54 protein-coding genes, 1 tRNA gene and 1 pseudogene are annotated in these 53230 nt (G+C 62.5%); 31 read left to right on the top strand and 25 right to left on the bottom strand.

The window, feature by feature from the left end; all coding sequences use genetic code 11:
* Positions 1–144 precede the first annotated feature (144 nt).
* Positions 145–312 carry a DUF2897 family protein gene (locus ACF8SD_RS07505; protein WP_009685950.1) on the bottom strand — a complete coding sequence of 56 codons (168 nt, stop codon included), beginning with the start codon at positions 310–312 and terminating at the stop codon, positions 145–147.
* A gap of 182 nt (positions 313–494) precedes the next feature.
* Here ACF8SD_RS07505 and pyrF point away from each other — a divergent pair, with 182 nt between their 5' ends.
* Both pyrF and ACF8SD_RS07495 read left to right on the top strand, forming a co-directional pair.
* Positions 495–1196 carry an orotidine-5'-phosphate decarboxylase gene (gene pyrF / locus ACF8SD_RS07500; RefSeq protein WP_392484683.1) on the top strand — a complete coding sequence of 234 codons (702 nt, stop codon included), beginning with the start codon at positions 495–497 and terminating at the stop codon, positions 1194–1196.
* A 209-nt stretch (positions 1197–1405) separates the two neighbouring features.
* On the top strand, positions 1406–2587 hold the full coding sequence (locus tag ACF8SD_RS07495) for a DUF3472 domain-containing protein (protein WP_392484682.1): 1182 nt from the start codon (positions 1406–1408) through the stop codon (positions 2585–2587).
* A gap of 503 nt (positions 2588–3090) precedes the next feature.
* Here ACF8SD_RS07495 and ACF8SD_RS07490 read toward each other — a convergent pair.
* Positions 3091–4092, bottom strand: a complete 1002-nt coding sequence (locus tag ACF8SD_RS07490) for an NADP-dependent oxidoreductase (RefSeq protein ID WP_392484681.1) — start codon at positions 4090–4092, stop codon at positions 3091–3093.
* Between the two features lie 178 nt (positions 4093–4270).
* On the opposite strand from ACF8SD_RS07490, the gene ACF8SD_RS07485 reads away from it, so the two are divergent.
* The 3 genes and pseudogenes from ACF8SD_RS07485 (at position 4271) to ACF8SD_RS07475 (ending at position 7113) form a co-directional block, all read left to right on the top strand.
* Positions 4271–5032 (top strand): SDR family oxidoreductase, encoded by a 762-nt coding sequence (locus ACF8SD_RS07485; RefSeq protein WP_009685945.1) that lies wholly within the window; start codon positions 4271–4273, stop codon positions 5030–5032.
* A gap of 140 nt (positions 5033–5172) precedes the next feature.
* Positions 5173–6204 (top strand): annotated as a pseudogene (locus ACF8SD_RS07480) (methyl-accepting chemotaxis protein); the annotation flags it as partial.
* A gap of 27 nt (positions 6205–6231) precedes the next feature.
* A complete protein-coding gene (locus ACF8SD_RS07475; protein WP_392484684.1) occupies positions 6232–7113 on the top strand; it encodes a methyl-accepting chemotaxis protein in 882 nt (293 codons plus the stop codon).
* Positions 7114–7314: 201 nt separating this feature from the next.
* On the opposite strand, the gene ACF8SD_RS07470 is transcribed toward ACF8SD_RS07475, so the two are convergent.
* Positions 7315–8505, bottom strand: a complete 1191-nt coding sequence (locus tag ACF8SD_RS07470) for a benzoate/H(+) symporter BenE family transporter (RefSeq protein ID WP_392484680.1) — start codon at positions 8503–8505, stop codon at positions 7315–7317.
* 144 nt (positions 8506–8649) lie between these two features.
* Here ACF8SD_RS07470 and ACF8SD_RS07465 point away from each other — a divergent pair, with 144 nt between their 5' ends.
* Positions 8650–9252, top strand: coding sequence for a glutathione S-transferase family protein (locus ACF8SD_RS07465; protein WP_173887909.1), 603 nt, complete (start codon positions 8650–8652; stop codon positions 9250–9252).
* Between the two features lie 119 nt (positions 9253–9371).
* Here ACF8SD_RS07465 and ACF8SD_RS07460 read toward each other — a convergent pair whose 3' ends face one another.
* The 5 genes from ACF8SD_RS07460 to ACF8SD_RS07440 all read right to left on the bottom strand — a co-directional run bounded on the left by ACF8SD_RS07460 (position 9372) and on the right by ACF8SD_RS07440 (position 12130).
* Positions 9372–9743: a glutaredoxin gene (locus tag ACF8SD_RS07460; RefSeq protein WP_154211242.1), complete on the bottom strand. Its 372-nt coding sequence runs from the start codon at positions 9741–9743 to the stop codon at positions 9372–9374.
* Positions 9744–9802: 59 nt separating this feature from the next.
* Entirely contained in the window at positions 9803–10348 is a 546-nt protein-coding gene (gene folE, locus ACF8SD_RS07455; RefSeq protein ID WP_054911867.1) for a GTP cyclohydrolase I FolE, read from the bottom strand.
* 69 nt (positions 10349–10417) lie between these two features.
* Positions 10418–10978, bottom strand: a complete 561-nt coding sequence (locus ACF8SD_RS07450) for a Smr/MutS family protein (RefSeq protein ID WP_009683235.1) — start codon at positions 10976–10978, stop codon at positions 10418–10420.
* Positions 10979–11133: 155 nt separating this feature from the next.
* On the bottom strand, positions 11134–11454 hold the full coding sequence (locus tag ACF8SD_RS07445; RefSeq protein WP_009683236.1) for a hypothetical protein: 321 nt from the start codon (positions 11452–11454) through the stop codon (positions 11134–11136).
* Between the two features lie 85 nt (positions 11455–11539).
* Positions 11540–12130 carry a cysteine hydrolase family protein gene (locus ACF8SD_RS07440; RefSeq protein ID WP_009683237.1) on the bottom strand — a complete coding sequence of 197 codons (591 nt, stop codon included), beginning with the start codon at positions 12128–12130 and terminating at the stop codon, positions 11540–11542.
* 179 nt (positions 12131–12309) lie between these two features.
* Between ACF8SD_RS07440 and prmB the strand changes: the two genes are divergently transcribed.
* Entirely contained in the window at positions 12310–13218 is a 909-nt protein-coding gene (gene prmB, locus ACF8SD_RS07435) for a 50S ribosomal protein L3 N(5)-glutamine methyltransferase (protein WP_392484679.1), read from the top strand.
* A 107-nt stretch (positions 13219–13325) separates the two neighbouring features.
* Here the strand turns inward: prmB and ACF8SD_RS07430 are convergent, their stop codons facing one another.
* On the bottom strand, positions 13326–14108 hold the full coding sequence (locus tag ACF8SD_RS07430) for a hypothetical protein (protein WP_173887911.1): 783 nt from the start codon (positions 14106–14108) through the stop codon (positions 13326–13328).
* Positions 14109–14172: 64 nt separating this feature from the next.
* Positions 14173–15135 (bottom strand): alpha/beta hydrolase, encoded by a 963-nt coding sequence (locus ACF8SD_RS07425; RefSeq protein WP_154211246.1) that lies wholly within the window; start codon positions 15133–15135, stop codon positions 14173–14175.
* A 215-nt stretch (positions 15136–15350) separates the two neighbouring features.
* Between ACF8SD_RS07425 and aroC the strand changes: the two genes are divergently transcribed.
* The 3 genes from aroC (at position 15351) to ACF8SD_RS07410 (ending at position 18264) form a co-directional block, all read left to right on the top strand.
* Positions 15351–16442 (top strand): chorismate synthase, encoded by a 1092-nt coding sequence (gene aroC / locus ACF8SD_RS07420; RefSeq protein ID WP_154211247.1) that lies wholly within the window; start codon positions 15351–15353, stop codon positions 16440–16442.
* 131 nt (positions 16443–16573) lie between these two features.
* Positions 16574–17728, top strand: coding sequence for an MFS transporter (locus ACF8SD_RS07415; RefSeq protein WP_054911870.1), 1155 nt, complete (start codon positions 16574–16576; stop codon positions 17726–17728).
* Complete coding sequence (locus ACF8SD_RS07410; protein WP_392484678.1) at positions 17728–18264, top strand: oxidase; 537 nt, start codon at positions 17728–17730, stop codon at positions 18262–18264. The genes ACF8SD_RS07415 and ACF8SD_RS07410 overlap by 1 nt, the downstream gene beginning before the upstream one ends.
* Positions 18265–18435: 171 nt before the next feature.
* On the opposite strand, the gene ACF8SD_RS07405 is transcribed toward ACF8SD_RS07410, so the two are convergent.
* Positions 18436–18708, bottom strand: a complete 273-nt coding sequence (locus ACF8SD_RS07405) for a DUF3509 domain-containing protein (RefSeq protein ID WP_154211250.1) — start codon at positions 18706–18708, stop codon at positions 18436–18438.
* A gap of 266 nt (positions 18709–18974) precedes the next feature.
* On the opposite strand from ACF8SD_RS07405, the gene ACF8SD_RS07400 reads away from it, so the two are divergent.
* Together ACF8SD_RS07400 and ACF8SD_RS07395 are read left to right on the top strand one after the other, a co-directional pair.
* Positions 18975–19499 (top strand): ankyrin repeat domain-containing protein, encoded by a 525-nt coding sequence (locus ACF8SD_RS07400; RefSeq protein ID WP_154211251.1) that lies wholly within the window; start codon positions 18975–18977, stop codon positions 19497–19499.
* A gap of 59 nt (positions 19500–19558) precedes the next feature.
* Complete coding sequence (locus tag ACF8SD_RS07395; RefSeq protein ID WP_392484677.1) at positions 19559–20089, top strand: hypothetical protein; 531 nt, start codon at positions 19559–19561, stop codon at positions 20087–20089.
* 25 nt (positions 20090–20114) lie between these two features.
* On the opposite strand, the gene ACF8SD_RS07390 is transcribed toward ACF8SD_RS07395, so the two are convergent.
* Positions 20115–21053 carry a ZIP family metal transporter gene (locus ACF8SD_RS07390; protein WP_009683249.1) on the bottom strand — a complete coding sequence of 313 codons (939 nt, stop codon included), beginning with the start codon at positions 21051–21053 and terminating at the stop codon, positions 20115–20117.
* A gap of 126 nt (positions 21054–21179) precedes the next feature.
* Between ACF8SD_RS07390 and ACF8SD_RS07385 the strand changes: the two genes are divergently transcribed.
* From ACF8SD_RS07385 to ACF8SD_RS07370, 4 genes are all read left to right on the top strand, one after another.
* Positions 21180–21371: a PLDc N-terminal domain-containing protein gene (locus tag ACF8SD_RS07385; protein WP_009683250.1), complete on the top strand. Its 192-nt coding sequence runs from the start codon at positions 21180–21182 to the stop codon at positions 21369–21371.
* A gap of 239 nt (positions 21372–21610) precedes the next feature.
* Complete coding sequence (locus ACF8SD_RS07380; RefSeq protein ID WP_392484143.1) at positions 21611–23668, top strand: LTA synthase family protein; 2058 nt, start codon at positions 21611–21613, stop codon at positions 23666–23668.
* Between the two features lie 202 nt (positions 23669–23870).
* The gene (locus tag ACF8SD_RS07375; protein WP_110677950.1) at positions 23871–24107 is read left to right on the top strand and encodes a hypothetical protein; all 237 of its coding nucleotides are present in this window, start codon (positions 23871–23873) and stop codon (positions 24105–24107) included.
* Positions 24108–24284: 177 nt separating this feature from the next.
* Positions 24285–24614: a ribonuclease E inhibitor RraB gene (locus tag ACF8SD_RS07370; protein WP_173887917.1), complete on the top strand. Its 330-nt coding sequence runs from the start codon at positions 24285–24287 to the stop codon at positions 24612–24614.
* Between the two features lie 68 nt (positions 24615–24682).
* Here the strand turns inward: ACF8SD_RS07370 and ACF8SD_RS07365 are convergent, their stop codons facing one another.
* Together ACF8SD_RS07365 and ACF8SD_RS07360 are read right to left on the bottom strand one after the other, a co-directional pair.
* Positions 24683–25483, bottom strand: a complete 801-nt coding sequence (locus tag ACF8SD_RS07365; protein ID WP_392484142.1) for a c-type cytochrome — start codon at positions 25481–25483, stop codon at positions 24683–24685.
* Between the two features lie 66 nt (positions 25484–25549).
* Positions 25550–25792, bottom strand: coding sequence for a hypothetical protein (locus ACF8SD_RS07360; RefSeq protein WP_146073870.1), 243 nt, complete (start codon positions 25790–25792; stop codon positions 25550–25552).
* A 218-nt stretch (positions 25793–26010) separates the two neighbouring features.
* Between ACF8SD_RS07360 and ACF8SD_RS07355 the strand changes: the two genes are divergently transcribed.
* Entirely contained in the window at positions 26011–26742 is a 732-nt protein-coding gene (locus ACF8SD_RS07355; RefSeq protein WP_009682018.1) for an amidotransferase, read from the top strand.
* 54 nt (positions 26743–26796) lie between these two features.
* Here ACF8SD_RS07355 and ACF8SD_RS07350 read toward each other — a convergent pair whose 3' ends face one another.
* Positions 26797–28233 carry a M48 family metalloprotease gene (locus ACF8SD_RS07350; RefSeq protein ID WP_154211255.1) on the bottom strand — a complete coding sequence of 479 codons (1437 nt, stop codon included), beginning with the start codon at positions 28231–28233 and terminating at the stop codon, positions 26797–26799.
* A gap of 123 nt (positions 28234–28356) precedes the next feature.
* On the opposite strand from ACF8SD_RS07350, the gene ACF8SD_RS07345 reads away from it, so the two are divergent.
* Together ACF8SD_RS07345 and ACF8SD_RS07340 are read left to right on the top strand one after the other, a co-directional pair.
* Entirely contained in the window at positions 28357–28596 is a 240-nt protein-coding gene (locus ACF8SD_RS07345; RefSeq protein ID WP_009682015.1) for a sulfurtransferase TusA family protein, read from the top strand.
* A gap of 20 nt (positions 28597–28616) precedes the next feature.
* Positions 28617–29687, top strand: a complete 1071-nt coding sequence (locus ACF8SD_RS07340) for an AI-2E family transporter (protein WP_029887111.1) — start codon at positions 28617–28619, stop codon at positions 29685–29687.
* A 320-nt stretch (positions 29688–30007) separates the two neighbouring features.
* Here the strand turns inward: ACF8SD_RS07340 and ACF8SD_RS07335 are convergent, their stop codons facing one another.
* Together ACF8SD_RS07335 and ACF8SD_RS07330 are read right to left on the bottom strand one after the other, a co-directional pair.
* On the bottom strand, positions 30008–30481 hold the full coding sequence (locus ACF8SD_RS07335) for a peroxiredoxin (RefSeq protein ID WP_009682013.1): 474 nt from the start codon (positions 30479–30481) through the stop codon (positions 30008–30010).
* A 10-nt stretch (positions 30482–30491) separates the two neighbouring features.
* Positions 30492–31052, bottom strand: coding sequence for a glycine cleavage system protein R (locus ACF8SD_RS07330; RefSeq protein ID WP_392484141.1), 561 nt, complete (start codon positions 31050–31052; stop codon positions 30492–30494).
* 259 nt (positions 31053–31311) lie between these two features.
* Between ACF8SD_RS07330 and dapA the strand changes: the two genes are divergently transcribed.
* From dapA to ACF8SD_RS07305, 5 genes are all read left to right on the top strand, one after another.
* Complete coding sequence (gene dapA, locus ACF8SD_RS07325) at positions 31312–32199, top strand: 4-hydroxy-tetrahydrodipicolinate synthase (protein ID WP_173887920.1); 888 nt, start codon at positions 31312–31314, stop codon at positions 32197–32199.
* A gap of 15 nt (positions 32200–32214) precedes the next feature.
* Positions 32215–33336 (top strand): outer membrane protein assembly factor BamC, encoded by a 1122-nt coding sequence (bamC, locus tag ACF8SD_RS07320; RefSeq protein WP_392484140.1) that lies wholly within the window; start codon positions 32215–32217, stop codon positions 33334–33336.
* Positions 33337–34095 carry an MBL fold metallo-hydrolase gene (locus ACF8SD_RS07315; RefSeq protein WP_009682009.1) on the top strand — a complete coding sequence of 253 codons (759 nt, stop codon included), beginning with the start codon at positions 33337–33339 and terminating at the stop codon, positions 34093–34095.
* Positions 34096–34125: 30 nt separating this feature from the next.
* Complete coding sequence (purC, locus tag ACF8SD_RS07310) at positions 34126–34836, top strand: phosphoribosylaminoimidazolesuccinocarboxamide synthase (RefSeq protein WP_004375217.1); 711 nt, start codon at positions 34126–34128, stop codon at positions 34834–34836.
* A 91-nt stretch (positions 34837–34927) separates the two neighbouring features.
* A tRNA-Ser gene (locus tag ACF8SD_RS07305) sits at positions 34928–35017 on the top strand.
* 160 nt (positions 35018–35177) lie between these two features.
* Here ACF8SD_RS07305 and ACF8SD_RS07300 read toward each other — a convergent pair.
* The 3 genes from ACF8SD_RS07300 to ACF8SD_RS07290 form a co-directional block, all read right to left on the bottom strand.
* Positions 35178–35936: an RHS repeat-associated core domain-containing protein gene (locus tag ACF8SD_RS07300; protein ID WP_392484139.1), complete on the bottom strand. Its 759-nt coding sequence runs from the start codon at positions 35934–35936 to the stop codon at positions 35178–35180.
* Between the two features lie 558 nt (positions 35937–36494).
* Positions 36495–36767, bottom strand: coding sequence for a DUF3077 domain-containing protein (locus ACF8SD_RS07295; RefSeq protein ID WP_014590008.1), 273 nt, complete (start codon positions 36765–36767; stop codon positions 36495–36497).
* Positions 36768–36903: 136 nt separating this feature from the next.
* Positions 36904–37161 (bottom strand): hypothetical protein, encoded by a 258-nt coding sequence (locus tag ACF8SD_RS07290; protein ID WP_392484138.1) that lies wholly within the window; start codon positions 37159–37161, stop codon positions 36904–36906.
* A 645-nt stretch (positions 37162–37806) separates the two neighbouring features.
* Here ACF8SD_RS07290 and ACF8SD_RS07285 point away from each other — a divergent pair.
* Genes ACF8SD_RS07285 through ACF8SD_RS07275 form a run of 3 tightly spaced genes read left to right on the top strand, consistent with a single transcriptional unit; the run spans position 37807 to position 41732 of the window.
* Positions 37807–38667, top strand: coding sequence for an SH3 domain-containing protein (locus ACF8SD_RS07285; protein ID WP_236184542.1), 861 nt, complete (start codon positions 37807–37809; stop codon positions 38665–38667).
* A 7-nt stretch (positions 38668–38674) separates the two neighbouring features.
* The gene (locus tag ACF8SD_RS07280) at positions 38675–40513 is read left to right on the top strand and encodes a hypothetical protein (protein ID WP_392484137.1); all 1839 of its coding nucleotides are present in this window, start codon (positions 38675–38677) and stop codon (positions 40511–40513) included.
* A 10-nt stretch (positions 40514–40523) separates the two neighbouring features.
* Entirely contained in the window at positions 40524–41732 is a 1209-nt protein-coding gene (locus ACF8SD_RS07275) for a hypothetical protein (protein WP_392484136.1), read from the top strand.
* A 99-nt stretch (positions 41733–41831) separates the two neighbouring features.
* Here ACF8SD_RS07275 and tal read toward each other — a convergent pair whose 3' ends face one another.
* Both tal and ACF8SD_RS07265 read right to left on the bottom strand, forming a co-directional pair.
* Positions 41832–42791 carry a transaldolase gene (gene tal / locus ACF8SD_RS07270; protein WP_392484135.1) on the bottom strand — a complete coding sequence of 320 codons (960 nt, stop codon included), beginning with the start codon at positions 42789–42791 and terminating at the stop codon, positions 41832–41834.
* Positions 42792–42816: 25 nt separating this feature from the next.
* Positions 42817–44412, bottom strand: a complete 1596-nt coding sequence (locus ACF8SD_RS07265) for an FGGY-family carbohydrate kinase (RefSeq protein ID WP_392484134.1) — start codon at positions 44410–44412, stop codon at positions 42817–42819.
* Between the two features lie 244 nt (positions 44413–44656).
* Between ACF8SD_RS07265 and ACF8SD_RS07260 the strand changes: the two genes are divergently transcribed.
* The 3 genes from ACF8SD_RS07260 (at position 44657) to ACF8SD_RS07250 (ending at position 46942) form a co-directional block, all read left to right on the top strand.
* Positions 44657–45655, top strand: a complete 999-nt coding sequence (locus ACF8SD_RS07260; RefSeq protein ID WP_392484133.1) for a LacI family DNA-binding transcriptional regulator — start codon at positions 44657–44659, stop codon at positions 45653–45655.
* Between the two features lie 160 nt (positions 45656–45815).
* Entirely contained in the window at positions 45816–46544 is a 729-nt protein-coding gene (locus tag ACF8SD_RS07255; protein WP_392484132.1) for an SDR family oxidoreductase, read from the top strand.
* Positions 46545–46750: 206 nt separating this feature from the next.
* Positions 46751–46942 carry a YhfL family protein gene (locus ACF8SD_RS07250; protein WP_003254720.1) on the top strand — a complete coding sequence of 64 codons (192 nt, stop codon included), beginning with the start codon at positions 46751–46753 and terminating at the stop codon, positions 46940–46942.
* Between the two features lie 91 nt (positions 46943–47033).
* Here ACF8SD_RS07250 and ACF8SD_RS07245 read toward each other — a convergent pair whose 3' ends face one another.
* The 3 genes from ACF8SD_RS07245 to ACF8SD_RS07235 form a co-directional block, all read right to left on the bottom strand.
* Entirely contained in the window at positions 47034–49469 is a 2436-nt protein-coding gene (locus tag ACF8SD_RS07245) for a TonB-dependent siderophore receptor (RefSeq protein ID WP_392484131.1), read from the bottom strand.
* A 247-nt stretch (positions 49470–49716) separates the two neighbouring features.
* On the bottom strand, positions 49717–50682 hold the full coding sequence (locus tag ACF8SD_RS07240) for a FecR domain-containing protein (RefSeq protein WP_173887926.1): 966 nt from the start codon (positions 50680–50682) through the stop codon (positions 49717–49719).
* A 4-nt stretch (positions 50683–50686) separates the two neighbouring features.
* On the bottom strand, positions 50687–51217 hold the full coding sequence (locus ACF8SD_RS07235; RefSeq protein WP_173887927.1) for a sigma-70 family RNA polymerase sigma factor: 531 nt from the start codon (positions 51215–51217) through the stop codon (positions 50687–50689).
* Between the two features lie 333 nt (positions 51218–51550).
* Between ACF8SD_RS07235 and mqo the strand changes: the two genes are divergently transcribed.
* Positions 51551–53188, top strand: coding sequence for a malate dehydrogenase (quinone) (gene mqo / locus ACF8SD_RS07230; protein WP_173887928.1), 1638 nt, complete (start codon positions 51551–51553; stop codon positions 53186–53188).
* Positions 53189–53230: the final 42 nt, after the last annotated feature.

Raw genomic sequence — 53230 nt, 5'->3', positions numbered from 1 at the left:
GCACCTCAACGTGTAGGAGCGGGCGTGCCCGCGAAGGGCTGCAAAGCAGCCCCAGTAACGCTTAACTAACAGGCAGTAGCCCCCAGCCCCGTTTACAAGTGGCCGTAAAAACAATCCTCGCGCCCCGGGCAACGGCCGGCCGTCTCAGCGATCTCGCGCATCCTTGGCATCTGCCTCGGCGTTGCGCTCATGCACCTTGCGCAGTTGCTCGTCGGTCAGCGGCAGTTTTTTTGCGGTGTCGCGCAGCATCATCAACCCGCCGACGATGGAGCCAAGGGCTATGATGAGGATCAGCCAGGCATACCAGGGCATTGTCGTTCTCCTTTGATCGGGCCTTGGGCAACGCCTGTGTAAAGTTTGAGCAATTACCCGTTCCGTTGGTTCAATTATAGGTGCCGGCCCGCGCTGGGCCAATTCCGTGACCTGCGGGCCCCAAAGCCGGGGCCACTTCGTTTACAATGCGCGCCGTTTTCGACTTGCCAAGAGACCCTGCCATGTCCGCCTGCCAGACGCCCCTGATCGTCGCCCTGGATTTCCCGACCCGTGATGCCGCCTTGAAGCTGGCTGACCAGCTTGACCCTGCGCTGTGCCGGGTAAAGGTGGGCAAAGAGCTGTTCACCAGCAGCGCTTCGGGCATTGTCGAAACCCTGTGCGCCAAGGGCTTCGAAGTGTTCCTCGACCTCAAGTTCCACGACATCCCCAACACCACGGCCATGGCGGTTAAGGCAGCGGCCGAAATGGGGGTATGGATGGTCAACGTTCATTGCTCCGGTGGCCTGCGCATGATGGCGGCCTGCCGTGAAGAGCTGGCCAAGCGCAGCGGCCCGCAGCCGTTGCTGATTGGCGTGACCGTGCTGACCAGCATGGAGCGTGAAGACTTGGCGGGTATCGGTCTGGATGTAGACCCGCAGGAGCAGGTATTGCGCCTGGCTGCACTGGCGCAGAAGGCGGGTATGGACGGGCTGGTGTGCTCGGCGCTGGAGGCCCCAGCATTGAAGGCGGCGCACCCGGCGCTGCAACTGGTGACCCCGGGCATTCGCCCGGCCGGTAGTGCCCAAGATGACCAGCGCCGCATCCTCACCCCGCGCCAGGCGCTGGATGCAGGGTCCGATTACCTGGTTATCGGCCGCCCGATCAGCCAGGCCGCCGACCCGGCGCAGGCGCTGGCGGCGGTGGTGGCGGAGATTCGTGGGTAAGTAGCCCACGGGAAGGCCAAAAGGCCGGCACCGAAAGTGCCGGCCTTTTTATTGGGTGTGGCACGCGGTGCTGACGTGCTCGGCGCCCGGCAGTATTGCTGTTCGCAAGTTTGCGTAGAAACAGTTCCCGACCTGGCAATAGTGTCAGGTTACCTGCATAAAACCCCGTGTTAGTGTCAACTCATGGCGCTGAATAGGCTGGGGGCTTTATGAACGTATTGGGCAAAGCTATTAAAGTTTTTTCAGCGGTTTTTATGAGGTTACTGGGCAAAGCTGTCAGAGGTTTTCCAACGTCCGGGCCGACCCTCAAACCTTATTTCGAGGCCGTGACTGTAGCGGATGGGGTGTATGCCGAATTCTATGTGCCTGCGGGCGGGAACAAGCCCTATATCTATTGGTCTAGCCTCAATTTCCAATTCGGTGGGCGCGGCGGTTACACCGGGATCCAGCATGGTTATAGCCCACGGACTAGAACGCATACATACGGCAACATATGTTCCTTCTGGTCTAGCGCGTCTGACGAGCTCAATGAAGGTGTAGCGGTGGTGCATGGTATTCGGTGTCTGCTCGTGGACGGTTTCGGTGGGGAAGGGACTGGGCTACACACTTCATACCCGGACATGAACTGGAGGCAAGACACTTGGTACGCGTCTTTTATCAGGCGTTGGGAGGATCCAAGGAAAGGGCTCACGTATGTGGCGATGTTCATTTACGACAGTAAGGCGGCTAAATGGACACATTACCTAACTGTCTCCCTGCCGGGGACCGGTGCAAGCACTGTGCTGGACACCAGGAGCCTCCATGGTTTTCTCGAGAATTTCTACCCGCTTGGCGAAAACGGTAAACCTGAGGGCTACTCCGGTATCTACAGGGACTATTTTGCCTTGAGTGCAGGCTCAACCGCCTGGGTGAAGCCTGAGTCCTACACCGTGAGTGCAGGCGGCCCTGCCTCCTATTGGATGGCTGAAGCGGTACAGGACAATACGGCTATCCAGGTAACGGCAGGTGGGGTGTTTGATAATGAAAGCGGCAGTTTGACTTTCCAGCTACGGCAAGGGGATAGGCCTTCTACGGTTTCCCGCCCGGCGATTACGAAGATCGGCTTCATCGAATGGGTAGAGGGTTCAAATGTAATCACATTTATTTGGACCATCGATGAATACAGTGCACCTCAATTAAAGATTGAAGGCTATTTGAGCGACCGAGAGGGTAACAAGTTGGGGCCTGTAGTTTCTGTTTGTAATCCGGCGCTCAGAAGGGGGTTTTTGAAGCTTTATGAGGTTCCCGAGAAATGGTCATACGTTACGATAAATTTTCAAATCACCAGTATTTTCAATGAGGCGTCGGAGGTGTTCCAGAAAGAGTATCGGGTGGGGACCATAGGTAACTGAGCATTTAGGCGTTGGGGTTCTCGCCAAGTCTGTAACACGCCGCCACGACGGGTCAGGGGCGCAGTTCACTGGTTGGTGGTGGCCACATATCGGGGGTTCGGTACCGGAGGCGCGTGGACCTCGGCCGGTGTAGGAGCGGGTTTACCCGCGAAGAGGCCGGGGCTGCTGGCCAGTGTTTTCTGGGCATTTACCGTTTCAGCTACCACCGTATTCGCGGGTGAACCCGCTCCTACACTGGTTGGTGGTGGCCACATATCGGTGGTTCGGTACCGGAGACGTTTGGACACCGGCCGGGTTGGTGATGGCCACATATCGGTGGTTCGGTACCGGAGGCGTGTGGACACCGGCCGGTGTAGGAGCGGGTTCACCCGCGAATAGGCCGGGCCTGCTGGCCAGTGTTTCCTGGGCATCCACCGTTGCAGCCACCACCGTATTCTCGGGTGGTGGCCACATACCGGCGCTTCAACACCCGCCGCTGTAAGGGCGGGTTGGCGGGGGTGGGGTTAAACCTTCAGCACCAACTTGCCAAAATTCTCACCGTTGAACAGCTTCAGCAAGGTCTCTGGGAAGGTCTCCAGCCCCTCCACCACATCTTCCTTGCTTTTCACCTGCCCGCTGGCCAACCACCCGGCAATTTCCTGTGCGGCCTTGCCGTATTCCTTGGTGTGGTCCATCACTACAAAGCCTTCCATGCGCGCGCGGTTCACCAGCAATGCCAGGTAGTTGGCCGGGCCCTTCACCGCTTCCTTGTTGTTGTACTGGCTGATGGCGCCGCAAATCACGATGCGCGCCTTGAAGTTGATGCGCGTCAGCACCGCGTCCAGAATCTCGCCGCCCACGTTGTCGAAGTACACGTCCACGCCTTTCGGGCACTCGCGCTTCAACCCGGCCAGCACGTCTTCGGCCTTGTAGTCGATCACCCCGTCAAAGCCCAGTTCGTCCTTCAGGTACTGGCACTTCTCGGCGCCGCCAGCAATGCCCACCACGTGGCAACCCTTCACCTTGGCAATCTGCCCGACAATGCTGCCCACCGCACCGGCCGCGCCGGAAATCACCACGGTGTCGCCAGCCTTGGGCTGGCCCACTTCCAGCAGGGCGAAGTAGGCGGTCATGCCGGTCATGCCCAGCGCCGACAGGTAGCGCGGCAGCGGCGCCAGGTTGGGGTCGATTTTGTGCAGGCCCTGGGGCTCGCCGGTGAAGTAGTCCTGCACGCCCAGCGCGCCGCTTACATGGTCGCCGGGCTTGAAGTCCGGGTGGTTGGAGGCCACCACCTCGCCCACGCCCAGGGCGCGCATCACCTGGCCCAGGGCCACCGGCGGAATGTAGGACTTGCCTTCGTTCATCCAGCCGCGCATGGCGGGGTCCAGCGACAGGTACAGGTTGCGCACCAGCACCTGGCCTTCGCCGGGTTGCTCGGCAGGTACGGTCTCGTAGCTGAAGTCGTCTCGGCGCACGGTACCCACCGGGCGTTTGGCGAGCAGGAAGCGGCGGTTGGTTTGGCTCATGACGGGGTCCTTTGTAGGCAGTGGAGGGTAACAGGGCTTCAATCTACCCTGTTGATGAAGACAGGTCCTTAATATCACTGACAAGCATGGCAGCCCAAATGCTCATGTGATGATGCTGCCCCGCCAGCCAACGCCTGACTATGCTCTGAACCCCACCATACCGTCACAGGAGCGCGCGATGAGCATGACCTTTTCTGGCCAGGTAGCCCTGGTTACCGGCGCGGCGGCCGGCATTGGCCGGGCAACCGCCCTGGCGTTCGCCCAGCAGGGTTTGAAGGTGGTAGTGGCCGACCGCGACACGGTCGGCGGTGAAGCCACCGTAGCGCTTGTGCAGGCAGCGGGGGGCCAGGCGCTGTTCATTGCCTGCGACGTAACCCGTGACGCATCGGTGCGCCAGTTGCACGACGAGCTGATGGCGGCCTATGGCCGGCTCGACTATGCCTTCAACAACGCCGGTATCGAGATCGAGCAGCATCGCCTGGCCGATGGCAGCGAGGCCGAGTTCGACGCCATCATGGGCGTGAACGTGAAGGGGGTGTGGCTGTGCATGAAGTACCAGCTGCCATTGCTGCTGGCCCAGGGCGGCGGGGTGATCGTGAATACCGCTTCGGTGGCAGGGCTGGGCGCGGCGCCGAAGATGAGCATCTACAGTGCCAGCAAGCATGCGGTCATTGGCCTGACCAAGTCGGCGGCCATCGAATACGCCAAGAAGGGCATCCGCGTGAACGCCGTGTGCCCGGCGGTGATCGACACCGACATGTTCCGCCGTGCCTATGAAGCCGACCCGCGCAAGGCTGAATTCGCCGCGGCCATGCACCCGGTCGGGCGCATTGGCAAGGTGGAGGAAATTGCCAGTGCGGTGCTTTACTTGTGCAGCGACGGCGCGGCGTTTACCACTGGCCACTGCCTGACCGTGGACGGTGGGGCGACAGCAATCTGATGAAACCGACTTCAGCGCAGCTAAAAGCGACAAGACATAGCTATTTGACACTATTCTGACGTCAGGCCCTTGTTCAGCAGCAGGCAACGTTGCCAACCTTGGCCTTCGGGTTAACCTCGCACGCACAAGGGGAATGGGCGATGGGCGCGAGCAAGCATGGTGTGCTGGCCAACCTGGGCATGGCCCGTAAACTGGGGCTGGGCTTTGCCCTGGTGCTGCTGCTGACGCTGGCGGTCGCGGCCATTGGTGTTGCGGCGTTATACAGCGTGGGCCAGCGTTTCGACAGCTTGCGCCAGCTGGCCCAGTTCAATACCGACTTGCTGCGCTTACGCCAGCACGAACAGGCGTTTGCCCTGCGTTCCGACCTGAAACAGGCCGAAGCGCTGCGCAGCGGCCTCAAGGGCCTTGCCGAGCGCGCCAGTACCCTGCCGGCGCTGGCGGCGGCAGAGTCCGACCTGGCGGCCTACGGCCAGGCGTTCGAGGCCTTCGTGCAGGCCGTGCAGGCCAAGGAGCTGGCGCTCGACATGGCCAGCTGGTCGGTGTCCAGCGTGGCCAATAACCTGGATGTGCTGCAGGCCGGCCTAGCCGACGATGGCGTGTACACCCTCAAGCAGTCCCAAGGCCAGCAGGGCGGCGAGTTTCTCGAGCAAGCCGGCCAGGTGGCACAGGTGTCACGGCTGATGCTGCAGGCCATGGACGAAGCGCGGGTGCGCCTGGAGCAAAGCCGCAAGGGCGAAGAGGGTGTCAGTAAAGAGCGCATTGCTCAAACCGTCGAGGCGGCCAGCCTGGTCGGCCAGCTGCAGGGCGCTGTTACCGATGCCGGTTACCAGAGCGTGCTGGGCGAAGTGGCGGGGCACATCGCCAGCTTCTCGGAAAAGCTCAACGAATACACCGACGAATTGGCCCGTGAACAAGGGTTGAAGGACCAGTTGCAGGCCAGTGCCGAGCAGGTCACCGGCCGCGTCGACCAAGCCTACCTGGCGCAGGAGCAGGCACTGCAGGGCGAGCTGCAGCGCAATGCCCTGGCCATTGGCCTGGCCACGGTGCTGGCGCTGGTGGCCGGCGTGCTGGCGGCCTGGTTGATTACCCGCGCGGTGGTCGGCCCGCTCAAGCATGTGATCGCCCGCGCCCAGCGCATTGCGGCGGGCGAGCTAGCGTTCGATGCCCAGGCGCCGCGGCGTGACGAAGTGGGGCAGTTGATGCAGGCCATGCAGCAGATGGCTGCGGGGCTGGCCGGTATTGTCAGTGGCTTGCAGCAGGGCATCGAGCAACTGGCAGGCAGTGCCCAGGCGCTGTCGGCGGTGACCGAACAGACCAACCGTGAGGTGGGCAGCCAGAAAGAGGAAACCGAACAGGTCGCCACCGCCATGCAACAGATGACCGCCACCGTGCACGACGTGGCGCGCAACGCCGAAGAAGCGGCCCAGGCGGCCGAGGCGGCAGACGCCAAGGTCGGCTCGGGCCAGCAGGTGGTGCGCCAGAGCATGCAGCGCATCGAACAACTGGCCGCCGCGGCGGAAACCGCCAGTGCCGGCATCGACAGCCTCAGTGCCGAAATCCATACCATTGGCGATGTGCTGGAAGTGATCAAGAGCGTGGCCGAGCAAACCAACCTGCTGGCGCTGAACGCCGCCATCGAAGCGGCCCGGGCCGGTGAACAGGGCCGCGGTTTTGCCGTGGTGGCCGATGAAGTGCGGGCCTTGGCCAAGCGTACCCGCCAGTCCACCGAGCAGATCGAGACCCTGGTGGCCAGCTTGCGCGGCAATGCACAGCAGTCGGTGGCGCAGATCCGCGGCAGTGCCGAGCTGGTGCGTATGGCGGTGGCTGACGCGTTGCACACCGAAAGTGCCCTGGGCAGTATTGCTGCGGCAGTGTCGTTGATTCAGCAGATGAACCAGCAGATCGCCGCTGCAGCCGAGCAGCAGAGTTCGGTTGCCGAAGAGATCAGCCGCAGCGTCACACAGATCCGCGGCAGTGCCGACCAGGCGGCGTTGGCCATGCAGGACAATGCCCGGTCAAGTGTGGAGCTGGTGCAGTTGGGCACCGACCTGAAGGGTATGGTGGGGCATTTCAGGTTGTAGCCCAGGTGGTTTCTGGCGATGGCATCAGGGTTGCCAGGTGCTCGCCGTAGCATCTTCAGCGCCTGTGAGATCGAGCGCCGCGCGGGCGGCGCTCGATCTCACAGGCGCTGCATATCTTCTGACAAACACCTGTCAGCCCTGATGCAATCCCTGTGGGAGCTGGCTTGCCAGCGATAGGGCCGGTACAGGCAATAATGACCTTCAGGCCTTGCGCGGGTTAAGAATCACCAGGGCCAAAACTCCCGCCACAATCCCCCAGAACGCCGACCCGATCGAGAACAGGGTCAGCCCCGACGCCGTCACCATGAAGGTAATCACTGCCGCCTCACGCTCGCGCGCTTCGCTCATGGCAACCGTCAGCCCGTTCATGATCGAGCCAAACAGCGCCAGCGCCGCAATCGACAGCACCAGCTCTTTCGGCAACGCGGCAAACAGCGCTGCCAGGGTCGCCCCGAACACCCCGGCGATGCCGTAGAAAATCCCGCACCACACCGCTGCGGTGTAGCGTTTGCTGGGGTCTTCATGGGCATGCGGCCCAGTGCAGATGGCCGCGCTGATCGCCGCCAGGTTGACCCCGTGCGAGCCAAACGGCGCCAGCAGCAGCGAGGCAAATCCGGTAGCCGAGATCAGGGGCGAAGCCGGTACCTGGTAGCCGTCGGCGCGCAGCACGGCCACGCCAGGCATGTTCTGCGAAGTCATCGCCACCACGAACAGCGGAATGCCGATGCTGATGGTGGCGGCCAGCGAGAAGCTCGGCGTGGTCCACACCGGCTTGGCCACTTCCAGGTGGAAGCCGCTGAAGTCCAGCAGGCCCAGCGCGCCCGACAGTGCGGTACCCACCAGCAAGGCCGCCAGCACGCAGTAGCGCGGTGACTGCCGCTTGACCAGCAGGTAGCTGAAGAACATGCCCAACACCAGCAGGGTACGGTGCTGCGCTGCCACGAAAATTTCGCTGCCGATCTTGAACAGGATGCCCGCCAGCAACGCCGAAGCCAGCGACGCCGGAATGCGTTTGACCAGGCGCTCGAAGCTGCCGGTCAGCCCGCACACCAGCACCAGCACCGCACAGGTGATGTAGGCGCCAATGGCCTCGCCGTAACTGACCCCGCCCAGGCTGGTGATCAGCAGCGCTGCGCCGGGGGTGGACCAGGCAATGGTGATGGGGGTGCGGTAGCGCAATGACAGGCCGATGCTGCACACCGCCATGCCAATCGACAGCGCCCAGATCCACGACGAGATCTGCGCAGTGGTCAACCCGGCCGCCTGGCCGGCCTGGAACATCAGCACCAGCGAGCTGGTGTAACCGGTGAGCATGGCGATGAAGCCGGCGACCACTGCCGACGGGGCGCTGTCTGCCAGGGGCCGCAGGCGTGCGGAGGTGGCATTGTTCATGAACAAAGTCCTTGTAAAGGTGTAAGCAGTTTTTTCAGACTACAACCAGCAAGGTAGATCCTTGCCATACAGCGGCCGTTGCTTTTAGCCGTACAGTCGCCAACTATTGGGCGCAATTGCAAAACTGCTTTGCAGGGAGGGGCGATGTACAAGGTTTATGGCGACTACCAGTCGGGTAACTGCTACAAGGTCAAGTTGATGTTGAGCCTGCTGGACCGGCCGTACGAATGGCACCCGGTGGACATTCTCAAAGGCGAGACCCAAACGCCGGCGTTTCTGGCGATGAACCCCAATGGCAAGGTGCCGGTGCTAGAGCTGGAAGACGGCACTTACCTGTGGGAGTCCAACGCCATTCTCAATTTCCTGGCCGATGGCAGTTCATTCCTGCCCAGCGAGCCGCGCCTGCGTACCCAGGTGTTGCAGTGGCAGTTCTTCGAGCAGTACAGCCACGAGCCGTACATTGCCGTGGCGCGTTTCATCCAGTTTTACCTGGGGCTGCCAGATGAGCGTATGGACGAATACAAAAAGCTGCACAAGGGCGGCTACAAGGCCTTGAAGGTGATGGAACGCCAACTGCAGATGACCCCGTACCTGGTCGGTGAGCAGTATTCGATTGCCGATGTGGCGTTGTATGCCTACACCCATGTGGCCCATCAGGGCGGGTTCGACCTGGCCGATTACCCGGCGGTTCGCGCCTGGCTGGCGCGGGTTGCCAGCCACCCGAGGCATGTGCCGATGGTGGGTTGACCGCTAACCTGTACCGGCCCCATCGCTGGCAAGCCAGCTCCCACGATCAATAAGTTGTGTATTGTTGTGTGGGAGCTGGCTTGCCGGCGATAGGGCCAGTGCAGGAAAGCTGAAACCTGTCAGGCCGAAGCAAACCGCTCATCCAGGTAGGCAATGATGGCCTTGGACTCATACATCCAGGTCACTTTGCCCGCTTCTTCAATGCGCAGGCATGGCACTTTCACCCGGCCGCCACCTTCTTGCAGGGCCTGGCGGTGCGCCGTGTCGTTCTTGGCATCACGCAGCGCCACCGGCACGTTCAGGCGGTGCAGGGTGCGGCGGGTCTTGACGCAGAACGGGCAGGCATGGAACTGGTACAGCGCCAGGCCCTTGGCCGCCTGGTCGACGCGGGCCTGGGCGGCGGCGTCGCGCTTGCGCTTGGCCGGGCGGCTGATCCAGTCTGCGAACACGATGACTTGGCCGAGGCCAACCCGCAGGGCTTTGACGATCATGGGCAACTCCTGAAATGCAAAAGCCGACCTGCAAGGGTCGGCTCGGGGTCTGCAGCCAATTACTTGATCAGGCTGAGGAACTCGCTGCGGGTGGCGGCGTTGTCGCGGAATTCGCCCAGCATCACCGAGGTGATCATGGTCGAGTTCTGTTTTTCCACACCGCGCATCATCATGCACATGTGCTTGGCTTCGATCACCACCGCCACGCCGGCGGCACCGGTAACCTGCTGGATGGCCTCGGCCACCTGGCGGCTGAGGTTTTCCTGAATTTGCAGGCGGCGGGCGAACATGTCGACGATGCGCGCGACCTTCGACAGGCCCAGCACCTTGCCTTTGGGCAGGTAGGCCACGTGCGCCTTGCCGATGAACGGCAGCATGTGGTGTTCGCACATCGAATACAGCTCGATGTCCCGGACCAGTACCATTTCGCTGTTGTCAGAGCTGAACAACGCGTTGTTGGTCACTTCTTCCAGTGTTTGCTCATAACCGCGGCAAAGGTACTTCATGGCCTTTGCAGCCCGCTTGGGCGTGTCGAGCAGGCCCTCGCGGGAGACGTCCTCGCCAAGTTGGCTGAGAATCTCGGTGTAGTTCTGTTCCAGGGACATGGATCTACCTTGGGAAAAAATCGCAAAAACGAAGGTTACGGCGGCGCGCGCGGCGCTGCAAGCGCGGCGTTACTCGTCGCGGCCTTCGAGCATGGTTCGCTTGAGCATCACATACACGGCACCGGTGCCGCCGTGGCGGGCACTGCACGAGGCAAAGCCGAGCACCTGCGGGTGCTGGCGCAGCCAGGTGTTGACGTGGCTTTTGATCATCGGCCGCTTGCCGTCCAGGCGCGCAGCCTTGCCATGGGTCACGCGCACGCAGCGCACTTCCAGCTTGGTGGCTTCGGCGATGAAGGCCCACAAGGTTTCGCGGGCCTTCTCCACGGTCATGCCATGCAGGTCGAGGCTGCCCTCGAACGGGATCTGCCCCAGTTTCAGCTTGCGCAGCTGGGTTTCCTGCACGCCGTCGCGGCGCCACATCAGTTCGTCTTCGGCGCCCACGTCGATCACGAACTGGTCAGACATACCGTCGATGACCAGCGCCTTGTCACTGCGAACGGTCGCCGCCTGGCGCAGGCCGGCCAGCTGCTGGCGGTCGGCCTTGGGCTTGCCGACTTCGGCGCGGTCGTGGCGGATCGGCTTTACGCCGCGCACTTCGGCCTTGAACAGGGAAAAATCGTCGTCTTGCATGGTGCCTCCACGTGGGCGGCGTAGTTTACGCGACTGTGGGGGCTTTATGCAGCCTGTGCGGGCCTCTTCGCGGGTGAACCCGCTCCTACAGGGCTACCACCGGGCGTAGGAGCGGGTTCACCCGCGAAGAGGCCGGCACAGCCTATACAAAACCCTCAATCATGCTTCTTCATCAGATGTGGCGACAGGTTCAGCTCACGCCCGCGCCGCAGGCGAATGCGGCTGCGCCGCCACAAGCGCACGCCCAGCCACAGCAGCAGCAGGCCTGCCACGGTAACGATGCTGGACAACGCCTTGTTGGCGTTGAGTTCCTGCAGGGCAGGGTAGTTGCCTAGCAAGCCGGCGATGCCGGCCATGGCCAGCAGTACGCCCAGGGTCGCCAGCAGGGCGGACAGCCCGGCCGCCAGGCGGGCGCCCCAATTACGCGGTTGGCGCGGGCGCAGGCGCTTGGCGTCGAAACTGCCTTTGAGCTTCATTCCGCTCTCCTCTGTGGATATCCGGAATTCGACCTGCCGCCGCCCATTGGGTTCCGCCCGGCAGCCGGGCGGTCGTGCCAGGGCCTCAGATCAGGCTGGCGGTAGGGGCCACGCAAGCGAAGTTGTCGGCCATCACGGCCATTTCGCACTGGTGGATCTGCGCGGCCGGTATGACCCCGTCCTTGAACGCCAGGTCGCGGGTTGCCGAAGCGTCTTCTACCAGTGTGCACCGGTAACCATAGTCTTTGGCGCGGCGCACGGTGGTGCTGACACTGGAATGGCTCATGAAACCGCACACGATCAGGTCCAGGTGCCCCAGCTCCTGCAGCGTTTCGTGCAGCTTGGTGTTCTTGAAGGCATTGGGCATGCGCTTTTCGATGACGATTTCGCCCTCCAGCGGCTCCAGCCCTGGAATGAACTGGCCAGCGGGCCCCTGTGGGTCGAAACGGCCACCCACCGTGCCCAGGTGGCGAACATGGATGATCGGACGGCCGCTTTTGCGCGCGGCGTCGAGCAACCTGGCGATGTTGGCCACGGCCTCGTCCATGCCCGACAACTGCAGGGGACCACTGAGGTACTCCTTTTGCGCATCAATGATGATCAGGCTGGCGTGGCTCAGCTTGGCCGGCGGGTAATCGCGGCCAGTGAGGCGGAACATCGTGGTTGGAACGGACATCAAGGGCTCCTTGGTAGGGCTTTTGTGCACCTATTCTCCCCTGCATTGGCGCCAATGGGAATGGTTGACAACGCAAGTGGCATGGTTACTGGCCTGTGGCTAGCCCGGCAACGATCCGATGGAACAAATCTGTGCCCCAGGCTGTTAGACTTTTGTCCGTTCTGAATTAGGAGTACCCCGTGATCACATCCCGCCTGCGCACCCTGCGCGACTACATCCGCTGGGCAGTCAGCCGCTTCCATGAGCATGATCTGTTCTTCGGCCATGGTGCCGACAATGCCTGGGACGAAGCCCGTCTGCTGGTGCTGGGTGCGGTGCACCTGCCATGGGAGGTGGCCGACAGCTACCTGGACTGCATGCTCGAAGACGATGAGCGGGTGCGCCTGCAGCACCTGCTCAAGCGCCGTATCGAAGAACGCGTGCCAACTGCCTACCTGTTGGGTGAGGCCTGGTTCTGCGGCATGTCGTTCATCGTCGACGAGCGCGTGTTAGTGCCGCGCTCACCCATTGGCGAGCTGATCGAAAAGCGTTTCGAGCCGTGGTTGGCCAACGAGCCGGCACGCATTCTGGACCTGTGCACCGGTTCGGGCTGCATCGGCATCGTGGCCGCCGACGTGTTCCCCGAGGCCGAAGTGGTGCTGGCTGACCTGTCGTTCCAGGCCCTCGAAGTGGCCAACCAGAACATCGAACGTCACGGCCTGGACACCCGTGTGTACACCGTGCAGGGCGACGGTTTTGCCGGCTTGCCGGGGCAGCGCTTCGACCTGATCCTGTCCAACCCGCCGTATGTCGACGCCGAAGATTTCGACGACATGCCGGCCGAGTACCACCACGAGCCGGAGCTGGGCCTGGCCTGTGGCAATGATGGGCTGGACCTGGTGCGGCGCATGCTGGCCGAAGCGGCCGATCACCTCACCGATAAAGGCTTGCTGATTGTCGAAGTGGGCAACAGCCAGGTGCATGTGGAGGCGCTGTACCCCGAGGTGGACTTTGCCTGGCTGGAGTTCGAGCGCGGCGGGCATGGGGTGTTCATGCTGACCGCTGAGCAGTGCCGCCAGCATCAGGAGCTGTTCAAGGGCCGCGTCTGATTCCGAACGGGGCTGCTTTGCAGCCCATTCGCGGGCACGCCCGCTCCCACAGGTATATCACCGGTCCTTGTGGGAGCGGGCAAGCCCGCGAAACAGGCAACGCGGTCTTAACGGGTTGCGATCCAGATCAGCAGCCCCGCCTGAAACACCGCAAACGCCACCAGGCACGTGATGGTAAAGCGCAGCCCGCCATCTTCACGCTGGTACTTGGCCACCCGCTCATCACGCTCGCGCAGCTGTGCGTCTTTTTCCTGCAACTGCAGGTCTGCCTGCTGTAGCAAGCTGGCGGCATCAAGGATAGCCACCCGTTGCAGCCGTTCATTGCTCCAGGCTGCTTTCAACTGCCCCACAGGCATTTCCACGGTGCGGCCTTTCAAGTGCTGGGCGTCTTCGTACTCCACCTCGATGCCCACCCCGCGCAGGCAGTGGTCACGGCGCAGGCGTGAGTCTTCGTTCAGCGCATCCTTGTTCGGCAAGGTCATGCCCTCGACCTGGTAATGCGACCATTTGCGCTGCAACCACTGCGCGGCCTGGGCCAGCAGGAAGCGGCCGATACCGCGGTTGACCGGCTCCAACTGCAGGCCCTGGGCGTTGCCGATACGCACCCGGCGTTCGGCATGGTCCACGCGGATGTCCAGGCGGTTCTGTTCCTTGTGTACCTTCTGCCCAGGCAGCTGGATCTCCATGCGCAGCAGGCTGTGGGCCTTGTCATGGCGCTCGGCATAGCCGAACTGCACAAAGCGCAGCGGCCGGGCGCCGGTGCTGCGGTCGGTGGGCAGCGCGGCCAGGCGCAATAGCTGGAAGTGTTCGGCCGGCAGGTCGGCCCAGGGCTGGGCGGGGTTGTCCTGGGGCTCTTCGGCCGGCTCTGCGGCGGCGGGGGCAATGGTCATCGGGGCTGGTCCTCGGCTATGCCTGCTGTATCGGCAGGCAGGCCGCAGACCTGAGGCCATTGCCTCAGGCCGAAGGCAAATGCTGGATGAAGGTCACAATTCGCTCACCCAGTTCGCGCGCCAGGGGCAACTCAGGGTTGAGGTAGCTGTCGCGTTGCTGGCTCATGTCTTTGGGGCTGATACGCAGCATGTGGTTCATGCCGTCGATCAACACCAACTGCGCATCCGGCTTGGCTGCCTTGAGCCGTTCGGCGTCGGCCACGTCCACCTGCACATCGTTGCGCCCCTGCACGATCAGCGCCGGCATCGGCAGGCGGGCGAAGGCGGCGGCGGGGTTTTGCCGGAACAGGGTAATCAGGTAGGGCTGCACACTAGGGCGGAACACCTGGCGCAGCGGTGCCGGCACGTCCAAGCTGGTTTGCCCGGCCTGCAGGCGGTCGAGCAGGGCGCTGCCACCGGCCAGCTGCGCCGGTGGCAGGCGCTGGGCCAGCTGCTCGCGCAACACGTCGGCCAGCGGCCGGCCGCTGCCGGCCAGGGTAATCACGGCGCTGGCCCCGGCCTGTTCGGCGGCCAGGCTGGCAATCAGCGCACCTTCACTGTGGCCGATCAGAATCAGCGGGCCAAAGCGCGGGTCGGCCTTGAGCTTGTGGCTCCAGGCGACCACGTCGGCCACATAGCGCTCCACGCTCAAGTCCCGTTCATCGGGCGCGGCAGGTTGGCTGGCAGCCACGCCACGCTTGTCGTAGCGCACGCTGGCAATGTGTTCGTTGGCCAGCAGCAGGGCCAGGCGCTTGAGGTTGTCGACCCTGCCCGAGGCCGGGTTGTTGCCGTCACGGTCGGTAGGGCCTGAGCCGGCAATGATCAGCACCACCGGCGGCGGTGTGGCTTGTTGCGGCAGCAGCAAACTGCCGTGCAGCACGCCCTGGCCGGTGTCGAGGTCGATGGGGCGTTGCAGCACGGTGGGGGCGGCGGCCTGGGCCAGGCCGGTGCACAGCAAGAGGAACAAGGCGACAAGGCGCGACATCATGCGGTACTACATGGGGAGATGTGGGTTTGACCTGATGTTCACGGGAAGGTTCTTGGGCTGTGCGTGGCAGGTTCGGCCCTATCGCCGGCAAGCCAGCTCCCACAGGTATTCCACCCTGTAGAAGCGGGTTCACCCGCGAAGAGGCCCGCACAGGCAACTCAACCATCTGTATACTGCCGCTTTCGTCCATTTCAGGCAGATCTCGCGGAGCGTCCATGTCCGGCAATACCTACGGCAAGCTGTTCACTGTCACCACCGCTGGCGAAAGCCATGGCCCGGCGTTGGTCGCCATTGTCGACGGGTGCCCACCGGGCCTGGAAATTTCCCTCGCCGACCTGCAGCACGACCTGGACCGGCGCAAGCCCGGCACCAGCCGGCACACCACCCAGCGCCAGGAAGCCGACGAGGTGGAAATTCTGTCCGGCGTATTCGAAGGCCGCACCACCGGCTGCTCGATCGGCCTGTTGATCCGCAACACCGACCAGAAGTCCAAGGACTACTCCACCATCAAGGACCTGTTCCGCCCGGCCCACGCCGACTACACCTACCACCACAAGTACGGCCTGCGCGACTACCGCGGCGGCGGCCGCAGCTCGGCGCGCGAAACCGCCATGCGCGTGGCCGCCGGTGCCATCGCCAAGAAGTTCCTGGCCAGCCAGGGCATCACCGTGCGCGGCTACATGAGCCAGCTGGGGCCGATCGAAATCCCGTTCAAAACCTGGGAATCGGTGGAGCAGAATGCCTTCTTCAGCCCCGACCCAGACAAGGTGCCGGAGCTGGAGGCGTACATGGACCAACTGCGCCGTGACCAGGATTCGGTGGGCGCCAAGATCACCGTGGTTGCCGAAGGTGTGATGCCTGGCCTGGGCGAGCCGATTTTCGACCGCCTCGACGCCGAACTGGCCCACGCGCTGATGAGCATCAACGCGGTCAAGGGCGTGGAAATCGGCGCCGGTTTCGCCAGCGTCGCCCAGCGGGGCACCGAGCACCGTGACGAGCTGACCCCTGAGGGCTTCCTCAGCAACAATGCCGGCGGCATTCTGGGTGGCATTTCCTCGGGGCAGCCCATCGTGGCCCACCTCGCGCTGAAACCGACGTCCAGCATCACCACCCCGGGGCGTTCCATCGACGTGGATGGCAACCCTGTCGAGGTCATCACCAAGGGCCGCCACGACCCGTGCGTGGGTATTCGTGCCACGCCGATCGCCGAGGCGATGATGGCCATTGCCCTTATGGACCACCTGCTGCGCCACCGTGCGCAAAACGCCGATGTGCAGGTGACTACCCCGGTGCTGGGCCAGCGCTGATCTGCCTGCACCGGCCCCATCGCTGGCAAGCCACCTCCCACAGGGTCATCACAAACCTGAACATTGTGGGCCACCTGTGGGCGCTGGCTTGCCAGCGATAGGGCCGCTACAGGCACCCACAAGGCCACACCATGCAACCCATCCCTTACTGGCGCCTGTCCAGCTTCTACCTGTTCTATTTCGCCCTGCTCGGCTCCACCGCGCCGTTCCTGGCCCTGTACTTCGACCACCTGGGCTTCAGCCCGGCGCGCATTGGCGAGCTGGTGGCCATCCCTATGCTGATGCGCTGCATTGCCCCCAACCTGTGGGGCTGGCTGGGCGACCGCAGTGGTCAGCGCCTGCTGATCGTGCGCCTGGGGGCGCTGTGCACGCTGGCCAGCTTCTCCCTGGTGTTCTTCGGCAAAAGCTACGCCTGGCTGGCGCTGGTAATGGCCCTGCATGCGTTCTTCTGGCACGCGGTACTGCCGCAGTTCGAGGTCATCACCCTGGCCCACTTGCATGGGCAAACGGCACGCTACAGCCAGGTGCGCCTGTGGGGCTCGATTGGCTTCATCCTCACCGTGGTGGGGTTGGGCCGTGTATTCGAGTGGCTGAGCCTGGACATCTACCCGCTGGCGCTGGTCATCATCATGGGCGGTATCGTCGCCGCCAGCCTGTGGGTGCCCAATGCCCAGCCGGTGGAGCAGGGCGAGCGCAGCGCTGCCGGCGGCTTCCTGCGCCAACTGCGTGCGCCCGGTGTGATCGCCTTCTATGCCTGCGTGGCGCTGATGCAGCTCAGCCACGGCCCGTACTACACCTTCCTTACCCTGCACCTGGAACACCTGGGCTACAGCCGTGGCGCCATCGGTTTGCTGTGGGCACTGGGGGTAGTGGCCGAGGTGTTGATGTTCATGTGCATGAGCCGCCTGTTCGCCCGTTTCAGCGTGCAACGTGTGTTGCTGGCCAGTTTCCTGCTGGCCGCCGTGCGCTGGCTGCTGTTGGGCAATTTGGCGGCCGAACCGGCGGTGCTGGTTTTCGCCCAACTGCTGCATGCGGCCACGTTCGGCTGTTTCCACGCCGCCAGCATCGCGTTCGTGCAGGCCAGCTTCGGCGCTCGCCAGCAGGGCCAGGGCCAGGCCTTCTACGCCGCGCTGTCGGGTACCGGCGGCGCATTGGGGGCGTTGTATTCGGGTTACAGCTGGAAACTGCTGGGGCCCAGCTTCACCTTTGGTATGGCCAGTGCCGCAGCCTTGGCTGCAGCCGTTATCATTGGCCTTTGTTCGCAACCGACCAGGACCCGCCCCTGATGAGCATTCTCAGCGTTTTCCACACCGCCAGCCCGGCATTGCCGCAAAAGGTGTTGACCCACCACGATGACATCGCCGCAACCCTGGCTGAACACGGCGTGCGTTTCGAGCATGCCGAACCTGGCGTACGGGTGCGCCCAGGCACTGCGCACGACGAGGTGTTGGCGGCGTGCCGCGCGTACCTCGACCAGCTGATGACCGCGCAGGGCAGCAAGGCATTCGTGCTGCTCAACCGTGACGGCCACGACCCGGCGCAGGTTGATGTGCGGGATGAACACGTGCATGACGCCGACGAGGTTTTCGCCGTGATCAGCGGGCGCGCGCAAGTGGGGCTGCGGGTGGGCGAGTGGGTGTATTCGGTGTTGTGTGAAAAGGGGGATCAATTGCACGTGCCTGCTGGCACGCGGCGCTGGGTGGAGCTGGGTGAAGCGCCGTTCTGCCTGGCCTTGCGTGTGTACGGCAGCGAGGAGGGTGTGCAGGCGAGATTCACCGGGGATGTGAGTGCGCGGGCATTTCTGGGCATTGACGAGTTGTAATGCCTGCACCGGACTCTTTGTGGGAGCGGGCATGTCGAGGCGTCGAACCGCCGCGAACACCGGCGTAGCCGGTGCTAGCCACCTCACTGGATTCTTCGCGGGCACGCCCGCTCCCACATAAGTTCCCTGCGCGACTACGCAGACCCTAGGGCTGTGTTATCTCCACAACACTCAGCGGTAGGTCGGCAAGGCAAACCGTTGCTGGCTCTGCAGCATCGAGATCACCGGCAGTTCACTGGCCTGTTCAGCCAGGTCACGGCGGATGGCACTGATAGCCCACGACAGCTGCTCGGCGCTGTGCATTTGCGCATAAGTCAGTACGCGTCGGGTCACTTTGCCATCGGCCGCACGCAGGGTCAGCAGCACGCCGCCGTCCGGGCGAGCCTGGGTGGTCACTTCGTAGGCCGAAAATACCGAGACGAATTTTTGCTGAATAAGGTCCATAGCAACTCCTGGCTGTTGTGTGGCAGACATGAGTAGGTAGTTGCAGTGACCGTGCCAGAATCTTAATTCATGAAAAGTCGTTTAAATTCAGTGGCTTGCGATGATTTTGCAGAAGCGCTTCCGTGCACCTTGCAAGGTCGTGCATTTTGCACAGTGCAATTTGCACGAGGCGGGCGGTAGCTATCGGCCCAATAGAATCTGAACCTTTGACCGCAAGTGCGTGCCTGACAAACACTTGGGCAATCATTTACGCAAGGAGGTTCCCGATGTCCAGCCAAGCCGCACACGCCACCATGACCGATGACGAAACCGCGGCCTTTGCCGAGCAGGTGTTCGAACGGGCCCGCCAGGGCGATGCCGAGATGCTCGAGCGCTTGCTCGCCAGCGGCCTGCCGGCCAACCTGCGTAACCACAAAGGGGACACCCTGCTCATGCTGGCCAGCTACCACGGTCACCACGACGCGGTACGGGTGCTGCTGGCCCACGGCGCCGACCCGCTGATTGCCAACGACAACGGCCAGTTGCCGATCGCCGGTGCCGCCTTCAAGGGTGACCTGGCAATGATCCGCCTGTTGCTCGAGCACGGCGTGCCGGTAGACGCAGCGGCCCAGGATGGGCGCACGGCGCTGATGCTGGCGGCCATGTTCAACCGCTGCGAGATCCTTGATTACCTGCTGGCCGAGGGCGCCGACCCGGCGCGCCAGGACGCCCGCGGGGCCACCGCGCTGATGGCCGCGCGCACCATGGGCGCGGTGGACACCGCAGCACGCCTGCAAGTGCAGGCCGGCTAACGGCCTGGGGGCATTTGCGGCTATCCTTGGCGACTTTCACACGCCGCAGGCCCCTTTTCATGAAAACTCAGTTGCGCGAATTCATCAGCCTCATTGGCGCTGGCTGCATGCGCGAGGCCGACATCGAGCGCATCGCCGACGAGGCCGCCCAGGCTTATGCCGACCCGGCCGCTTTCCTCGCCGCCAACCCTGATATCAACTACGACGACACCTTCCCGATCCCGCTGGGCGAATGGGTGGTGCTGGGCAGCCTGCCGGACACCGTGGTGTTCCAGGCCGACAGCTACCAGGCGCTGTTCCAGCAGATCAGCGCCTCGTTCGACAACAGCGTGCCATTCACCCTCAAGCCCAAACAACTGGCCCGCACCGAGCCGCTGACTGCCTTGAACCGCATTCAGGTGCAGATGGGCGCGCTGAACAAGGAGGCCGGCGGTTATGTGCTGCTGAACTTCAGCCAATTGCTGGATGACGAGCTGCAGATGGTGATGGTGGGCCAGCACGACCTGGCGCGGGTGCTGGAACTGGGCGCCGAGCTGGGGATCAAGGTCGAGCCAGCCCTTGAAGCGCTGAAAGTTGCCGTGCATGCCTGAGGGCCTGTACAGCCAACCCAAAACTTCAGCCCAGCGCGGTATCCAGAAACATCATGACCGCAAACCCACCCATCAACCCCAGGGTCGCCGCCGTCTGGTGCCCGTTGCGGTGGGTTTCGGGAATCACTTCGTGGCTGACCACGAAGATCATCGCCCCGGCCGCCAGGCCCATGCTGATGGGGTAGGCGAGGGCGAAGCCGGTCGAGATACCCAGCCCGATCACCGCCCCCAGCGGTTCCATCAGCCCCGAACCAATCGCCACCAGTGCGGCCTTGAAGTTCGACAGGCCGGTAGCGCGCAAAGCCAGCGCCACGGCCAGGCCTTCGGGGATGTCCTGGATGGCAATGGCGCTGGTCAGCGGCAGGCCGATGTTCAGGTCGCCATTGGCAAAGCTCACGCCAATCGCCATGCCCTCCGGCAGGTTGTGCAAGGTGATGGCCAGCACGAACAGCCACACCCGGTTGATGCGCTCGGCATCGGGGCCACATGGGCCGGTGCTTTCATGCTCGTGCGGGGTGAAGCGGTCCAGGCCCAGCATCAGCAGCACGCCCAGGCCCATGCCCAGCACCACGGTGAACGCCGCCGCCGGGCCGCTGCCGGTGATTTCGCGGGCGGCGTCCAGCCCCGGCAGAATCAGCGAAAACGAACTGGCTGCCAGCATCATGCCGGCGGCGAAGCCCAGCATCACGTCCTGGGTGCGTGCGCTGACATCGCGCAGCACCACCGCCAGCACTGCCCCCAGTGCCGTGGCGCCGAACCCCGACAACCCGCCCAGCAGCGCCAGGTGCAGGTTGTCGGCATGGTCGCCGTTCACCGCGTTCCAGAAGCTGGCCGCCAACAGTGCACAAACCGCCAGCAGGCTCAGCGCCAGCCCGGCGCTGAGCCACGGGGCATTCACAACCTGTTGGCGCCAGGCATTGCGCAGCGAGGGTGGGGTAGGGCTTTGCGGCTGTGCGACGGGCATGCGGACCTCGGTTCAATGGCTGTTGGCAGTTTACTCAGGGACCTGCCGCCACCGCCAAGGATTCCCTTCTATTGCCGTGATAGCTGACTATGCTGTGCAGCACAGCCTTTGAAAGGGAGTCAAAGCATGGGGTCGACATTCAACAGCCTGGTTGGGCTGATCATTCTGGCGCTGGACATCTGGGCCATCCTCAACGTGATCAAGAGCGGCAGCGAGGTGGGCAGCAAGGTGTTGTGGATTCTGCTGATCGCACTGCTGCCCGTGGTGGGTTTGGTGATCTGGGCCATCGCCGGGCCGCGGGGGAATGTGCGGATCTGAATGCCTGTGCCGGCCCTATCGCCGGCAAGCCGGCTCCCACAGGTTCTCCACAGCCCCAGGCACTGTGGGGGCCTGTGGGAGCCGGCTTGCCGGCGATAGGGCCGGAACAGACAAAAGCGGCAACACCCGCGTGACAAAATTTTCACATTGGTTTAAACAGAATCCGCACCCGCACAATGCTGCGTTGGCCCAGTGCCAACGCCCTCTTCGCAACCCGCAATCCTAGGACCTTCCCATTCATGGCTAACACGGACGCCTTGAAGCAACGGGGCGCGCGAGCACCGTTCTCGCCCACCCTGAAATCCCACCTGGCCTACACGCTGCTCAGCGGCCTGGTGATCATGTTGATGCTCAGCCTCGTGCGCCTGGCGCTGTTGGTCTACAACAGCGATATGGTCGGCGATACCCCTTACTCGACCGTCGCCGAGGGCTTCGTCAACGGCTTGCGCTTCGACCTGCGGGTGGTGGTGTACCTCAGCATTCCGCTGTTGCTGGCCATGCTCAGCCCGTGGGCCATGGCCCGGCGAGGGGTGTTCCGTTTCTGGCTGACACTTACCTCCAGCGTGGTGATGTTCCTTGGCCTGATGGAAATGGACTTCTACCGCGAGTTCCACCAGCGCCTCAACGGCCTGGTCTTCCAGTACATCAAGGAAGACCCGAAAACCGTACTGAGCATGCTCTGGTACGGCTTCCCGGTGGTGCGTTACCTGTTGGCCTGGGCCTTCGGCACCTGGCTGCTGAGCCTGCTGTTCAAGGGCATTGACCGCATCACCCGGGGCCAGGGCGCACAACGCGTGGCGCCGTGGTACAACCGCCTGGCCGTGTTCATGGTGGTCTTGCTGGTGGCCGTGGTCGCCGCCCGTGGCACGCTGCGCCAAGGCCCGCCAATGCGCTGGGGCGATGCGTTCACCACCGACTCCAACTTCGTCAACCAGCTGGGCCTGAACGGCACCCTGACCCTGATCGACGCCGCCAAGAGCCGCTTTGGCGAAGACCGCGCCAACATCTGGAAGCCGGTACTGGAGCAGGGCCTGGCCACCGAAACCGTGCGCAAGCAATTGCTGACCCCGAACGACACCCTGGTCGATGCCGACGAAGCTGCCGTGCGCCGCGACTTCCTGCCGCCGGCCGAGCGCACCCTGCCGGTCAAGAACGTGGTGGTGATCCTGATGGAAAGCTTTGCCGGCCACTCGGTCGGTGCGCTGGGTAGCCCGAACAACATCACCCCGTACTTCGACAAGCTGGCCAAAGAAGGCCTGCTGTTCGACCGCTTCTTCTCCAACGGCACGCACACCCACCAGGGCATGTTTGCCACCATGGCCTGCTTCCCCAACCTGCCGGGCTTCGAGTACCTGATGCAAACCCCGGAAGGCGGCCACAAGCTGTCGGGCCTGCCAGCCTTGCTCAGCGCGCGTGGCTACGACGACGTGTACGTCTACAATGGCGACTTCGCCTGGGACAACCAGTCCGGGTTCTTCGGCAACCAGGGCATGACCACCTTCATTGGCCGCAACGACTTCGTCAACCCGGTGTTCTCCGACCCGACCTGGGGCGTGTCCGACCAGGACATGTTCGACCGCGGCAACGAGGAGCTGGCCAAGCACGATGGCAAGAAGCCGATCTATGCGTTGCTGCAGACCCTGTCCAACCACACCCCGTATGCACTGCCCAAAGACCTGCCCGTCGAGAAGGTGACCGGCCAGGGCCGCCTGGACGAGCACCTGACCGCCATGCGTTATTCGGACTGGGCGCTGGGCCAGTTCTTCGAGAAGGCGCGCAAAGAGCCGTACTTCAAGGACACCCTGTTCGTGATCGTTGGCGACCACGGTTTCGGCAACCACCAGCAGGTCACCGAGCTGGACCTGGGCCGCTTCAACGTGCCGCTGTTGCTGATTGCCCCGGGCATTCAGGAGAAGTTCGGTGCGGTCAACCACACCGTGGGCACCCAGGTCGACATCGTGCCGACCATCATGGGCCGCCTGGGTGGCCAGGCCCGCCACCAGTGCTGGGGGCGCGACCTGCTCAACCTGCCTGAGGGCGACCAGGGCGTGGGCATGATCAAGCCGTCGGGCAGCGAACAGATCGTTGGCCTGGTACAGGGCGACCGCATTCTGATTGAGTCCAAGGACATGACCCCGCGCATGTACCGCTACCAGTTGGGCAGCGAGTTCAAGGCCGAGCTGATCGAAAGCCCCGACCAGCCGCAACTGCTCAAGCAGCTTGAAGCGTACATCCAGACCGCCACCAAGAGCCTGCTGGACAACACCGCCGGTGTGGTGCACGGCACGCCGAAGTAAAAGCTGGCGGGGTCAACCCGCTGCCACAGTGGCTGCGCCAGCCTCGAGTTGGCGCTACCCCTGTGGGCAGCCCTGGGTCGCGATGGGGGGGCCCCACGTTTCGGCGCCTGCCGCTTTCATCCTACTGAACATTCTCCCTGCCCCAAGGTCAGTTGTTCAGGCGTAACACACCCTGTGTTCCTTGACTCAGAGGGTCCGTTAGATGAAAGAGTGGGAAGTCATTTTTGCCGACCAGAAGGGCGAACCGTCCACTCTGGTGTTGAAAGCCGAGCATCGTCCTAGCGAGGAAGAGGCGGCGAGGGCCATTCGTTCTCACCTGTTTCCGGTAATGGCCGAGCTGGACCTCAACGACTTCCAGGACCGCAGCATTTCCCCCACTGCACGCTGGCTGCGCGAGCACAGCGGCGTAATGATCACAAGTATTCACGAACACCCCTGATCCACACGATTGCGTGGTGCCTTGGCAGGCGCTACGCTGTCAGCAGGTGCTCGCCTATTATGCGGGCTGGCACCGCATACATTCGCGTCTTGCATCAGCTCGTACTGCCCGGCCGCTGCCGGCAGGTGCGCAGTAGCACGGAAAGTCTATCCATTGCATTATTCAGGAGGACGTTTCATGAGCAGCCAGAACGACGATATCAGCAGCAACGTCCTGCGCCAGATGAAAGCAGGCGGTTTCGACTTCACCCAGATCCACCCCATCGAGTTCTATGCCGTATTCCCCGACGAAGCCGGGGCGCGCCGCGCTGCCAGGCAGTTTCGCGGCGAATCGCTCAATGCCCAGGTGAAGGAGGGCGACGGTGGCTGGCACCTGGAACTGAGCAAGGTCATGTATGCCACCTATTGTGGGATTGGCGACTTTGAAGAGACCTTCGAGCAGTTGGTGACGCCCTATGGCGGCGAGGTGGAGGGCTGGGGGGTCAAGCACGAGCGGCTCACGGCCTAGCAGCCCTGCGTGGCCATCATCTCAGGCACACCCGCGCCAGGCAGGTGCGGGTTCACCCCACACGGCCACTAAGGCTTGCGCGTGGCCATATGCTGCAGGTACCCCAGCAGCGCATCCAGCTCCTTGTCGCTCAGCACGCTTTCGGCAAAGCCCGGCATTTTCGCCTGTGGCCACTGCCGCAGGCTTTGCGGGTTGCGGATCAACGTGCGCAAATAACCCGGCTGAAAGTACTCGGTGGGGTTGTGCGGCACATTCAAGTCCGGCCCAACCTGCGCATCCCCCGCACCGTTCAGGCGGTGGCAGGCCATGCAATTTTGCTGGAACAGGGCAAAGCCTTGGCGCACCGGGCTGTCGGCGGGTAGCGTCGGGTCGGGCAGCAATGCCGGGTATCGCTGCGCTACCGGGGCGAGCTGGCGCAAGGTGGCGATCTGGAATGGCCATTGCTCCGGGCGAATCCCGCCGGCCTGCGCTGCTGTCCACACCAGGTAGAACGGCCCTGCGCCAGGTTTGCCTGCACCCAGCGGTGGCCAAGGTTGGTTGGGGTCTTCCACGGCTAGCCAGGCCTGCGCCGGGCTTTTCTGCAACAGCGGCGCAGCGGGCATTTCTGCGGCGAAACCGTCCAGCGCTACCGCCTGCAGGTGGTCGCTGGCGGTAACGCCAGGCAACAGTGCAGCCAACGGCACTGCCCGGTACTGCATGGGGCGGTTGTAGGCTACGTCCTGCTCGATGCGGATGGTCTGCGCTTGCGGGTGGCTGAGCAGTTCGTCGCTGCTCCACTGGCGCTGGGTAGCGCCGAGTTCAAGGTGCAGTTGTGCCGCCGACAGTGGCAGGCTCAGCAGCAGCGCAAGCAGGGCAAGGCAATGGCGCATGGGTACACTCCGACCGAAGAGGCCAGCAGGTTACCTGCGCACTGCCCGTTGACGCCACTGCTGCAGTCAACCGAACAACCGTGTCAGGTTCGGCACGATCAGCAGCAATGTAGTGGCGAATAAAATAAGCCCGGCTTGGCGAATTTTCGAATGTCTGAACATGGCGGACCGCCTTCTTGTTGTTATTCCTGAGTACCCGTTGGCTTCCTTGTCGCGCTTCGGGTCGATCGCAGTAGCGTGGTGTGGCGCCTTAACTGCCTGCCTTTTATGAGTGGATATACAACCAACAGTAGGGCGTGCGTTATCCATGTTCGAGAACTCTTTGTTCTAGTAGCCGCGACTTTGAGGCCTCATGGCTATGAGGCCATGTGCCATCTCGCTAGCATGCTCTCGCTAGACGGTGGCGCAGCCATCCATGGGGCGCCGACAAAATGTGACCGTTCGTCAGTGCCGCCTACTTGCTTGTACGTGCCTTTCGCGTCAGGCTCTACAGCAGATTCCCACCCATGTCGTTCAGGACTAATCCTATGTCGTTACGCATCTGCATCCTTGAGACCGATGTTCTGCGGCCGGAATTGACGGCGCAATACCAGGGCTACGGCAGGATGTTCGAGCAGCTGTTCTCGCGGCAGCCGATTGCCGCAGAGTTTCGTGTGTACAACGTGATGAACGGCGATTACCCCGCCGACAGCGAAGTGTTCGATGCCTACCTGGTCACGGGCAGCAAGGCAGACTCGTTTGGTACCGATGCCTGGATCCAGACGCTGAAGGCCTACCTGTTGAAGCTTTACGCGCGTGGCGAGAAATTGCTGGGTGTGTGTTTTGGCCACCAGCTGCTGGCGTTGACCCTGGGTGGCAAGGCCGAGCGTGCCGACAAGGGCTGGGGCGTGGGCATTCACCGCTACTCGCTGGCGGCGCACGCCCCGTGGATGGACCCTGAGGTTTCGGAGCTGACCTTGCTGATCAGCCACCAAGACCAGGTGACCGAACTGCCGGAAGGCGCCACGGTCATTGCCTCCAGCGATTTCTGCCCGAATGCGGCGTACCACATCCGCGACCAGGTGCTGTGCTTCCAGGGCCACCCGGAGTTTGTCCACGACTACTCCCGCGCGCTGCTCGATGCGCGCCAGGAATACCTGGGCGACGAGGTGTACCAGAAGGCGGTGGCCAGCCTGGCCAGCGAGCACCAGGGCGACTTGGTGGGCGAGTGGATGTTGCGGTTCATCCAGCAGCCGGTAACCAAACACGACGCGGCGTAATGGCCGGGGGCTGCTGCGCAGCAGCCCAATCGTGGCCCACGGCCGCCCCGGGGCTCATCGCCCCATCATGTCCCGGACCATGCGCTGCTGCTCCATGATCTCGCGCTGGCGCTGGTCAATCTGCGAAGCCAGCGGGAAATTCCCGCCGGCCCGGCGCTTGGCGTAATCCAGCTGCTGGATCGCCTGGTCAAAGTCCCCCACCAAGGTGAAGTACTCCGCCCGCGCCCGGTGCAAGCCGATGGTATTGCCCGACAAGCCGCGCACCTCGGCCATGTCGTACCACACGTCCGGATCATCCGGCCGGCTTTTCACCAGCTCGTCCAGCACTTTCTCGGCTTGAGCAGGCTTGTTCAGCTTCACCAGCAAATCGGCGCGCACCTGTTTCAGCGGGTAGTTGCCCGGGTATAGCTGCTGCATGCGCTCGGCGCGCTGCTGGGCATCGGCCAGGCGGTTGTTGGTGATGTCCAGGTCAATCTGCGCCAGGTTGTAGGTGATGTCGTTAGGCGCCTTGGCCAGTAGCGGCTTGAGCATTTCCCGCGCTTCGTTCAGCTGGCCGCCCTTGATCTGGGCCAGGGCCAGGCCATAGCGCGCAGCATCGAGTTTGGGGTCTTCGTCGAGCTGGGCACGGAAGCGTTTGGCCGCCAGCCCCGGGGTGCCTTCATAGATAAGCGCCACCCGGGCGCGAATCAGCTGGTAGCGTGCGCTGTCTTCGATGCCGCCCGGTGGCGCCTGGTCGGCGCGGTTGCGGGTGTCGGCGATCCGCGACTCGGTCACCGGGTGCGTCAGCAGAAATTCCGGTGGCTTGGCGTCATAGCGATACTGGCGGGCCAGGCGCTCGAACATGGTTGGCATGTTGCGTGGGTCGTAGCCGGCCTTTTCCAGGTTCAGGATGCCGATACGGTCCGCTTCCTGCTCATTTTGCCGCGAGAACCGGCGCTGTTCCTGAATGGCCGCCGCCTGGGTGCCGGCGATCATGCCGATGCCGGCGTCGCCAGCACCCCCCGCCGCCAGCACGATCCCGGCCAGCAGCGCTGCCATCATCGGCAGTTGCATGCGTTGCTGGGCCTCGACGCCGCGGGCGAAGTGGCGTTGCGACAAGTGCGCCAGTTCGTGCGCCAGCACCGAGGCATATTCGCCTTCCGTCTGTGCGTTGAGGAACAGCCCGCCGTTGACCCCCACAATGCCCCCGGGCGCAGCGAAGGCGTTGAGCTCACGGCTGTCGATGAGGATGAACTCCAGGCGCCGGTCTTGCAGCTGGCTGGTCTCGGCCAGCTTGTACACGCTGGTTTCGACATAGTCCTTGAGTTGTGGGTCGTTGAGCTGGTTGACCTGGCCGCGCAACAGGCTCAGCCAGGCGCGGCCAAGTTGGTGTTCCTGCTGCGGCGAAACGATCGCGGAGCTGGCGTCACCCAGTGATGGCAGGTCGTCAGCATGGCCGGGGAGGGCCAACAGGCAGGCCAGCGTCAGCAGGGTAGGGCGCAGTAGTTTCATGCACGAAGCTCGCGTCGGTGTCAAAGATAGGTACTGTAGCGGGCTCACACGTTGGCGACCAGTGGCGCTATCCTAGACAGCCCTGCCAACAAGCAGTCTGGCAATGCCTTTGGAGACCCTGCAATGAGTGACACCCTGACCTGCGACGCCGTACTCGACGCCAGCGGGCTGAATTGCCCTTTGCCGCTGCTCAAGGCCAAGATGGAGCTCAACCGCCTGGCCAGCGGCGCGGTGCTCAAGGTGATCGCCACCGACACCGGCTCGCAGCGCGACTTCCGCACTTTCGCCACGTTGGCCGGTCATACCCTGCTGCAGGAAACGGCCGAGGCCGGCACCTACACCTACTGGCTGCGCAAGGCCTGAGTCTTTACCAAGGATCGTCAATGTTCAAAGTGCTTCGCGACTGGGTGCAGCGCTACTTCTCCGATGAAGAAGCGGTGGTGCTGGCGGTCTTGCTGTTCCTGGCGTTCACGGCCGTGCTTACCCTGGGTGGCATGCTCGCGCCGGTGCTGGCGGGTATGGTGCTGGCGTTCCTCATGCAGGGCCTGGTCAATGCCCTGGAGCGCTTGCGGGTGCCCACGCGGTTGGCGGTGATGTTGGTATTTGCCCTGTTCATGGGGGCGCTGGCGCTGTTCATGCTGGTGTTGGTGCCGCTGTTGTGGCACCAGCTGATCACCCTGTTCAACGAGCTACCGGGCATGCTGGGCAAGTGGCAGTCGTTGTTGCTGTTGTTGCCCGAGCGTTATCCGCACCTGGTGTCGGACGAGCAGGTGCTGCATGCCATCGAATCGGTGCGCGGTGAAATCGGCAAGTTTGGCCAATGGGCGCTGACCTTCTCGCTGTCCAGCCTGCCGTTGCTGGTCAATGCCATGATCTACCTGGTGCTGGTGCCGATCCTGGTGTTCTTCTTCCTCAAGGACCGCGAACTCATCGGCCGCTGGGTCAGTGGCTACCTGCCACGCCAGCGCACCCTGCTGAACCGGGTGGGTAGCGAGATGAACCGGCAGATCGCCAACTACATCCGTGGCAAGGGCATCGAGATTCTGATTTGTGGCATTGCCACCTACATCGCGTTCATCAGCCTTGGGCTCAACTATGCCGCGCTATTGGCGTTGCTGGTGGGGCTGTCGGTGGTGGTGCCCTATGTGGGCGCGGTAGTGGTAACGGTGCCGGTCACGCTGATTGCACTGTTCCAGTGGGGCTGGGGCGATCAGTTCATCTACCTGATGACGGTGTACGCGATCATCCAGGCGCTGGACGGCAACGTGCTGGTGCCGCTGCTGTTTTCCGAGGCCGTGAGCCTGCACCCGGTGGCGATCATTTGCGCGGTGTTGTTGTTTGGCGGGCTGTGGGGGTTCTGGGGGATCTTCTTTGCCATCCCGCTGGCGACCCTGATCAAGGCTGTGCTGGATGCCTGGCCGCGGCAGGAGCCTATTGTGTCACCGATGCTGTAATTTTGGGGCTGCTTTGCAGCCCATCGCGACACAAGGCCGCTCCTACAGGGATCCGCGATTTCCGATGATGCCGGCCCGGCCCCGCAGGCCTGCCGGCCACCCAAGCCCGTTATAGGAGCGGGTTTACCCGCGAAAGGGCCGGGCCTGCGGGTCAGTTTCTGCCAGGCATTGTGCATTGCCGGTACCACCGTATTCGCGGGTGAACCCGCTCCTACATTGATCGATGATGCCGGCCCGGCCCCGCAGGACTGTCGGCCACCCCCGCCCGGCGTAGGAGCGGCCTCGTGTCGCGAAAGGGGCGCAAAGCGCCCCCAGCGATCTCAAGCCTTGTTCAGTGCCTGAGCCGCTGCCAACACGGCATCCACATGCCCGGGCACCTTCACCCCACGCCATTCCTGGCGCAGCACACCGTCCTTGTCGACCAGGAAGGTGCTGCGATCGACGCCCATGTACTCCTTGCCATACAGCTTCTTCAGCTTGATCACGTCGAACAGCTGGCACAGGGCTTCGTCCTTGTCGCTGATCAGCTCGAACGGGAAGCCTTGCTTGGCCTTGAAGTTCTCGTGCGACTTCAGGCCGTCACGCGACACGCCGAACACCACGGTGTTGGCCGCAGCAAAGGCCTCATGCTGGTCGCGGAAGCCCTGGCCTTCGGTGGTGCAGCCCGGGGTGCTGTCCTTCGGGTAGAAGTACAGCACCACCTGCCGGCCCTTGAGGTCGGCCAGGCTCACGGTTTGCCCGCCGGTGGCCTGGGCCTGGAAGTGCGCTACAGGTTGGTCGAGTGCTACAGCCATGATCGCTTCCTTACATTGGGTTCTGTGGGCGCCATGGCTCGATCAGCGCATCGAGGTTCAGGGCGTCGGCAAAGTCCAGGAACTGGTCACGCAGCCAGCTGATTTGCGTGCCGGCCGGCAAAATGACGGTGAACTGGGCATTGAGCATGCTGCTGCCGGTCTGCGGCGCCAGGTAGGTATCGCACGTCATGGCTTCCAGCTCGACGCGGTGGTCGAGGAAGAACTGGCACAGCTCGTTGATGATGTCCGGGCGGTAGGCGGCGCTGACGTAGGCCACATAAGGTAGGGCCTGCGGGCGTACCTCCTGGTCGGCGCTGCGCACCACGTTCAGGGTCAGGCCGTGCTTCTTGCCCAGGCTTGGCAGCATGGCTTCAAGGCGGGCGAGGGCGTCCCAGCTGCCGCCTACCTGTAGCACCAGGGCGCTGGTTTCGCCGTGGCGGCTCAGGCGCGAGGTAACCACCGCGCAGCGGTTTTCGAAGGCAGCGCGGCTGAGGACGTTGGCCAGTTCCATGGGGTTGGGCCCCAAGGCACTGATGACGAGGAATTGTTCGCGGACGGTGGGGGTGGACATGCAGCATTCCTAAAGCGATGAGCGGTCGGTACAGGACGGGAGAAAGCCTCCAGTCGGCAGGGCCCGGGGCTCGCATGCGAGGTCTTGGACGCTGGCCGGGAGCAAGGTCGACGGCCCGGCGGGCCGCGCTGCACCGATCAAAGCATCAAGGGTAGCGAAATAAGGCGCCGAGGGGAATGCTCCGCCCGCCTGCTTCGCTTGTGCAAGGCCGATGCCCCCAGTACCATTACCGCTCTCTTTTTCCGGCAGGAGCAGTTACATGATTGCGGGCAGTATGGTGGCATTGGTCACACCCATGGATGCACAAGGGCGTGTTGACTGGGGCAGCCTCGACAAACTTGTAGACTTCCACCTGGAAAACGGCACCCATGCGATCGTCGCTGTCGGCACCACCGGTGAGTCGGCCACGCTCGATGTCGAAGAGCACATCCTGGTCATCAAGCATGTGGTCGAGCGCGTCAAGCGCAGCAACAAGCCCATCCCGGTCATCGCCGGTACCGGTGCCAACTCCACTGCCGAAGCCGTGCACCTGACCCAGAACGCCAAGAATGCCGGCGCCGATGCCTGCCTGCTGGTGGTGCCGTACTACAACAAGCCAACGCAAGAAGGCCTGTACCAGCACTTCAAGCACATTGCCGAAGCCGTCGACATCCCGCAGATCCTCTACAACGTGCCGGGCCGCACCTCCTGCGACATGCAGGCCGAGACCGTGATCCGCCTGTCGACTGTGCCGAACATCATCGGTATCAAGGAAGCCACCGGCGACCTGGCCCGTGCCAAGGCCATCCTGGAGGGCGTCAGCAGCGATTTCATCGTCATGTCTGGCGATGACCCGACCGCTGTCGAGTTGATCCTGATGGGCGGCAAGGGCAACATCTCCGTCACCGCCAACGTCGCCCCGCGCGAAATGGCCCATATGTGCGAGGCCGCCCTTGCGGGCGATGCCGAGAAGGCCCGCGCTATCAACGAAAAACTCATGCCACTGCACAAAGAGCTGTTCTGCGAAGCCAACCCCATCCCGGTGAAGTGGGCGCTCGTTGAAATGGGCCTGATGAAAAAGGGTATCCGCCTGCCGCTGACCTGGCTCAGCGAAGGTTGCCACGACAAAGTCCGTACTGCCTTGCGCCAGTCCGGCGTACTGGTTTAAGAGGAAGTACACCGCATGAAGCGACTGGCTGGTCTTTCTGCCCTTGCCCTGATTATCTCCAGCACCAGTGGGTGTGGCTGGCTGTGGGGCGAGGATGGCTATTTCCGCGACCGCGGCAGCGACTACCTGCAGGCGCACCCTACCGCGCCCATGCAGCTGCCGCCGGACGCCAGCAACGTCAAGCGGCTCGACCCGCTGTTGCCAATTCCGCGTAACGTCGCCGATGACAACGTCACGGGCGAGTACGAAGTGCCGCGGCCGCAACCGTTGACCGGTGGCGCTGGCCAGGTCACCGACTACAGCCTGCAGCGCAGCGGCAGCAGCCGTTGGGTGCTGGCGCAGCACTCGCCGGCCGAGGTGTGGCCGGTGGCCCGCCAGTTCTTCGAGGACAACGGCTTCCGTATCGACGAAGAGCGCCCGCAGACCGGTGAATTCAACACCAGCTGGCAGCGCTTCGACGAGCTGTCGGCATCGCTTGGCCAGCGCCTGGCCAGCACTGCCAGCAGCGGTGACAGCGAAGTGCGCGTACGTGTGCGCATGGAGCCTGGCGTGCAACGCAACACCTCCGAGGTGTATGTGGTCAGCGTCGAGCGCCCGGCCGGCAGCACCGCCGAGCCTGCGTTCCCGTCCACCTCCGCCAATACCGGCGCCGATGCTCTGCTGGTCGACGAAATGCTGGCCAGCATGAACCGCAGCGCCGAGAAGGGCGGTTCAGTGTCGCTGCTGGCTGCGCGTGATTTCGACGCGCCAAGCCGCGTCAGCCTGAGCGAGGACGGCAGCGGTAACCCGGTACTCTACCTGGGCTCCGACCTGGACCGCGCCTGGTCGGGTGTTGGCCGAGCCCTGGAGCAGGGTGGCCAGTGGCGTGTCGAAGACATCAACCGCAGCCTGGGCCTGTACTACATCAACCTGTCGGAAAAGCCTGAAGACAAGCAGAACCAGCCGGGCTTCTTCGGCCGCCTGTTCGGCAGCGAGCCCACCAAGGAAGAGCGTGAAGCCCGTGCCGAGCGCTACCAGGTCCGCCTGAGCAAGGTGGGTGAAAGCGTGCAGGTCACCGTCGAGAAAAACATCAACACCGTGGCGCCGCCCGATGTCGCCCGCCGTGTGCTGAGCGCCATTCAGGACCACCTGGGCTAAGTGCGCTTCGCGGTACTCGGAAGCGGCAGCCAAGGGAACGGCACGCTGATCGCCAGTGGTGACACGTTCATCCTGGTCGATTGCGGGTTTTCCCTGCGCGAAACCGAGCGGCGCCTGGCGCTGCTCGGGGTTTCGCCGGCGCAACTCAGTGCTGTGCTGGTCACCCACGAACATGCCGACCACGTGCATGGGGTCGGCTTGCTGTCACGGCGCTACAATGTACCGGTCTACCTCAGCCAAGGCACCTTGCGCGGCATGCGCAAGCCGGTGGAGGTGGCCGGTTTTCTCGCCTGTGGCCAAAGCCTGCATATCGGCAGCCTGCAAGTGAACGCCGCGCGGGTAGAGCACGACGCCTACGAGCCCTTGCAATATGTGGTCAGTGACGGCAAGCGCCGTTTTGGCATGCTCACCGACCTGGGCTCGTACGACGCGCTGTTGCTGGAACGCTACCAAGGCCTGGATGCACTGCTGATCGAGGCCAACCACTGCCGCGACCTGCTGGCGCGCGGTCACTACCCGGCGTTCTTGAAGCGGCGGGTAGGGGGCATGCAAGGGCATTTGAACAATCACCAGGCCGCGCGCCTGGTGCACGAGTTGGGCTGGAACAACCTGCAGCACTTGGTGCTGGCCCACCTCAGCAGCAAGAACAACCTGCCACATCTGGCGCGCCAGTGCTTTGTCGACACCCTCGGGTGCGACCCGGACTGGCTCCAGGTGGCGAATCAGGAACACGGGCTCGACTGGCGCGAAATCGCCTAGCCCAACACCTCAAGCAAGCGGAGCCCAATCATGGAAAAACGCGACGAACTCTACCGCGGCAAGGCCAAATCGGTTTACAAGACCGATGACGCCGACCGCTTGATCCTGCTGTTCCGTAACGACACGTCGGCGTTCGACGGCAAGCGCATCGAACAGCTCGACCGTAAAGGCATGGTGAACAACAAGTTCAACGCCTTCATCATGCAAAAGCTGGAAGAAGCCGGCGTGCCGACCCAGTTCGACAAGCTGCTGGGCGACAACGAGTGCCTGGTCAAGAAGCTGGACATGATCCCGGTCGAATGCGTAGTGCGTAACTACGCGGCCGGCAGCCTGGTCAAGCGCCTGGGCGTTGAAGAAGGCATCAAGCTGGAGCCGTCCACCTTCGAGCTGTTCCTGAAAAACGACGAGAAGGGCGACCCGTTCATCAACGAGTCCCACGTTGTCGCGTTCGGCTGGGGCACCGCCGAGCAGCTGGCAGAAATGAAAAAGCTGTCGTTGAAGGTCAACGAAGTGCTGAGCAAGCTGTTCGATGACGCCGGCCTGCTGCTGGTCGACTTCAAACTGGAGTTCGGCGTATTCCACGGCCAGATCGTGCTGGGTGACGAGTTCAGCCCAGACGGTTGCCGCCTGTGGGACAAAGAAACCCGCAAGAAGATGGACAAGGACCGCTTCCGCCAGGGCCTGGGCGACGTGATCGAAGCCTACGAAGAAGTTGCCAAGCGCCTGGGCGTGCCGCTGTAAGCGGTGCGTTCACGCAAGCGCCTGATACCACGCGATTTTTTTTAAAAAAAGGTTTGCGTTTTAAAAGAACGCTGGTATGATGCGCGGCATTGGAGAGATGCCGGAGTGGTCGAACGGGACGGATTCGAAATCCGTTGTACTGGCAACAGTACCTAGGGTTCAAATCCCTATCTCTCCGCCATACGCGAAGTAGCCGAAGCCCCCGAAAACGTTGAAGTTTTCGGGGGCTTCGTCGTTTCAGGGGTACCAGTTAGGGCAGATTTGCGACCTTTCTTGACATTCAAACCTTCGGTTCAGAGAGCTGGTAGAGCTGGAAGCAAACCTGAGTCTTCAAGTGGCACTCAGTCGTGCTCAAATCGTACACGTCGGATTTTAAGTCCGGACGCCTTCCACCCCTCGAATTTTTTCAGGTGGCTTTTGACGTAGGCCAAGGTGTCAAAAGGCGGTAGATAATGACCGCTTTCGTTATTTAGCTGAATAACCCCGTCCTTTATTGTAAGCATGCCAGCAGAAATTGCTGTGGGATGCGAAATTTTAAATTTTGCAGCAATGGCCACTATGCTTGAGTGCGACGGGTCAGTACCTAAGGCATCATCGTAGCTTCCGATAATGAATTTATCATCCTCTGTCATTACCCATTTATGCTTCTGCTTCGGGCGGATGTCATTTTTGAAAAAATTCACATGCGTAGGCATATTAATCTGAGCCTTGTTATCGTACATATAGCCTTTCATTAGCTCGACCTCACTGCTGAGTTTTCCTTGTTTAACATCTGTCAGTGGACGAGGTCTTCGGCGGCGCCACCAGCTATAGCCGCTAGGGTCAGTTCTGTTCACCGGGTCACACGCGCAATAGGCGTATGCATTTAAGCCGCCACGATGATATGGGCTGAGCGGGTCTGGATTTAGAAAGCGCATCAGAACGGGGCTGTAGGCTCGCTTGCCATTGCCGAGTAGATAACAATTGATCCTTGTCAGTATATGTTCGCTATTAAATGCAAGCTGCGTTGAAATTCCAGGCACCAGAGTGTGGTATCCGTAGGGGCTGTAGGTACGATGCAGTAAAAACGACACTTCCGTGCTGCTTCGAGTGTTGCTCATAACGGATGGCCCCTTTCGATTTTCTCACTGATGGTTGCTGAGGTAATTATGTGTTATCTCTAGTGACTTGCTGAACTGGCAGAAATACCAGGGTTTAGCTGCTTCGGGGTGTGGCGGCTATGCCCCTTAAGGCCAGCATCAACTGCTGCATTATGGAACCGCCTGTTTTATCCATCCCCAATTGACGGCTGCACCTTGCGCAAGATATTCATGCCTTGGATTTCGCCTCTTCACCTAAAGCAAACACTAAGGTTTGAGCGTCATTAGCCTTCGTTGTATCTGCCAGAAAAGCCCCGATGGCCTCGGGGCTTTCGAGAAAGCGGCAGCGTCGGAGTGCTTGGTATTGCTCAAGTCCAGTTCAAGGATGGGCATATCCTCGGGGGGCATGTGTCGCTCTTAGTTGTTTGCCTCGTAACGCATCAAGAATTTCCTTGGGTCGGTTAGGGGCTCCGATTCGATCCGATTTATCGCTACGGTTGAGCATCAGGTAGCCAGTCAAGCCCGTTCGTACGAAGTATTTCCGATATTCGGCGCAACAAACGGGCTATTGGGTTGACCTTACTTTTTCATCATCCCCAGCTCAGCATCATCCAACAGCGCCTTGGCCATTGCGCTCAGGTAATGCGAGGCCCAGATCAGTTTCTGGTCGCCGTCCATCAGGCCGGTGATGATCAGGTCGCGCACGTAACCCATCAGTTCGGAGGCCTGTTCGCGGGCGTCCTGGCAGGGGATGCCGGGTTCGATGCGGAACAACGGGTGGGTGTTGTTTTCGCCTTGGTAGAAGCAGGTTTTGCCGACTGTGGTGGGCTCTTTTGTGTTGTCGGTGGGCATTGTTTTGTTTCCCTGGATTCTGGGTTGCCTGGGCTGGCCTCTTCGCGGGCACGCCCGCTCCCACAGGTACTGTGCAGTGCGTGACGGCTGTGGTGACCCTGTGGAAGCGTGCGTGCCCGCGAAGAGGCCTGACCTGCTAATGCAAGGTGTGAGGCTCTGGGGGTAAATGCGGCCGCATCTGCAACTGCATCAACGCCGACTCGACCAGCCCCTGTACCGCTTCCATTTCATGGATCACGGCCTGCATCACGATCGAGCTGTGGGCGGTGGGTTTGAGTTGCACGGATTGGCGGGCCACGGACAGGGCGCAGAGCACGTACTCTGAGGACTGGACCAGGGTGTCTTGCAGGAACTGGGTGGTATCGAGGGGTGGATCAGGGACCATCTTGCGCATAAACATCTCCAGGATCATTGGAGCTGCCGCAAGCTTGCTGTCAAACAAGAGGGTGGCAGCTGTACATGGGTTGACAGACCGAGGATCCCGGAGTAACTCGGCGCACACGAAGGTGCCCCACGTACAGCCGCCATAAACAGTGCACGTGTGCGGGAAATCGTCGGCCTGTCAAAGCCGGCCGTTGATTTTGCAACGACGAGCCGAGACTAGAGCGCGACCGAATCCGTCGCAACCGTTTGAGCGGGTTGGCAGTATGTTTGGGAAACGCCCTACAAGGAAGGGGATAATTCTGAGTAGAAGTTGTAGGACGGATTTCTACTAATCAATCAGACAGGCTTCCTGCAACATTTTGTCTTGAACTGACAATGGCACCTTGGGCTACAATGCGGCCCTCTACTACGCCACTCACGCCCAGGCCAAACGCCGTAATGATTACGCGCGCTGGGCGATGACTTTCTCTGACATGGATTCGTTGGATGCTTCGCGCCGTACTGGTCGTCCTTTTTGCCCCGCGCCGGGCGGCTGAATTGCCGCTCGCGACCAGTGCCGCGCCTTCTCTGAAATCCCCGCACACCTTCGCCTGCTGCCGCCTGCCATTGGCTGCGGCACGCGGCTGTGCGCCCCATCGAAAATGGAGTGCTCCACTTGCGTAAGAAATTCGTCGCGTCCCTTCTGGCGGTCGCCATCGCTTCTACCACGGCCTGTGCACAGCTCGGGATCAGCAAAGAGCAAGCGGGCACGGTGATCGGTGGCCTGGCCGGTGTGGCCATCGGTTCGACCCTGGGCAGTGGCAACGGCAAGATTGCCGCCGCGCTGATCGCGGGTGGTATTGGCGCCTACGTCGGCAACCGCATCGGCAATATGCTCGATGAGAAGGACCAGCAGGCCCTGGCGCTGCGCACCCAGGAAGTACTGAGCCAGCAACAGGCTACGGCCAGCGCCCAGCCCGTGACCTGGAAGTCCGACCACTCTGGTGCCAGCGCGCAGATCGTGCCAGGCAAGGAATACACCAAGACCAAGCAGGTCGAGGTCAAGCGCGCGCCCAAGATCCAGGCCGTGCCTTCGATGAAGCTGATCAACGAACCGTATGTGACCACCAGCGACAACCTGAACGTACGCGCCGCGCCGAACGCCTCTGGCGAGAAGGTCGGCAGCCTGAAGAACCACACCGAGTTCACCGCAGTGGGCGCCACCGGCGACTGGATCCTGGTCGGGCGCAAGGGGGTGACCGTGGGCTACGTGCACAAGGACTACGTGGAGCCCAAGGCGCAGGCCGTGGCCAAGCGCGTGACCCCGGCGGTAAACCTGGACGAGCTGGACGTTGCCGCCAGCAAGGAAACCCAAGCCTTCGACCTGGACTCGGTGCAGTCGCTGCCCACCCAGACCGTTGCCGCCGAAGCGGCCTGCCGCCCGGTCACCGTCAGCCTGAAGGCGCAAAACGGCAAGACCGAACAAGAGCAGAACACCTTCTGCAAACAAGCCAACGGCACCTGGGAACTGATCTGAGGACTCCATGAAAAAGCACGCGCTCGCGTTGGCTGTGGTCGGCGCTTGTGGTCTGGTACCGCAAGCGTTCGCCCATGAGCTGGCCTATTCCAAGAAAGACAACATCAAGGTCGAAGTGCCTGGCGACGCCAGCACCTGGTGCAAACCCCAGGTCGACCTGACCATTAGCCGCCCAGCCTGGGATAACCAGGAACTGCTGACCGGCCTGCTGAGCAAACTGCCGTTCGTGTTCGCCAAGGACTGCTCCAGCGCCAAGGTGAGTTGGAAGGCAGTCGATGGCAACGGCAAGCTGTACGCCAGCGGCTCGGGCAACGCCAGCAACCTGGGGCTGGTGACCCTGGCTGCTGCACCTGCCGTTGCCGCCCCGGCGTCTGCTGCACCGGAACCGGCGGCGGCACCGGCAGCGGAGCAGGCACCTGCCCCTGCCACGGCAGAGGCCCCGGCAGCCGCCGAACCCGCCCCTGCGCCGGCACAACCGGCACCGGCGCCCGCCGTAGCCGCAGAACCAGCGCCTGCTGCACCCGCCCAAGCCCCTGCTGCACCACCCGCCGCGGCCCCAGCCCCAGTCCCAGCAGTGGCCGCAGCCCCCAGCTCGGACTTTGGCCGCCCGGTGGTCCTGGCAAACCCCAACCTGATGCAGGTAACCGACGGCGCCGGCTGCAAATGGGTGCTGAGCAAATCGATCATCGGCGCAGGCGACACCCTGTCGTTCGGCACCACCCCGGCCATGCCGTGCCCGGCCTCCGGCTTTGGCCAAGGCAGCTTCGACAGAATCAGCTGGAAAGCGGTGGGTACCTATCGCGGCGATAACTGGGACAAGGTCTATGCCCACCCCAGTGGCCTGATCTTCACCAAGCGCCTTGAGGCCGCAGTGAAGGACAAAGCGGTTGCCTACCTGACTGCCGACGCAGACCAGGCCGCATTCCTGGTGGGTGAAATCCCCAGCCGGCAAATGAAGGTGTACCTGACCTTCAGCCGTTCCAGCTATGGCGTATTGCGCCCGTTCGGCAGCGACCCGTACTACGTGGCGGTCACCCCGGACGAATCATTTGCCCTGGACCCGGCCAAGTACAAGGAGGCCGCGCTGGAGATCTTCGACCTGGTCAAGACCGCCTCGCCGTCCACCACTGATGTGGCCACCCTGTTGATCGTCAAGGACATTTCGGCCATCACCAACAGCCTTTGGGGCAATGACGCGCAGAAGATCACCCGTAACCGCATCGGCATCAACCGCCAAGGCCTGTTCTTCGATGTGCGCGACGGTGCCAACTGGGCGGTACAGCGTGAGCAGCAGCGCCAGCGCGAGCAGCGCCAGCGCCAGCAGGAGCTGGCGCGCGTGCACACCCGAGTGCTGGAGCGCTACCAGCAGCTGCAGGACGGCATGAGCGAGTTCAAGGGGCGTGAAACCGAGGCACTGGCGCAGATGGCCGGCATCAAGGTGCGCTTCGCGTCGCCACTGGAGCAGCAGAACCCGGCGACCTCGGCCACTGTGGCAACGATGATGGTGCATGTAACCGGCAAGCAGGGCGACTTCTACACCATCGATTTCCCGAGCAAAGGCCGCCTGGTCGCGGACGAGGAATACGGCGAGGGCTGGTACGTAACCCAAGTGGCCAACGCCACGCCGTACTACCCGCTGGACGACGGCCGCGCGGTGCCCACCTACCGCGCCTACAGCGCCGGCGAGCCAGAGGCCTGCAAGCAGGAGCACTGTGCCGACCGCGTGTCGTTCGGTGCCGTACTGGCCAAGGAATTCCCCAACGCCGGCATCGATTTCAGCTGGACCCCCGAGGTCTCCCAACAGTACGTGAACGACTGGAACAACGCTTCCGCCATGGTCCAGTGAGGCAAACACCATGATCAAACAGATGAACAAGAAGCAGTTGCTGATGGGCGGTGTGGCCGCAGCGGTGCTGGTGCTTGGCGGTGGCTATGCCCTGCTTTCCAGCTCGGGCAAGAAGGCTGCGATGGCCTACTACGACGACTTCAAGGAGCGCTACTTCCTGGAAGACGTCTTGTCCGAGGGCGACATTTCCTACTCGGCGTTTTCCGGCAACCTGACCGTGGCCGACCCGGAGATCCGCGTGGCCGCTGCACAGACCAACGGGGCTCGGCAGTTCATGCGCGGCCTGTCAGGCCTGATGGAATCGGTGCAGGGCGGTTCGGCTGAGGAAGGCCTGGCCGGTTGGGCCAAGTACCAGCTCAACGCCAGCCGTGATGTGGCCGGCGTGTACCTGAAGGCAGATGCGCTGAAGCTGGCCCATGACGGGGACAGCAAGGACGGCAGCATCCATGTGCAGTTGCTGGGCATGCAAATGGGCAACCCGTTCGTGGCCACCAAGGGCGCCGAGGTGGTGTTGGTGGCCGATGTCAGCGACGAGATCCAGCCACGGGCCGAGCTGCTCGCCAACGGGCGCGCCGCCCCGTCGAGTTTCAACTGGGGGGCCAACATGGCCGTGCGCCAGCCGGTGACCGGTGCCTTCCTGGTCAGCGGCACCGGCGAGTTTGGTACCACGGTCGACCTGGACTTCACCATCAAGCGCTCCAGCGACGGTGAAGGTTCGATGACGTTCGTGGTTACCCACCGCAACGACGGCTCCAAGGTCGGTGAGATCGTGCGCAAGGCCGAGTTCCAGTCGCTGCCGGAGCTGGACGATGTTGAAACCCAGCTCAAGAGCGCCCTGAGTGCCATGGTGATCGGCGCCTACAGCGCGTATTCCGGCCAGGCGGTGCTGGCGGAGGCGGTGAGCGCCTTTGCCCGCAAGGCCAAGGTCGAGAACTACACCTTGAGCTACAGCGGCTTCAAGCCGCTCAAGCAGGCGTTCAACGATTACCAGCAGCGGGTTCCCAAGGCCAAGTTCGCGGCATTCTGCCAGGATGTGGGGCTGTCATCGTGGAGCAGTGATTTCGGCGCGAAGGCGAAGAACCACAGCGACTCCGAATGTGCCATCGGGCAGAAGCTGGTCGAAGACGGCAAGTTCGAGGAAACCTACACCTTCAAGGAAGGCAAGAGCCTGTTCGCGGCAGTGTTCGTGAGCAAGGCATACCAGCTGGAAACCGATTGACGGTTGATGGCTGAGGAGCAAAGCCCTCGGCGACCCTGCATTGCCGAGGGCATTGCCCCTCCTTTCAGGTTGGGGCACGCACTGGGCGAGCACCCACCCTCATGCCCCGAAACATTGCCTAACAAGTGCCTCCAGCGCCTGTTGATCGTGGGTGAAGCCGCGTATCCCTTCGGCCAGCTTTTCGGTGGCCATCGCATTCTCATTCATGTGCCAGCGAAAACCAGCTTCGTTCAGTGGTTCTGGCGGCGCCTCACCTGCTGCGGTTTCGGCGAGGGCCACCGGTAGCCTTCCCTCGGTGTCAGCCAGCTGCTCAAGCAGCGCGGGGCTGATTGTCAGCCGATCGCATCCTGCCAGCGCAGCGATTTCACCCACGTTGCGAAAGCTTGCCGCCATTACCGATGTCGCAAAGCCGTAGCGGCGCATGAAATGCTGACAGGCCATGACCAGCTCCACCCCTGGCTCCTGTGCTGGCACCCACGTTGTTTCAGGCTGGGCCTTGCGATGCCAATCCATTACGCGGCCTACGAATGGCGAAATCAGGTACACCCCGGCTTGCGCGCACGCGCGGGCCTGGGCCAGGCTGAAGATCAGCGTCAGATTGCACTGGATACCCTCACGCTCCAGTTCAGCTGCCGCGCGGATGCCTTCCCAGGTTGCCGCCAGTTTTATCAGGATACGGTCGCGTGAGACGCCAGCTGCCTCATACAGTGCGGTCAACCGCCGGGCTTTCATCATGCTTGCCTGTGTGTCGAACGACAGCCTTGCGTCTACCTCGCTCGATATTCGGCCTGGGACGTACCGCATCAAGCTGCAGCCTATGGCCACCACCAGGCGGTCGCACACATCTTCTATCGCCTTCGGCGTGGGCAAGCCGGTGGCCATGGCAGTGGTGCACAGGTCGTTGAGCAAGGTGTCGTAATGACCCGACTGCATGGCCTTGAGCACCAATGACGGGTTGGTGGTGGCATCCTGCGGAGCGAAACGGCGGACCGCTTGAACGTCGCCGGTATCGGCGACCACTGTGCTGTGTTGCTTCAGCTGGCTAAGCCATGTGGGCATGTTGGCATCTCTCTTGTAATTGATCTCAGCCGGCAAGTGGCTGCGCAATGGGGGGCAGGGCAGCAGGCGCAGGTGCTGGCTGCTTTGCCAGCTCGGCCAGGCGATGCATGATCGGTTTCAATGCGTCATAGCTGGCGCAGTAGTGGGCAAACATCTGGTCGTACAAGGCTGTGTTCGCCAACGCCGGCCGGGCCCGCAGGCGCAGGGTGCGCCACTGGCGGATGACCTCGACGTTGTCGACCGCGCCTATTGCCATGGCTGCCAGAACGGCGCCGCCTAAAGGTGCTTCCACCTGTTCTTCGATCGTGTACACGTCATGCCCGGTGACATCGGCGATGATTTGCATCCACAGGTCCGATGCCGTGCCTCCGCCCACCACGATCAGTTCCGGGTCGAGGTTGCCGCCCGCATCACCGCTTTGTTGCATGTTGTGGCGCAAGGCAAAGGCCAGGCCTTCGAGCAGTGCGCGGTACAGATGGGCCTTGTGATGGAACAGCGACAGGCCGACATAGGCCCCCGAGGCCCTGGCGTCCCAGATGGGGGTGCGCTCGCCCATGAGGTAGGGCAAGAACAGCAGGCCCTCTGCACCTGCAGGGGTTTTGGCAGCTTCCCGTTCGATCAACTGGTGCACCTCGACGCCGGGCGCCAGGGCCGCCGCCTGCTTTTCCTCGGTACAGAACTGCTCACGGAACCAGCTGATTGCAGCGCCTGCAGTCAGTGCGCCGCCGAAGCTGTAGGTGGTGGTAGCGGTTTCTTGCACGTAAGGCATGTTGATCAGGCCCGGGCTTGCATCGCTGTGCTGTTTTATAAAGCCCCAGCACATGCTGGTGCCCAGCATCGCCACATGGTTGCCCGGAGCAACAACCCCGGCTGCCAGTGTTGCCATCGCCGCATCCACACCGCCAGCAACCACCGCCGTGCCAGGCTGCAACCCCAACCGTTGCGCTGCCGCCGGAAGCAGGTGGCCGATAATTTGCCCGGGCGCCACCAGGCGTTGTGGCATGAGTGCTGGGTCGATGCCCAGTGCTTGCATCATGTCGGGCGACCAGGCGCGGGCCGCCAGGTCATAGATGCCGCCGATATTGCCCGCAGAACTATGGTCCACCGCCAGTTCCCCGGTCAGGTGGTATTGCACGTAGCTGTTGGGCGGCAGTAAGTAGCGGGTCCTGCCCCAGACCTCTGGCAGGTTGCGCTTGATCCAGAGCATCTTCGTGAAGCCGTAATAGCTGTCAACGCCGTTGCCGGTGATGCGCGCCAGTTGCTCGAGGTCCAGGTGCCTACGCACCCATTCGGCCTCGGCGATAGCCCGCCTGTCCATCCAGATCAGGCAGGGGTGCAGCGGCTCGATGCCCGCGTCTACCGGGATGCCCGAGCCACCGTAGAGGCTGCTGATGCAAATGGCCTTGACCCGAGCTGCTGGCACCTGGCTTTGGCGGATGCTGGCGGCCACCGTGTGGTACACCGCATCCAGCCACACTTGTGGCCATTGCTGAGCCCACAACGGGCGGGGCTGCTCCACCTGATAGCTGGCTGATGCCTGGGCTTGCACTTCGCCCTGCGTCGACACCAGCAATGCCTTGGTACTCTGCGTGCCGATGTCGACACCGATCACGTAATCCATGCGTACACCCTTGTTGTTGGTCTAGTGGGTTGCTCGTCAGCATTGCAAGGGCAGTTCAACCGGATCTTGCTCAATGGCAGGGGCAGGCTGAACAAGCGTGAGGCAGTACAATGTTAACGTCTACATTCGCGAAGCTAACACAGCGTCTTTTCTCCTACAATCCGTTGCGATTTGTCGGTTGGCTCCGAATCGGCGAAAATTCGCTCACCAAGGTATCCGTGCCTTCGCCATCTTCCGAGCGTTCATGACCAGACCCGTCAAAGCCACCATCACCGACATCGCCAAGCGGGTGAACATGACCACCGTCACGGTGTCGCGTGCACTGAACCAGCCGCACAAGGTCAAGAAGGAGACGTTAGAGCAAATATTGAAGGTGGCTCGCGAACTCAACTACGTGCCTAATGCCTTTGCCCGCAACCTCAAGAACCGAGAGAGCCGCTTGGTCGGCCTGGTGACGGCAAGCCTGGAGAACCCGTTTTACGGTGAGATCATCAAGGCAATCACGCGCGAGGCGAAGAAGCGCGACTACACCTTGATGCTGTTCGATACCGATGGCTCCGAAGAGTTGGAGGCGCGGGCGATCGATACGCTGCTCAGTTATCAGGTGGCGGGGCTGATCCTGTCGGCCATCAGCGATGATGATACCTACCAGCCAAGCTACCTGCCCAAGCTGCTGATGTCGTCGATCCCGGTGGTGCAGATTGACCGTCAGCTAACGGGTGCACCCTTCGCCGGTGTGTACCTGGACAACGAGCAGAGTGGCTATCAAGGCGCGCGGGCGCTGCTCGCACAGGGCTTGCGCCACTTGCTGGTAGTGGCCGGGCCGCAACGCTCCAACATTTCCTTGTCGCGCCTTGCCGGGATTCGTCGGGCCCTGGAACAGTGGCCAGAAGCGACCGTTCTGGAGGTTGTGCACGGCGACTTCGTCCAGGCGCCAGCCCGGGACGCGGTACGCAACTACCTGCAGAGCGGCAAGTGGCCAGATGTCATTTTCGGCCTGAACGCGCTGATGACTTTGGGCGCGCTGCAGGCGATGCGCGAATTGGGGTTGAGCCGCGAGGACATTGCACTGTTCAGTATTGACCAGGTGCGTTATGCCGAAATCTACGGCCAACCTATCCCCTGCATCAGCCATAGCAGCGTAAAACTGGGTGTCGGAGCAATCAACATGTTGCTCGACCAGATAGAAGACCCTTCGCGGTCGCCCCAGAATCAAATAATCGAAGGCCAGCTGTTGCTCTGACCCCGCAGGCCAGTCACGCGTACATATTTCGATTCAAATGTAGACGTTGACATTCTTGCCCACGTTGGCATCACATATTGCCGCACGCATACCGTTAAGTATGTAAACGTCTACATGATGATAACAACAGCGCCCTTGAGCGGGCGTGGGGAGATGCCTCATGGGAATGCACCTGCAGGGTAAAGTGGCGGCCGTGACCGGGGCTGCGTCTGGAATAGGCCTGGCAACCGCGACTGCGATGGTGGCCGCGGGAGCCAGGGTGGTCATGGTTGACCGAGATGAGCAATTACTTGCCAGGGTCTGTGAGCAGTTGGGTGAGGCTGCCACGCCATTGGTGATCGATCTGCTCGTCCCTGACAACTGTGCGACCCTGTTGCCCGGCATCCTGGCAGTGGCCGGCCAGCTCGATATCCTGCACGCCAATGCTGGCTGCTACGTGGGCGGGGAGTTTGTCGACAACGACGTCGCAGCCATCGACCGCATGCTCAATCTCAACATCAATGCCGTGGTGAGGAACGTGCATGATGTGCTGCCGCACATGATAGCGCGCGGCCAAGGTGACATTGTGGTGACCGGTTCGGTGGCAGGGCATTTCCCGGTGCCGTGGGAGCCGGTGTACTCCGCTTCCAAGTGGGCGATCAACGGCTTTGTGCAGACAGTGCGCAGGCAGGTAAAGCACCATGGTATCCGCGTGGGGGCGGTCTCGCCGGGCCCGGTCAGCAGCGCCTTGCTGGCCGATTGGCCGGAAGAAAACCTGCGCAAGGCAAAGGCCAGCGGTAGCCTGATCGAACCCCACGACATCGCAGACGCGGTGATGTATATGCTCACCCGTCCGCGCAACGTGACCATTCGGGACATGATCGTTCTGCCGTCAGCGTTTGATATGTAGTTGAAGTGTGCGCCATCGTGACGAAATTTCGCTCATGCACAGGGTGGCGCTCGTTTCTCGCCCCACAGGCCCGGCATAGCTGGGCTTTTTGAGGCGGGCGTGCACCGCGTCATTGCACTGTGTGACTTGGATCCAATGCCTAGGTTCTGTATCATCCCGCCGCCATCAGATGATGGCCGCAAATGTTTCATTCAAAGGACTTAGTAATGAAAAAGCTGTTCAAGGCCACTGTAGCCGTTGCTGTCGTTTCGGGTGTTGCCCTGCTGTCGGGTTGCACTGGCCAGGTTTACAACCAACCGAAAAACTGCACCTACGACTACCTGTTCCACCCTTCGGTTTCCATCTCCAAGATCATCGGTGGCTGCGGCCCGATCGATAAACTGCCTCAGCAGCAGTAATCTTGGCGGTACCCTGATCGCGCCCCTTGCGGCGTGATCCAAGGCCCCCGGTCATGCAAATGGCCGGGGGTTTCTGTTTTCCCGGCAAGGGTTACCAGCGCAGCGAGACGGTGCCGAGCAAGGTGCGCTCTTCACCCCAGTAGCAGCGCCCGGCGTTATTGCAGCCTGCCACGTATTCTTTGTCGAACAGGTTGCGCGCGTTCACCTCTACCGACCAGTTGTCGTCTATCTCGTAGCCTACCTTGGCGTCTACCAAGGTTACGTCACCCGTATCCAGCGTGCCGTACAGGCTGGCCGGGGTGTAGGCGAAGGTGCTGTCGAAGTGGCGCACCCCGCCGCCAAGCTGCAGGCCCTTGAGCAGCCCGTCACGCCAGCGGTAGGTGCCCCATACCGATGCCTGGTTGCGCGGCACGCCGGTCATCTGGTGGTCTTCGTACAACGACCCTGCCACGTCCTTGGTAATGCGCGAATCGGTGTAGGTGTAGGCGGCCGTCAGGTTGACGTGCTCGCTGAGGTCGCTGTTCAGTTCAAGCTCCACACCCTTGGCGCGGCTGGCGCCGATCTGACGGTAGTCACCCACGGCCGCGTCGTAGAGCACATCGTCCTTTTTGCGCAGGTCGAACACCGATGCGGTAAAGGCGGTGTTCCAGCCTTTGGGTTCGTACTTGATGCCGAGTTCGTACTGCTCGCTGGTGGTGGGGTCGAGTGGGCCGCTTCTGCTTTCGGTCTGCTGGGTCGGGGCGAAGGCGGTGGCATAGCTGGCGTACGGTGACAGGCCATTGTCGAACTGGTACATCACGCCGGTTTGCCAGGTGAACTTGCTGTCCCAGCTGTTCATGTCGGCCGCGGCGTTGAGGGTGCCTGCCTTGTTGCGGTACTGGCTGTTGACCCGGTCCAGGCGCCCGCCCAGCAGCAGCACCCACCGGTCGACCTTGCTTTGCAGCTGGCTGTAGAGGCCGTACATGGTCTGTTCCAGCAGGGCGTTCTGCACAGGCGTCGGCGTACTCGGCTTGCCGTTCCAGACCGGCGCGAATACGTTGATGGTGCCGCCGTTGCCGGCATCCCAGTCCTGGTTGAATGAGGTGCGGTCCAGGCTCAGCCCTGCCAGCACGGTGTGGTCGAAGGCGCCGGGGGTGAAGTGGCCTTCGAACTGGTTGTCCAGCGAGTAGGCGATGGACTTGTTATAGCGGTCGTAGGCCGTGTTGCCGAGGGTGCTGCCGAAGCCATTGTCGTTCAGGGTGCCTGGCCACATTTCCTGGCGGTCGATGCGCGACTGCAGGTAGCGCGAGTTCTGGCGGAACTGCCAGGTGTCGTTGAAGCGGTGGCTGAACGCGTAACCCAGGCTCCAGGTTTCCCGCTCGAAGTTGTCCCAGTCCGGGTTGCCGGACAACTGGTCCTTGTCGATCTTGCCGTTGGGGTTGTGCAGCAGGGTACCGGCGGCGGGGAAGCCCAGCTCCATCAGGGTGCGGTCGCGCTGATAGGTGGCCAGCACGGTCAGGCTGTTGTCATCATCGAAATTCAGCGTCAGCGAGGGGGCAAGGTACAGGCGGTCGTCGGGCTGGTGGTCGACCTGGGTGTCGGCGTTGCGGCCCAGCATCACCAGGCGGCCCAGTACATTGCCCGCATCGGTCAATGGCCCGGAAATGTCCACGCCCAGCTGGCGGCGGTTGTGCGAGCCGTAGCTCAGTTGCACTTCCCCGCGGGGCTCGGCGGTGGGCTGCTTGCTGACCAGGTTGACCACGCCGCCGGGGGCGTTTTCACCGTACAGGATCGAAGTCGGCCCGCGGAACACTTCCACCCGCTCCAGGCCATAGGGTTCGCTGCTGGTGTCGTAGCGGTTGCCCTGTACCCGCAGGCCGTCGCGCAGCAGGCCATAACCGTAATCGGTAGCGTTGAAGCCGCGGATGAAGAACAGGTCGCCGGCCTGGCCATCGCCGCCGGCGAAGGGCGGCGAGAAAATGCCCGGCACATAGCCCAGCACTTCGGTGAGGGTTTGTGACTGCTGGTCGTCCAGGCGCTGGCGGGTCACCACCGAGACAGAGCGTGGGGTATCGGCCAGGGCGCTGCTGGTCTTACTGGCCGTGCTGCTGGCGACCGCACGGTAACCCGTGTCGCTCTGGCCGTTGCTGACCAGCAGGGTGGCCGCATTGATCGAGGTGGCCTCCAACTGCAGGGCGTTGCCCTCGGCCAGCGGTTGCAGCACATAGCCGGCGTTGCCTTGCGCAACCGCTTGCAAGCCGCTGCCCTGTAGCAGGCGGGCCAGGCCCTGGGCCACGCTGTAGCGGCCTTGCAGGCCCTGGCTGAGCTTGCCGGCGGCCAGCTCGTTGCTGCCGGCCAGGTAGATGCCGGCCTGGCTGCTGAACTGGTTGAGGGCGCTGGCGAGCGAGCCGGCGGCGATATCGAAGCGGGTTTCGGCGGGCTGTTCGGCATGCGCCGGGTTGGCCGGCAACATCAGCGGTGCGGCGGCACACAGCGAAAGGGGCGCGGCAAGCGCCAGGCGAAGTATGGGTTGGAAGGGCGTCGGCATGCGGGTCTCTGGAGTCGGTAAGGTGAGTTGGACGGGCTATGCCGGGTTAACCGAACGCGATTGGAAAAAGGGAACTGGCTTGGCATTAATTTTCATTACTGATGAACACCGCGTCGCCTGCTTCGCGGGCTCGCCCGCTCCCACAGGTACTGCGCCGGCTTCGAGTTCACCCTGTCTCTGTGGGAGCGGGCATGCCCGCGAAGAATCCAGCGCGATGCAAGGCGCTGGTTTCAAAGGTGTTCAGGTATCAAGCCGGCTCGACTGTGACCCACCACGGCGTCAGCCGCTGCACCCGCACCGGCAGTGCCGCTTGCAGCAATTCCAGCGCCCGGTCGGTATCGTTGAGCGCAAACGCCCCCATCACCGACAACGTCGCCACCTCCGGGTGCCAGCCCAGGTGCCCATGGCGATAGCGCCCGAGCGTTTGCAGCAAATGCGCCAAGGGCATGTCTTCGGCATTCAGGCGGTGGTGAATCCACGACTCACCTGCGCTTTGTGCCGGGCGGGTGCTGCCGATACCTTCGGCACTGAAATCCACCTGCTGGCCAGCCTGCACGATGCAGCGCTCACCGCTGAGCGCGGTGCACACCTCCACGGCGCCGGCATACACATTCAGCCTAGTGTTCGCGCCTTGCTGGCACACCGCAAAGCGGGTTCCCAGCGCCTGCATGCGCCCTTGCGCGGTGTCGACGAAGAAGGGGCGACGCGGGTCGTGGGCGGTTTCCATCAGCAGTTCGCCGAAGCGCAGCGCCAACACCCGGCTAAGCGGGGTGAACTGTAGGTCCACGGCACTTTGTGCGGCCAGCCACAGTTGGCTGCCATCGGCCAGGCGGGTTTCGCGGATTTCACCGATACCAGTGGCCAGGTCTGCCCCCCAACCCGCCAGTGGTGCGCCTTGCCAGGCCCGCCAGCCCAGCAGCGAGCCCGCGCCCAGTACCAGCAGCGACTTAAGCCCGCTGCGCCGGCTGAAGCGGCGCGCGTCCTGCTGGCGCAATGCCTGGCTGGCCGCCGCCCCTTCGCCCTGTAGTGGGGCAAAGCGCTGGCCCACCCGCTGCACATAGTGCCAGGCCGCCTGATGGTCGCTGTGCTGCTGCAGCCAGTGCAGCCATTGCTGGTGCAACTGAGGGGTGGCATGTTCGTCCTGCAGTTGCACGTACCAGTGGGCGGCCTGCTGCAGGCTGGCGTGGCTGAGCGTGTGCGTGGGTGCGGTCATGCCGTTACTCCACCACCAAGCCGTCAAGTTCGGCTTCCAGAATGGCGCAGTGCAGAAACGCCTGGGCCAGGTACTTCTTGATCATGCGTTCGCTCACGCCCAGGTGGGCGGCAATGTCGCGGTAGGCCAGGCCGTCTATCTGCGCCAACAGGAACGCCTGGCGCACCTTGCCCGGCAAGCGCAGCAGCATGGCATCTACCTCGTGCAGGGTTTCGACGATGATCGCGCGTTGTTCGGGGGAGGGCTGCACGGCCTCGGGCTGCAGGGCCAGGTACTGTAACCAGGCGTGCTCCAGCTTCTGCCGGCGCCAGTGGTCCACGCACAGGCCGCGGGCGATGGTCGCCAGGTACGAGCGCTGGCCACGCTCGCCACCCTGCGGCAGCGGGCGTTTGAGCATCCGCACGAAGGTGTCCTGAACCAGGTCGGCGGCATCGCAGCGGCAACCCAGCCGGCGGTACAAAAAGCCGAGCAGCCAGCGCGAATGGCTGTGGTACAGGCGATGAAGCGGGTGATTCAACTCGGGTATCGAAACCACGGCGGCATCCGGCGCGAGCGCGAAAGGGTGCGAATGAGAAATGATCGCAATAGTAGGGCTGTCGGCGCAATACTGCAATCGGCAAGATGTTTTGCCTGCGCGCCGTGGGACAACCTGCCGCCTTGACGTAAAGGGCTGCAATTTGTTTGTGCAGGCATTTCAAGTACAATCGGCAAAACGATTCAGCCATGTCCGTCAATGCGACAAAAGGCAGGGTCGTTTTCTCGTTCTCTAGCTGCTGAACAATGATCAATAACAAGCCTGCGCTGAAGAACACGCTTTACTTGGGCCAGCCACAGGCCCTCCCTCTGTTCTTATGACTGGAATTGATCAATGTTCAAGAAAGCTGGCAAGACCTTGCTGGGTCTGGCTGTCGCTGCAAGCTGCATGCAAGCGCACGCCGCAGAAACCAAGAAAGTCGACGTACTGCTGGTCGGCGGCGGCATCATGAGCTCCACCCTGGCCGTGTGGCTGCATGAGCTGGAGCCAAGCTGGTCGATGGAAATGGTCGAGCGCCTGGACGGCGTGGCCGAAGAAAGCTCCAACGGCTGGAACAACGCCGGTACCGGCCACTCGGCGCTGGCCGAGCTGAACTACACCCCGGAAGACAAAGACGGCAACATCAATATCGCCAAGGCCATCGAAATCAACGAGGCCTTCCAGATTTCCCGTCAGTTCTGGTCGTGGCAGGTCCGCCAGGGCGTGCTGAAGAACCCGCATTCGTTCATCAACACCACCCCGCACATGAGCTTCGTCTGGGGCGATGACAACATCAAGTTCCTGAAGAAGCGTTACGACGCGCTGCAGGCCAGCCCGCTGTTCCGCCCGATGCAGTACTCCGAGGACCACGCGCAGATCGCCAAGTGGGTCCCGCTGATGATGGAAGGCCGCGACCCGAACCAGAAGCTGGCCGTGACCTGGACGCCAATCGGCACCGACGTGAACTTCGGCGAGATCACCCGCCAGTTCGTTGGCCACCTGCAAACCCAGAAAGGCTTCGACCTGAAGCTGTCCAGCGAAGTGCAGGACATCACCCGCAACAAGGACGGCTCCTGGCACGTCGAGTACAAGAACCTGAAGGACGGCACCGAGTCGGCCACCGACGCCAAGTTCCTGTTCATCGGTGCCGGCGGTGGCGCGCTGAAGCTGCTGCAGAAGTCGGGCATTCCTGAAGCCAAGGAATACGCAGGCTTCCCGGTGGGTGGCTCGTTCCTGGTAACCGAGAACCCGACCGTGGCCATGCAGCACATGGCCAAGGCCTACGGTATTGCTTCGACCGGCGCGCCACCCATGTCGGTACCGCACCTGGACACCCGCGTGCTGGACGGCAAGCGCGTGGTCCTGTTTGGCCCGTTCGCCACCTTCTCGACCAAGTTCCTGAAGAACGGTTCGTACCTGGACCTGCTGAGCACCACCACCCCCCACAACGTGTGGCCGATGACCAAGGTCGGTATCGAGCAGTACCCGCTGGTGGAGTACCTCGCTGGCCAGCTGATGCTGTCTGACGACGACCGCTTCGAAGCCCTGCGCACCTACTTCCCGAACGCCAAGAAGGAGGACTGGAAACTGTGGCAGGCCGGCCAGCGCGTGCAGATCATCAAGCGTGATGCCGAGAAGGGCGGTGTGCTGAAGCTGGGTACCGAAGTGGTGGCCTCCGAAGACCGCACCATCGCAGGCCTGCTGGGCGCCTCGCCAGGTGCTTCGACCGCTGCGCCGATCATGCTCAACGTGCTGGAAACCGTGTTCAAGGAGAAGGTCGCTACCCCAGAGTGGCAGGCCAAGATCAAGCAGATCGTTCCGAGCTACGGCACCAAGCTCAATGATTCGGCAGCGGCCACCCAGAAAGAGTGGAACTACACCGCTGAAGTACTGCAACTGGAGAAGCCACCGGTGATCGACGCCAGCGTCGGTACCACCGTTGCGCCAAGCCAACCGGTTGAAAGCAAGCCAGAGAACGACATGGCGCTGTAATTGGCCGCCAGGTTGTGACCGAAAGCCACGGGGGTGACCTCG

Source organism: Pseudomonas sp. CJQ_9 (assembly GCF_043106615.1).
Taxonomy (GTDB): Bacteria; Pseudomonadota; Gammaproteobacteria; order Pseudomonadales; family Pseudomonadaceae; genus Aquipseudomonas; species Aquipseudomonas juntendi.
Note: the sequence above shows the minus strand (reverse complement) of the source record. Positions and strands in the feature narration are given on the sequence as shown.

What these genes read in the sequence shown, in the direction of transcription:
- ACF8SD_RS07505 (WP_009685950.1), bottom strand. Translation starts at nt 312, where the DNA reads ATGCCCTGGTATGCCTGGCTGATCCTCATCATAGCCCTTGGCTCCATC.
- pyrF (WP_392484683.1), top strand. Translation starts at nt 495, where the DNA reads ATGTCCGCCTGCCAGACGCCCCTGATCGTCGCCCTGGATTTCCCGACC.
- ACF8SD_RS07495 (WP_392484682.1), top strand. Translation starts at nt 1,406, where the DNA reads ATGAACGTATTGGGCAAAGCTATTAAAGTTTTTTCAGCGGTTTTTATG.
- ACF8SD_RS07490 (WP_392484681.1), bottom strand. Translation starts at nt 4,092, where the DNA reads ATGAGCCAAACCAACCGCCGCTTCCTGCTCGCCAAACGCCCGGTGGGT.
- ACF8SD_RS07485 (WP_009685945.1), top strand. Translation starts at nt 4,271, where the DNA reads ATGAGCATGACCTTTTCTGGCCAGGTAGCCCTGGTTACCGGCGCGGCG.
- ACF8SD_RS07475 (WP_392484684.1), top strand. Translation starts at nt 6,232, where the DNA reads ATGCAGGCCATGCAGCAGATGGCTGCGGGGCTGGCCGGTATTGTCAGT.
- ACF8SD_RS07470 (WP_392484680.1), bottom strand. Translation starts at nt 8,505, where the DNA reads ATGAACAATGCCACCTCCGCACGCCTGCGGCCCCTGGCAGACAGCGCC.
- ACF8SD_RS07465 (WP_173887909.1), top strand. Translation starts at nt 8,650, where the DNA reads ATGTACAAGGTTTATGGCGACTACCAGTCGGGTAACTGCTACAAGGTC.
- ACF8SD_RS07460 (WP_154211242.1), bottom strand. Translation starts at nt 9,743, where the DNA reads ATGATCGTCAAAGCCCTGCGGGTTGGCCTCGGCCAAGTCATCGTGTTC.
- folE (WP_054911867.1), bottom strand. Translation starts at nt 10,348, where the DNA reads ATGTCCCTGGAACAGAACTACACCGAGATTCTCAGCCAACTTGGCGAG.
- ACF8SD_RS07450 (WP_009683235.1), bottom strand. Translation starts at nt 10,978, where the DNA reads ATGCAAGACGACGATTTTTCCCTGTTCAAGGCCGAAGTGCGCGGCGTA.
- ACF8SD_RS07445 (WP_009683236.1), bottom strand. Translation starts at nt 11,454, where the DNA reads ATGAAGCTCAAAGGCAGTTTCGACGCCAAGCGCCTGCGCCCGCGCCAA.
- ACF8SD_RS07440 (WP_009683237.1), bottom strand. Translation starts at nt 12,130, where the DNA reads ATGTCCGTTCCAACCACGATGTTCCGCCTCACTGGCCGCGATTACCCG.
- ACF8SD_RS07430 (WP_173887911.1), bottom strand. Translation starts at nt 14,108, where the DNA reads ATGACCATTGCCCCCGCCGCCGCAGAGCCGGCCGAAGAGCCCCAGGAC.
- ACF8SD_RS07425 (WP_154211246.1), bottom strand. Translation starts at nt 15,135, where the DNA reads ATGATGTCGCGCCTTGTCGCCTTGTTCCTCTTGCTGTGCACCGGCCTG.
- aroC (WP_154211247.1), top strand. Translation starts at nt 15,351, where the DNA reads ATGTCCGGCAATACCTACGGCAAGCTGTTCACTGTCACCACCGCTGGC.
- ACF8SD_RS07415 (WP_054911870.1), top strand. Translation starts at nt 16,574, where the DNA reads ATGCAACCCATCCCTTACTGGCGCCTGTCCAGCTTCTACCTGTTCTAT.
- ACF8SD_RS07410 (WP_392484678.1), top strand. Translation starts at nt 17,728, where the DNA reads ATGAGCATTCTCAGCGTTTTCCACACCGCCAGCCCGGCATTGCCGCAA.
- ACF8SD_RS07405 (WP_154211250.1), bottom strand. Translation starts at nt 18,708, where the DNA reads ATGGACCTTATTCAGCAAAAATTCGTCTCGGTATTTTCGGCCTACGAA.
- ACF8SD_RS07400 (WP_154211251.1), top strand. Translation starts at nt 18,975, where the DNA reads ATGTCCAGCCAAGCCGCACACGCCACCATGACCGATGACGAAACCGCG.
- ACF8SD_RS07395 (WP_392484677.1), top strand. Translation starts at nt 19,559, where the DNA reads ATGAAAACTCAGTTGCGCGAATTCATCAGCCTCATTGGCGCTGGCTGC.
- ACF8SD_RS07390 (WP_009683249.1), bottom strand. Translation starts at nt 21,053, where the DNA reads ATGCCCGTCGCACAGCCGCAAAGCCCTACCCCACCCTCGCTGCGCAAT.
- ACF8SD_RS07385 (WP_009683250.1), top strand. Translation starts at nt 21,180, where the DNA reads ATGGGGTCGACATTCAACAGCCTGGTTGGGCTGATCATTCTGGCGCTG.
- ACF8SD_RS07380 (WP_392484143.1), top strand. Translation starts at nt 21,611, where the DNA reads ATGGCTAACACGGACGCCTTGAAGCAACGGGGCGCGCGAGCACCGTTC.
- ACF8SD_RS07375 (WP_110677950.1), top strand. Translation starts at nt 23,871, where the DNA reads ATGAAAGAGTGGGAAGTCATTTTTGCCGACCAGAAGGGCGAACCGTCC.
- ACF8SD_RS07370 (WP_173887917.1), top strand. Translation starts at nt 24,285, where the DNA reads ATGAGCAGCCAGAACGACGATATCAGCAGCAACGTCCTGCGCCAGATG.
- ACF8SD_RS07365 (WP_392484142.1), bottom strand. Translation starts at nt 25,483, where the DNA reads ATGCGCCATTGCCTTGCCCTGCTTGCGCTGCTGCTGAGCCTGCCACTG.
- ACF8SD_RS07360 (WP_146073870.1), bottom strand. Translation starts at nt 25,792, where the DNA reads ATGGATAACGCACGCCCTACTGTTGGTTGTATATCCACTCATAAAAGG.
- ACF8SD_RS07355 (WP_009682018.1), top strand. Translation starts at nt 26,011, where the DNA reads ATGTCGTTACGCATCTGCATCCTTGAGACCGATGTTCTGCGGCCGGAA.
- ACF8SD_RS07350 (WP_154211255.1), bottom strand. Translation starts at nt 28,233, where the DNA reads ATGAAACTACTGCGCCCTACCCTGCTGACGCTGGCCTGCCTGTTGGCC.
- ACF8SD_RS07345 (WP_009682015.1), top strand. Translation starts at nt 28,357, where the DNA reads ATGAGTGACACCCTGACCTGCGACGCCGTACTCGACGCCAGCGGGCTG.
- ACF8SD_RS07340 (WP_029887111.1), top strand. Translation starts at nt 28,617, where the DNA reads ATGTTCAAAGTGCTTCGCGACTGGGTGCAGCGCTACTTCTCCGATGAA.
- ACF8SD_RS07335 (WP_009682013.1), bottom strand. Translation starts at nt 30,481, where the DNA reads ATGGCTGTAGCACTCGACCAACCTGTAGCGCACTTCCAGGCCCAGGCC.
- ACF8SD_RS07330 (WP_392484141.1), bottom strand. Translation starts at nt 31,052, where the DNA reads ATGTCCACCCCCACCGTCCGCGAACAATTCCTCGTCATCAGTGCCTTG.
- dapA (WP_173887920.1), top strand. Translation starts at nt 31,312, where the DNA reads ATGATTGCGGGCAGTATGGTGGCATTGGTCACACCCATGGATGCACAA.
- bamC (WP_392484140.1), top strand. Translation starts at nt 32,215, where the DNA reads ATGAAGCGACTGGCTGGTCTTTCTGCCCTTGCCCTGATTATCTCCAGC.
- purC (WP_004375217.1), top strand. Translation starts at nt 34,126, where the DNA reads ATGGAAAAACGCGACGAACTCTACCGCGGCAAGGCCAAATCGGTTTAC.
- ACF8SD_RS07300 (WP_392484139.1), bottom strand. Translation starts at nt 35,936, where the DNA reads ATGAGCAACACTCGAAGCAGCACGGAAGTGTCGTTTTTACTGCATCGT.
- ACF8SD_RS07295 (WP_014590008.1), bottom strand. Translation starts at nt 36,767, where the DNA reads ATGCCCACCGACAACACAAAAGAGCCCACCACAGTCGGCAAAACCTGC.
- ACF8SD_RS07290 (WP_392484138.1), bottom strand. Translation starts at nt 37,161, where the DNA reads ATGCGCAAGATGGTCCCTGATCCACCCCTCGATACCACCCAGTTCCTG.
- ACF8SD_RS07280 (WP_392484137.1), top strand. Translation starts at nt 38,675, where the DNA reads ATGAAAAAGCACGCGCTCGCGTTGGCTGTGGTCGGCGCTTGTGGTCTG.
- ACF8SD_RS07275 (WP_392484136.1), top strand. Translation starts at nt 40,524, where the DNA reads ATGATCAAACAGATGAACAAGAAGCAGTTGCTGATGGGCGGTGTGGCC.
- tal (WP_392484135.1), bottom strand. Translation starts at nt 42,791, where the DNA reads ATGCCCACATGGCTTAGCCAGCTGAAGCAACACAGCACAGTGGTCGCC.
- ACF8SD_RS07265 (WP_392484134.1), bottom strand. Translation starts at nt 44,412, where the DNA reads ATGGATTACGTGATCGGTGTCGACATCGGCACGCAGAGTACCAAGGCA.
- ACF8SD_RS07260 (WP_392484133.1), top strand. Translation starts at nt 44,657, where the DNA reads ATGACCAGACCCGTCAAAGCCACCATCACCGACATCGCCAAGCGGGTG.
- ACF8SD_RS07255 (WP_392484132.1), top strand. Translation starts at nt 45,816, where the DNA reads ATGGGAATGCACCTGCAGGGTAAAGTGGCGGCCGTGACCGGGGCTGCG.
- ACF8SD_RS07250 (WP_003254720.1), top strand. Translation starts at nt 46,751, where the DNA reads ATGAAAAAGCTGTTCAAGGCCACTGTAGCCGTTGCTGTCGTTTCGGGT.
- ACF8SD_RS07245 (WP_392484131.1), bottom strand. Translation starts at nt 49,469, where the DNA reads ATGCCGACGCCCTTCCAACCCATACTTCGCCTGGCGCTTGCCGCGCCC.
- ACF8SD_RS07240 (WP_173887926.1), bottom strand. Translation starts at nt 50,682, where the DNA reads ATGACCGCACCCACGCACACGCTCAGCCACGCCAGCCTGCAGCAGGCC.
- mqo (WP_173887928.1), top strand. Translation starts at nt 51,551, where the DNA reads ATGTTCAAGAAAGCTGGCAAGACCTTGCTGGGTCTGGCTGTCGCTGCA.